Source organism: Pseudomonas fluorescens, from assembly GCF_000967965.1.
In the GTDB taxonomy this organism is placed as follows: domain Bacteria; phylum Pseudomonadota; class Gammaproteobacteria; order Pseudomonadales; family Pseudomonadaceae; genus Aquipseudomonas; species Aquipseudomonas grandcourensis.
In genome coordinates, this window is sequence record NZ_LACC01000023.1 from 56,389 (window position 1) to 112,910 (window position 56,522).

The window sequence follows — 56,522 nt, forward strand, 5'->3', positions numbered from 1 at the left end:
GGCCCCGGTCGGCCATGGTCAGCCCGTCGTGGTGCGTGTAGTGGACGGTCGCCCGTCGCCGACGCTGGGCACCCGTGGTGGCCTGTATCCGGAAACCAGCGCAATCACCGTGCAGAGCGCGCAGATCCTGCCGAAGCTGCAGGCCCAGGCTGAAGCCGCCGTGCGTCTGCTGGGCTTTACCCCGACGAACAACGCCATGAATGCACCGCAACTGACCGTGACCCTGACGGAGTTGAAGTACCAGTCGCCCAAGGAAGGCATGTACGTGACCGAAGCCACCATCGGTGCGACCTTCCGCTCGGATGTGCAGAACGCCAACCGTCGCTACAGCGGCCGTTATGGTTCGTCCCTGGACCAGCGCTTCGGTATGGCGCCGAACCAGGAAACCAACACCAAGCTGGTCAGCGATGTGCTCAGTGATGCGTTGACCCGCCTGTTCAAGGACCCGACCGTGGGTCAGATTCTCGGCGAGTAACCTTCGCTGGATGTGAAAAAGCCCGGTGCCAGTGATGGTCCCGGGCTTTTTCATGGCTGCGTTTTTTATGGATGTACACCGGCCCACAGGGGATCAGGGGTGTCAGGCAGCTTGCGAGTAAAAGTCCAGCACGCTCACGCCCGTCAGTAAATCCGCCTCCGGCAAATCCGCATGCTGGTGGCCACCGAGTGCGCAATACACCAGCCAATGGCGATCCTGAACGTTGAAGGCGAGGCTGCCGACGAGGGCTTGTTGTTCTTCGCTGGGGGTGATGAGGTAAAGACGATCCTGGTTTTCGGCGTGGAGCATGACGAGGTCCCTGTCGGTTTCGAGGCGCGAATGATCGCCGATACAGATGACGAAGCCGTGACTCAGGACAGCCATTGATCAACTGCTTCGTTATTTGTCGGAAACAGAGGGCAGGCGCGCAGGCTTTCGGTAGAATCCGCGCCGCGGTCGCCGGTCTGGCACCTGCCACCTGTTTTACTTGAGGTTTGTGATGTCGCTGCACTTGATGACGCTGTTTTTCGCCCATCCCGCCAGATTGATCAATTTGCTGGCCTTGCTCTTTGCCTTCCCGGGCGGCTGGTTGCTGCACGCCACCCGTCGTCGCGAACTGCGCGCGATGGCCAGTTTGCAGGCGCAGCGCCAGAGCAGCCCCAACGTAGAGCCCACGCTGGACTGGGCGACCTTGCGCATGAACCGGTTTTTCTACATCTTCGGTTTTGCCTGCATGGGGATGGCGTTGCTGGTGTCGTGGATCAGCACTCAGGTTTGAATCTGAAGTAAACCCTGTGGCGAGGGGGCATGCCCCCGTTGGGCTGCGAAGCGGCCCCAAGAAGCTTGCGACTGCTACGCAGCCGAACGGGGGCAAGCCCCCTCGCCACAAAAAGCGCCGTTTTCACATCTGGCCGAAACCGCTTACAGCGGCAACCCTGCCTTCACCCGGTACTGATTGCGCACCGGCGTCGCATATTGCAGCACCAGGAATGGACGATGCTCTTCAGGGCAGGCATCCAGGCGGCGTTGCCATTCTTCCCGGGCCTTGGCCAGCTCCGCGGCCGGGAACACTTCGGCCGCTTTCGGCACCTGCAACTGCGAATCGGCGTCTTTCCACTGCGCGTAAGCCAGGTAGTGCACCGGGAACAGGCGGTATCCGCTGAGGATTTGCCTGTCCATCTCGACCGCCAATTGCTTGGTGTCTTCGAACAGTTCGGTGATCGGCGCGGCAAAGTTCACGTGCACCCGGCCCTTGTAGCCGGTGATGCCCTTGGCGATGCTCACGTCATCCTCGCCCGGCACCTTGGTGTAGCTGCCGGTGGTGGCGCGGATGTAAAGCTCGCGGGCCTTGGCCTGATCGCATGGGTCGTACTCGTAGCTGATCGACACCGGGGTCAGGTTCAGCGACTGAATGACTTCGCCGAACGGCTCGTCCTTGCGGCTCATGTGGAACATCTTGAGGATCGCCGATTCGGTACGATCGTCACCGTCCTTGGCGCGGCCTTCGGCCTGGGCGATCCAGATCGAGGCGCAATCGTTGCGGATCGAATGGTTGATGTACGCCGACAACAGTTGATAAGTCGCCATTTTCTCCCGGCGTCCGCTGATCGAGCGGTGCACGATGAAGCTCTTGTTCAGGCGCATCAGGTCGCTGACGAAAGGCTTTTGCAGCAGGTTGTCGCCAATGGCGATACGCGGGGTCGGCAGGCCTGCGTGGTACACGGCATAGTTGACGAAGGCCGGGTCCATCACAATGTCGCGGTGGTTGGCGATGAACAGGTAGGCGCTGCCGGACTTGAATTGCTCCACCCCGGTATAGGTAACACCGTCGGTGGCGCGCTCGATGGTATGGTCGACGTAATGCTCGACTTTGTCCTGTAACGTGGCCACGGAGGTAATGCCGGCAAACTCACGGCGCAGCCGATGGGCTATAAGAGGTTTGAGTGCCCAGCCTAAAGCGCCGGCGAAACGCGGGAAGCGAAAGTGGGTGAGGATATCTAGAAACGCCTTGTCGCCGAGCAGTCGTGCCAGCACTGCCGGGACTTCACTGTCGTCGTAAGGTCGGATGGCATCGAATTCGCCCATCATGCTCTCTTGTTAGAAACGGCTAGGGTAAGTAAAGGTTTTGATCGAAAACCGGCGGGGCACGGTCTGAAAAAGTAGCCAGACAAAAATAGCCCTGCAAATAGACCGGCGATTATACGCACAAGTCACCTGGGAGACCGCGATGCTGGAAACTACGCAATATGAATGTCCGTATTGTGGTGAGGAAGTCGAGACGACGCTGGATTTGTCCGGTGGCGATCAGACCTATATTGAAGACTGCCAGGTGTGCTGCCGGCCGATAACCTTCGTGTTGCAGGTTCATGATGAGGAATGGCATCTCGAAGTGTTCAGCGAAAACGAGTGAGGAGCGTGTATGCAGCGCATCTACGATCCGGAAAACCTGATGGAAGGCGAGTTGCTGCAAGGCATGCTCGCCAGCGAGGGTATCGAGGCGCATCTGGTGGGCCGTGATTTGCTCGGAGGCAGCGGCGAGTTGCCGATCTATGGCCTGCTCGGGCTGTCGGTCGAGAACGATCAGGCTGCTTACGCCCGCGAGCTGATCACCGCGTACAATGCCGCGCTGCCGCTGTCCGGCGATGAACCGGACAGCTTTCCCGGCACGCTGGTCTGTTAGGCTGGCGTTCGTTTGATCAAGAGCCGTGTTGCCCCATGTGTGGACGTTATGCCCTGTTTCGCTGGAACCCCGCCTTCGCGGCGCTGCCTGGTTTTCCCGCCGACCAGCAGGCGCAGTGGAACATTTCCCCCAATGATTCGGTGTTGATGCTGCGGGCCGAGCCTGACGGCCAGCGCACGCTGGCTCGTGCCCGCTGGGGCCTGACGCCCCCCTGGCTGACCGATCTGTCTCGCACCCCGGCCCACGCCCGCGCCGAAACCGTTGCCGAACAGCCAATGTTTCGCCAGGCCTTGCGCGAGCGCCGCTGCCTGTTGCCGGCCAATGGTTTCTACGAATGGCGCGGTACGACGCGCAAGCGCCCGTACTGGCTGACGCCGGGGGAGGGCTCGTCATTATTTTTTGCGGCGATCTGGGAGGCGTATCCGGTGCAGGAGCAGGTGTGGCTGAGTACCGCCGTGATTACCCAGCCGGCGGCGAGCCAGCGGCGGCCGTTGATTCTTGATGAGGCGGGGCAGGCCGCGTGGCTGGATCCCGAGACGCCGTTGCATGCTTTGCAAGCCTTGCTGGCCAGCGAGCCTGCCGCATTGCGCGAACGGGTCCTGGCCAACATGGTGAATGATCCGAAGCTCAATGGGCCGGAGTGCCTCACTCCGGGTTGAGTTATTGGGTGGCTGAACCGGCCCCATCGCGAGCAAGCTCGCGAAGAGGGCCTGAAGGTCAAACCCTGAACTGATTGATCAAGCGTCGCTGCTGCTCGGCCAGCTTGGTCAAGTCCGCACTGGCCGCACTCGACTCATCCGCACCACCGGCCACTTCGTTGGCCACTTGGCCGATGTTGATCACGTTGCGGTTGATGTCGTCCGCCACTGCACTTTGCTCTTCAGCCGCGCTGGCAATCTGGGTGTTCATGTCGTTGATCACCGACACCGCTTGAGTAATGGTTTCCAGCGCTTCGGCAGCCTTGGCCGCGTGCTGCACGCTTTCGTCCGTGCGGTTCTGGCTGTCTTCCATGACCCGCACCACGTCCCGCGTGCCTTGTTGCAGCTGCTGAATCATGGCCTGGATTTCTTCGGTGGCCTTTTGCGTCTTCTGCGCCAGGTTACGCACCTCGTCGGCCACCACGGCAAAACCTCGGCCCTGTTCACCAGCGCGGGCGGCTTCGATGGCCGCGTTCAGGGCCAGCAGGTTGGTCTGCTCGGCGATCCCGCGAATGGCAGTGAGGATGGCGTTGATGTTTTCGCTGTCCTTGGCCAGGGTTTGCACCACGCCGACAGCCCGGCCGATTTCCACGGCGAGGGCGCCAATCGAGTTCGAGGTGTCGCGCACGATCTGCATGCCCTGGCTCGCGGCTTGGTCGGCATGGCTGGCGGCTTGTGCGGCCTGGGTCGCATTGCGCGCCACGTCCTGGGCGGTGGCGGTCATTTCCTGCACGGCGGTGGCCACCTGATCGATCTCGGCCATCTGCTTGTGCACACCGGTGTTGGTGCGGATGGCGATGTCGGCGGTGTGTTCCGACGAATCGCTGACGCTCTGCACCGACGTCACCACCTGGGTGATCATCGCCTGCAACTTGGCCAGGAAAGTATTGAAACCCTTGGCGATCGAGCCCAGTTCATCGGCACGGTCGCTGCTCAGGCGTCGGGTCAGGTCACCTTCGCCCTGGGCGATATCGTCGAGCATGGCCACCATCTGCTTGAGCGGGCGGGCGATGCCGTGGCCCACCAGCCAGATCACCAGCAAGCCGATACCGGCAATCACCAGGCCGACCATCGCCATGCCGAAGGTGTCGGATTTGCGCTGTGCGTCCAGGTCGGCCTGGAGTTTTTGCAGGTCGGCCATGACCGCATTCAGCGGCAATTGCAGCATCAGGGTCCAGCGGGCATCGGTCTGGCCGATGCCGAACGGCAGGTACAACTCGATCCGGCCCTGGGCCTTGTCGACGGTGTAGGTAACTTCGCCGCGCTTGAGATTGGCCATGTTGGCGATCTGTTTGCTGTCGAGGATGTCGCTGACCTTCTCGCCGAATTTGCCCGGATCCTTGGTGTAGGCAACGATCCGGCCATTGCCGCCGATCAGGGCCATTTCCCCGGCGCCGCTGTAGAGTTTCTGGTTGGCGCCCAGGAGCATTTCCTGGATGAAGTTCACCGACAGGTCGGCGCCGACGATGCCCTGGAAAGCGCCGTTGAGCATGATCGGTTCAATGAAGGAGGCGAGCATGACGATTTTATCGCCGACCTTATAAGGCGCCGGATCGATCACGCAGGATTTTTTGGTTTCTTTCGAGCACAGGTAGTACTCGCTGGCGCGCACGCCGGTGGACAGGGTCTTCTGGTCGTCGACGTCCACCAGTTTGTCCAGGCCCAGGGTGCCGTCGTCGTTGCGGAACCACCAGGGCAGGAAACGCCCGTTGGCGGCGTCGATGCCGACTACCTGGGTGCCGACGTAGGCCGCGTCGTTGTGATCCAGTGCGTCTTTTTCCCAGCCGATGTAAGTGCCGAGGATCTTCGGGTTCTTGACCACGTTTTCCTTGATCAGGCCGATAAGTTGCTCGCGGCTGAGGCTCAGTGCCGGCTGGCCGTCGGCCCTCGGTGTGCCGATCAGGGCGTTCACTCGCACCAGTCCGCCGGCAATCAGCAGCGGTGCTTCGAGTTCGCGCTGGATCTGGCTGACCTGGGTTTGCGCCAGGGACGTCAGGCGCTGTTCGATGACTTGCTCGAATTGGGCCTGGGTCCGCTCCTGGACCATGTCTTGGGTCCGGGCGCCGGAGAACAGCGCGTACACCACCAGCGCTGCCACGACACTAAGGACAATGGCGCCGGCAAGGGCCGCCACGGAAAACTGGATCGACTTGAATTTCATGGGGGCTCCGCACGGGAAAGGACGTCTGCGGAGCTGTATCGGCAGGGTGTCGGGCGGGCATGAGCGTGGGCAGTTGAAATGACTGTTTTTGCATGCCGGATGTCGTAATTGAATCAATGCGCGTGTGATGAATTGCGGGTTGTCGCTGTATGTGAATTTTTTTCTACGGCGATGAGAGATTTGTCCGAATTGTGCGTCTTACATCCATTGTATCTGGCGTCGATACATTTCCACGCCTAGGATACGCGGCATGTTTTCTGGGAGTTTTTTGATGAACAAGATTTTGGTTGTCAGCGCACTGAGCACAGCGCTGCTGCTCACCGGTTGTCAGTCGGTCAATACCACCAGCGGCGGTGCCGTGGGCATTGAACGCAAGCAGTACATGTTCAGCATGTTGTCCTCGCAAGAGGTCGACCAGATGTACGCTCAGTCCTATCAGAAGACCGTGGGCGAAGCGTCCAGCAAAGGTGTGCTGGACAAAACCAGCGCTGAAGCCAGACGGGTTCAGGCGATTGCCGACCGGCTGATTGCCCAGGCGCCGACGTTTCGTCCGGACGCGGCCCAGTGGAAGTGGGAAGTCAACCTGATCAAGAGCGATGAGCTCAACGCCAACTGCGGCCCTGGCGGCAAGATCATCTTTTACACCGGGTTGATCGACACCCTGAAGCTGACCGACGATGAAATCGCCGCGATCATGGGCCATGAAATCGCCCACGCCCTGCGCGAGCACGGTCGTGAAGCGATGTCCAAGGCTTACGGCATCGAAATGGCCAAGCAGGGCGCCGGTGCCTTGTTAGGATTGGGGCAGGACACCATGGCCCTGGCCGATACCGTGGCCAACTACGGCATGACCTTGCCCAACAGCCGCGCCAATGAAAACGAGGCGGACCTGATTGGCCTGGAACTGGCCGCCCGCGCCGGTTACAACCCGAATGCCGCGATCACCCTGTGGAACAAGATGAGCAAGGTCTCGGATGGTGCGCCACCGGAGTTCATGAGTACTCACCCGGCGTCGTCGAGCCGTATTGCGGCGTTGCAGGCGGCGATTCCGAAAGTCATGCCGCTTTACGAGCAAGCCAAGAAGTCCTGATTGAGTTCAACAAAAGATGAGACTCCTCGGCTTTTGTGGCGAGGGAGCTTGCTCCCGCTCGGCTGCGGAGCAGTCGTAGATCCTGATTACGCGTCGAATCTGACAAAACGCGATCATCTGGTTTGGGGCTGCTATGCAGCCCAGCGGGAGCAAGCTCCCTCGCCACAATGACTGCCTTACCCCGTCAAACCCACCCGCTGCTCTGCATCGCCTTGTACACCGCGACAATCGCCAGGATGAAGAACGCCGACGCCGCCAGTCGACGGATCAGGGTCAATGGCAATTTGTCCGCGGCAAAGTTACCGGCCAATACCACGGGCACGTTGGCAATCAGCATGCCGAGGGTGGTACCGATGATCACCAGCCAAAGCTCTGGATACTGGGCTGCGAGCATTACTGTCGCGATCTGCGTCTTGTCGCCGATTTCCGCCAGGAAGAACGCGATAAGCGTGGTCAGGAACGGCCCGAACTTGCGGGCGGTGCTGGCCTCGTCGTCATCCATCTTGTCCGGGACCAGGGTCCACAGCGCCGTGGCGGCGAAGCTCGCGGCGAGGATCCAGTGCAGCATCGTATCCGAGAAGAAACTCCCGACCCAGGCACCGACTGCACCGGCGGCCGCGTGGTTGGCCAGGGTCGCGGCGACGATACCGGCGATGATCGGCCAGGGCTTGCGGAAACGGGCAGCGAGAATGAGCGCGAGCAGTTGCGTCTTGTCGCCGATTTCGGCCAAGGCAACGATTGCGGTAGGTACGAGTAGTGAATCCAGCATCAGGGGTTTTCCTAAGGGGCGGGTCGACACGGCTATGACACGTACAGCCTTCCCGCCCCGGGTAAGGTGTTCGTGTCATAGGTCTTGTCAAACCCTGCGATCCATCTGATATGGATGCTTGGGTCGCATGCGCCATGGTCTGAGGACCAAGTATGTTGACGCATGCCGGACGAGCGTGGCGCTCGTGGGAGACTACTCCCCTAGGACGGAGCGGATTCTGCCTTTGCAAAACCCATTCGGCAAGCCTTCTTTTTCAAAAAAAGTTTCAGCCGCGCTTTGCCCGGTAGATTCTGAAACCCTGTCCTTCGGCCTTGATTGCACACACGCCCAGGTGCTCTTCGATCAGCGGTTGATACTTCAGGAAACTGTTCGCTACCAAGCGCAGTTCGCCACCGTTTTTCAGATGTTTGGCTGCTTTTCGCAGCAAGTTCTCCGTTGCGAAATAGTCGGTGTGTACGCCGACATGGAACGGCGGATTGCTCAGGATCGCACTCAAACCCATCGGCGCGGCATCGATTCCGTCACCGGTAATCACCTCGGCTTCCAGACCATTGGCAGCCAGGGTCAGGCGACTGCTGGCAGCGGCAAAGGCATCCACATCCAGCAACGTGACCTGGTTGTGTGGGTAACGACGTTTCACTGCCGCCCCCAGAACCCCTGCGCCGCAACCGAAATCGAGCAAGTGACCGCTGGGCAGTTTGTCCAGATGCTCCAGCAGCAGCGCGCTGCCACGATCCAGGCGACCATGGCTGAACACCCCTGGCAGGCTGATGACCTTCAACGGGCCTTCGGCCAGCGGCAGTTCGTAGGTCTGCGCCAGGCTTTCCAGCGGTTTGGCTTCAGGCGCGTTGGCCACAGTGACCAGCCAGAGCTGGCAGTGGCGCGCGCTGTCGAGTTTACGCGGCTTGCCGAACGGGTTGAGCTGTTTGGCGGCACCTTCGATGCCGCTTTTTTTCTCGCCGACCAGGTACAGCTCACGGCCGGCCAGCCGTGAGGCGAGGGCGTTGAGGATGTAGTCGGTCAGGTCCTTGGCCTTGGGCAGAAAGACCACCGCTGTATCGAACTCACGCTCTGGCGCATTCACGCCAAAATGGCTGCGCTCGGCGAAGCGGGCGTCCAGCGCGGCCTGATCGCCGGCGTGCCAGCACCAGCCATGAGCTTCGGGCAAACGGCCCAGCAAGTCGTCGGCGGGCAAACCGGCCAACAACACCGAACCCTGGAATAACTCGGCCTGACGAAGCAGTACTTCACTGCGCGGATCCATAACTGCTCCCGTGGAAAAAAAGTGCCGCAGTTTATCAACTGACGACCCGCAGCGCCTTACCGCTGAAGTATCCCAGTGCGTTTTCGCTCACTTGGCCAACGATTCTCTGGCGCGCTTCGCGGCTGCCCCATGCGTTGTGCGGGGTGACGATCAGGCGTGGGATGTCGTGGGCCAGCAGCGGATTGCCGTTGACGGGAGGCTCGACGCTCAGCACGTCAGTGGCGGCGCCCCCCAGATGCCCGTTGCGCAAGGCGTCGGCCAGCGCCTGTTCATCAATCAACCCACCGCGAGCGGTGTTGACCACGAACGCGCCGGGTTTCATCGAGGCCAGTTCACGGGCGCCGATGAAGTGGCGAGTGTGCTCGTTGAGCGGGCAGTGCAGAGTCAGCGCATCGACCTGTGGCAACAGTTCATTCAGTGGCAGGCGGTCCGGGCGGGCAGGGCGTCCGGGAATTTGCCCCAGCACAACGCGCATACCGAAGGCTTCAGCCAACCGTGCGACCGCGCCGCCCAATTCGCCATGTCCCAGCAGGCCAAGGGTTTTGCCTTCGAGTTCGACGATCGGGTAATCCAGCAAACAGAACTGTTTGGCCTGCTGCCAGCGGCCTTCGCCGACGGCTTTTTGATAATCGGCCAGGCGCGTGGCCAGGTTGAGCAGCAGCATGATCGTGTGCTGCGCCACCGACGGTGTGCCGTAACCCTGGCAGTTGCACACGGTAATCCCGTGGGTGCGGGCGGCGGCGAGATCGACGTTGTTGGTGCCGGTGGCGGTGATCAGGATCAGCTTGAGATCAGGGCTGGCGGCCATGGCGGCGGCATCGATGACAATTTTGTTGCTGATTGCGACGGTGGCACCCTTGAGGTGTTCGATGACTTGATCGGGCAAGGTCTGGGCGAACAGCTGCAAATCGCTGAAACAACTGCGCAGCGGGTCGAGGTCAAGGTCGCCGAGGTCCAGGGACGGGTGGTCGAGGAATACGGCGCGGCGAGTGTTCGTCATCAACTGTACCTTTTGTGCAATGAACTGAAGGCGTAATCTGCCGAGCCTACCAGATGAAATAAATAGTTACGCTTGGCCTGAAGGAGCCCCCATGTACTGGACAGAGTTCTTGACCGTTGCCCTGATTCACCTGCTGGCCGTGGCCAGCCCCGGCCCGGACTTTGCCGTGGTGGTGCGCGAGAGTGTTACCCACGGTCGCCGCGCTGGCACCTGGACCGCGCTGGGTGTGGGTACGGCGATTTTCCTGCACGTGGGTTACTCGCTGTTGGGTATCGGCCTGATCGTGTCCCAGTCGATCGTGCTGTTCAATGCCTTGAAATGGGCCGCTGCCGCTTACCTGCTGTACATCGGTTACAAGGCGCTGCGCGCGCAACCGGCCAAGCCTGTGGCGGACGATCTGCACAAGGAAGCCGGCGAGCGCACCGCCCGTGGTGCTTTCACTTCGGGTTTCGTCACCAACGGCCTCAACCCGAAAGCCACGCTGTTCTTCCTCTCGCTATTCACTGTGGTGATCAACCCGCACACGCCGCTGGCCGTGCAGGCCGGTTACGGGGTTTACCTGGCGGCAGCGACAGCGGGCTGGTTCTGCCTGGTGGCGATGTTGTTCAGCCAGCAGCGCGTACGCGCCGGTTTCGCCCGCATGGGCCACTGGTTCGACCGGACCATGGGCGCGGTGCTGATTGCGATTGGCGTGAAGCTGGCTTTTACCGAGATGCATTGATTCCGTAGTTACAACAGATCGAGAATCCTTGCGGGTGGTGGCGCAACGCTATCATTTGCAGGGTTCTGCAAATCATTCCTTTGGCTGATTTGGCTGGCGTTCAAGGGCACTACAGTGCGTACTTTCAGTCACGACCGTGCAGTCAGATTAAAGGGATTATTATGTTGCAGACTCGCGTTATCCCCCCGGCCGAAGGCGCTTATCAGTACCCGCTGTTGATCAAGCGGCTGCTGATGTCCGGTGCCCGTTATGAGAAAACCCGCGAGATCATCTACCGCGACAAGTTGCGCTATAGCTACCCGACCCTGATCGAACGGGTGGCCCGCCTGGCCAACGTATTGACAGCGGCCGGGGTCAAGCCCGGGGATGCCGTGGGTGTGATGGACTGGGACAGCCATCGTTACCTGGAATGCATGTTCGCCATCCCGATGATCGGCGCGGTGATCCATACCATCAACGTGCGCCTGTCGCCGGAACAGATCCTCTACACCATGAATCACGCCGAGGACCGCTTTGTGCTGGTCAACAGCGAGTTCGTCGGTCTCTACAAGGCCATCGAAGGGCATCTGACCACGGTCGACAAAACCCTGCTGCTGACTGACCTGCCGGAAAAAACCGCGGACCTGCCGAACCTCGTCGGTGAATACGAACAACTGCTGGCCGCAGCGAGCCCGCAGTACGACTTCCAGGATTTCGACGAAAACTCGGTCGCGACCACGTTCTATACCACCGGTACCACCGGCAACCCCAAGGGCGTGTACTTCACCCATCGGCAACTGGTGCTGCACACCATGGGCGTATCGACCATCATGGGCGCGATCGATAGCGTGCGCCTGCTGGGCACCAACGACGTGTACATGCCGATCACCCCGATGTTCCACGTGCACGCCTGGGGCTTGCCGTATGTGGCGACCATGCTCGGGCTCAAACAGGTGTATCCCGGCCGCTATGACCCGGAGTACCTGGTGGAGTTGTGGCGCAAGGAGAAGGTCACGTTCTCCCATTGCGTACCGACCATTTTGCAGATGGTCCTCAATGCCAAGGCCGCGCAGAACGTCGACTTCGGCGGCTGGAAAATCGTCATCGGCGGCAGCGCCCTGAACCGCACGTTGTACGAGGCGGCCAAGGCCAAAGGCATTCAGTTGACCGCCGCCTACGGCATGTCGGAAACCGGGCCACTGGTTTCGTGCGCACACTTGAACGATGAGCTGATGGCCGGTACCGAAGACGAACGCACCACTTACCGGATCAAGGCCGGCGTGCCGGGGCCACTGGTGGAGGCGGCGATCGTCGACACCGAGGGCAACTTCCTGCCCGCCGACGGCGAGACCCAGGGCGAGCTGGTGTTACGCGCACCGTGGCTGACCGAGGGTTATTTCAACGAGCCGCAGAAGGGGGCCGAGCTCTGGGCCGGAGGCTGGCTGCACACCGGTGACGTGGCGACCCTGGACAGCATGGGCGTGATCGACATTCGTGACCGGATCAAAGACGTGATCAAGACCGGTGGCGAGTGGATCTCCTCCCTGGACCTGGAAGACCTGATCAGCCGTCATGCGGCGGTACGTGAAGTAGCAGTGGTGGGGATCCCCGATCCGCAGTGGGGCGAGCGGCCGTTTGCCCTGCTGGTGCTGCGTGAGGGTCACGCAATCGGGGCGCGGGAACTCAAGGAACACCTCAAGCCGTTTGTGGAGCTGGGACACTTGAGCAAGTGGGCGATTCCGAGCCAGATTGCCCTTGTTACTGAAATTCCCAAGACCAGCGTCGGCAAGCTCGACAAGAAGCGCATTCGTGTCGACATCAGCGAATGGCAAGCCACCAACAGCACCTTCCTCTCGACGCTTTAAGCGTCTCCCGGCGTGCCCGAAAGGGCACGCCAGCCCCACCAAGCAAGCGCTTGGCTTGTCAAATCGAATTTTTCAGCCATCCTTGCCGTGCCGACGGGTGTCGGACTGGCGAAAGGACTGTTCCAGAGTGGCTGGCAACTGCAAATCACACTTTAGAGGGATCAAGCGCTACTACCTGCTGGCTATAGTCCGCTCAAGGATTTTTAAGAACGGGGCAACCGCACGAACCGGGGCGATGCAACTTTGGAATGACTTTGGGATGCCATGGCTCCCGGTTATCCACAGCGTTTTTAGAAGTGCTCTTGCCATAAAAATAAAATGCACATGGAGTAGCGTCGATGACATCAGTAAACCAGTTCTGGCGCCGGGCGAAACTGCCCCTGGCTGTCAGTCTTGCCTCTACGCTCGCCGGGCCAGCATTCGGCGTCAGTTTCAACGTCGGTGAAATCGAAGGTCAGTTCGACTCATCCCTGTCGGTTGGTGCCAGCTGGTCTACCGAGCAGCCGAACAAGAACCTCATTGGTGTCAACAACGGCGGCAAGGGTCTGTCCCAGACTTCTGATGACGGTCACCTGAACTTCAAGAGCGGAGAAACCTTCTCGAAGATCTTCAAGGGCATCCATGACCTTGAACTGAAATACGGCGATACCGGTGTTTTCGTCCGTGGCAAATACTGGTACGACTTTGAACTGAAGGACGAAAGCCGTCCGTTCAAGGACATCAGCGACGAGGGCCGCAAGGAAGGCGCCAAGTCCGCCGGCGGCCAGATCCTCGACGCCTTCGTCTACCACAACTACTCCATTGCCGATCAACCAGGCTCCGTGCGTCTGGGCAAGCAGGTCGTGAGCTGGGGTGAAAGTACCTTCATCGGTGGTGGCATCAACTCGATCAACCCGATCGACGTGTCCGCGTTCCGCCGTCCGGGTGCCGAGATCAAGGAAGGCCTGATCCCGGTCAACATGTTCTATGTGTCCCAGAGCCTGACCGAAAACCTGTCGGCCGAAGCGTTCTACCAAATTGAATGGGACCAGACCGTCGTCGACAACTGCGGCACGTTCTTCTCCCAGCCGGACATCGTTGCCGACGGCTGCGACGACAACCTGCGCGTACTGGCCAAGCGTTCGCAAATTCCGGCCATCGCCCTGGGGCCTTTGGCCGCCAACGGCGTCGACGTCAACAACGAGGGTGTTCTGGTGCGTCGCGGCGGCGATCGCGATGCCCGTGACAGCGGCCAGTGGGGCGCGTCCTTCAAGTACATGTTCGACCCGCTGGACACCGAATTCGGCGCCTATTTCATGAACTACCACAGCCGTGCGCCGATCTTCAGCGCCACCGGTGCGCCGCAGTCGGTCTACAACACTGCTGCGGCACTCCAAGGTGGCCCGTTTGCCGCGCTGGCGCCATTGCTGGTGGCGGGTAACTCGCAGTACTTCATCGAATACCCGGAAGACATCCGCCTCTACGGCCTGAGCTTTTCCACCACCCTGCCTACCGGTACGGCGTGGAGCGGTGAGATCAGCTACCGTCCGAACGCACCGGTGCAGCTCAACTCCACCGACATCCTCTTCTCCGGTGTCCGTCCTATAGGCAATAACAACCCGAACAACCCGTTGACCAATGCATCGCTGCTTACCGGTGTGCCGGGTCAGGACCTGCACGGGTATCGTCGCAAGGAAGTCACCCAGTTCCAGACCACCCTGACGCACTTCTTCGACCAGGTCATGGGCGCCAGCCGTCTGACCCTGGTAGGCGAAATAGGCGTGACCCACGTTGGCGGCCTGGAAAGCACTTCCGACGTTCGTTATGGCCGCGATCCGGTCTTCGGCCCGGGTGAGTTGCCAGCCTCTGGCGCGCTCGATACCTGCGTGACACTCAACAACAGCACCATCAGCGGTGCCGGCCCGGGTACGCCGACCAACAACCGCAGCCGCAACTGCACCGACGAAGGCTTCACCACCCCCACTTCGTGGGGCTACCGCGGTCGTGCCATCTGGGAATACAACGACGTGTTTGCTGGTGTGAACCTCAAGCCGAACGTTGCCTGGTCCCATGACGTGAGCGGTTACTCCCCTGGCCCTGGCGGCAACTTCGAGGAAGGCCGCAAAGCGGTGAGCCTGGGTGTCGACGCCGAGTACCAGAACACCTATACCGCGAGCCTGGCTTACACCAACTTCTTCGACGGCAAGTACACCACCGTGGATGATCGCGACTTCGTTGCGCTCAGCCTCGGCGTGAACTTCTAAGCACAGTATTTTCAGGACGAACACATAAATGAAAATAACAAAGAGTCTGTTCCAAGCCGGTGTTCTGGGCCTTTCGCTGCTGGCGACCAGCGTCATCGCAGCGGTTCCCCAGGCCGAGGCCGACAAACTGGGCAAGAGCCTGACCCCGATGGGCGCCGAAATGGCGGGTAACGCCGACGGTTCGATCCCCGCCTGGAAGCCGATGGCGAAGAACGCCGGTACGGTCGACAGCAAAGGTTTCCTGTCCAATCCGTTCGCCAGCGAAAAACCGCTGTTCACCATCACGGCGCAGAACGTCGACCAGTACAAGGAAAAGCTCGCCCCGGGCCAGTACGCGATGTTCAAGCGCTACCCGGAAACCTACAAGATGCCGGTCTATCCGTCCCATCGCGGTGCCACCGTGCCGGATGACGTGTTCGCCGCCATCAAGCGCAACGCCACCAACACCAACCTGGTGTCCGGCGGCAACGGCCTGGAAAACTTCGAAACAGCCGTGCCGTTCCCGATTCCGAAAAGCGGCGTGGAAGTCATCTGGAACCACATCACCCGCTATCGCGGGGGCAGCGTGACCCGCCTGGTGACCCAGGCCACGCCGCAGCCGAACGGCTCGTTCAGCCTGGTGTACTTCCAGGACCAGTTCGTGTTCCGCGACAAGATGAAGGACTACGACCCGAAAAACCCGGGCAACATCCTGTTCTACTTCAAGCAGAAAGTGACCGCTCCGGCTCGTCTGGCCGGTGGTGTGCTGCTGGTTCACGAAACCCTCGACCAGGTCAAGGAACCGCGCTCGGCGTGGGTCTACAACGCCGGTCAGCGTCGTGTGCGTCGTGCGCCACAAGTGTCCTATGACGGCCCGGGTACCGCGGCCGATGGTCTGCGTACCTCCGATAACCTGGACATGTTCAACGGTGCACCGGATCGTTACGACTGGAAGCTCGAAGGCAAGAAAGAGATGTACATCGCCTCCGACGCCTACAAGCTCGACGACCCGAGCCTCAAGTACACCGACATCATCAAGGCCGGTCACATCAACCAGGATCTGGCGCGTTACGAGCTGCGCCGGGTGTGGCATGTGGTAGCCACCTTGAAGGAGGGGCAGCGTCACATCTACGCCAAGCGTGACTTCTACATCGACGAAGATACCTGGCAAGCAGCGGTCATCGACCATTACGACGGTCGTGGCCAACTGTGGCGTGTAGGTGAGGCCCATGCCGAGAACTACTACGACAAGCAAGTGCCGTGGTATGCCCTCGAAGCCCTGTATGACCTGCAATCGGGTCGTTACCTGGCGCTGGGCATGAAGAACGAAGAGAAGTCGGCCTATGACTTCGGCTTCCAGGCCACCACCAGCGACTTCACTCCGGCCGCCCTGCGTCAGGACGGTGTTCGCTAAGGTGAACTGAGTAGAAGCCGCACCCTCTGAAAACGCCCCGACTGGTTCGGGGCTTTTTTTTGCTTGTAGACTTTTTGTAGCCATTTGTAGCAATTACCTTCATTCCCTATCCGTTTACGGCTAGTCTGCGGACATCTGCAACGCCGCCACCCGCAATTCAAACAAGAGCCGGCTATGACTGATTTGTCTACACCCCCAGGTTCTGCAAACGTTGCTGTCGCGACACTCGACGGGCGCTTCTTCCGCCCGCCGTTGCCCGACGGCCATGTGCTGCGTCCACGTTTGTGCGAGCGCCTGAGTGCCGGGCTCGGTGGCAGGTTGCTGCTGGTCAGCGCACCGGCAGGGTTCGGCAAGAGTTCGTTGGCGGTAGAGTTTTGTCAGGGGTTGCCGGCGCACTGGCAAAGCCTCTGGCTGGGCTTGAGCCCGCGAGACAGTGACCCGGGGCGTTTTCTCGAGCGCCTGCTGGAAGGCCTCCAGGACTACTTCCCGCACTTGGGCAGACAATCCCTCGGGCTGTTGAAAATGCGCCAGCGCCATCAGCCTTTCGCATTCGAAGAATGGCTGGACGGCCTGCTCGACGAGTTGGCCGAACACCTGTCCACCGCGACGCCATTGCTGCTGGTGCTGGATGATTACCATCTGGCCCAGGGGCCAGTGCTGGATCGTTGCCTGCAATTTTTCCTCAACCATCTTCCCGATGGCTTGCTGGTGATGGTCACCAGTCGCCAGCGTCCCGATTGGCATCTGGCGCGGCTACGGCTGTCGCGGCAATTGCTTGAGTTACATGAACAGGATCTGCGCCTGACCCACGACGAAGCGTTGAGCCTACTCGACCGACACAGCAGTTCCCTGCGCGGAGAGGCACTGGAAAACCTGATCCAGCGCAGCGAAGGTTGGGTCGCAGGGTTACGTTTCTGGCTGCTGGCCGCCTCGGAGGCGGGCACCGATGGCGCACTGCCGCAATCGTTGCACGGCGGGGAAGGGCTGATCCGCGATTACCTGCTCGAAGAAGTCATCGATTGCCTGCCCGCCGAGGTCCAGTCGTTCCTCTATGACACGGCGCCCCAGGAACGTTTTTGCAGCGAACTGTGCGACGCCGTTCGCGACGCCCATGACAGCGGGGAAATCCTGCGCTTCCTGCTCGCCCACCAAGTGTTCCTGGTGCCACTGGATGAACATGGCCACTGGTATCGTTACCACCACCTGTTTTCCGATCTGTTGCGCACGCGCCCGACTTCCCAGTCGATGGTGCCGGCCGCCAGCCTGCACCTGCGTGCCTGCCGCTGGTTCAATGCCCAGGGCCTGCTCGATGAGGCCGTGGAGCAGGCCTTGCGTGCCGGTCACCTGGATGTCGCGGCCAACCTGGTGCAGAACCTCTCCGAAGAGCAACTGCTGGCCGAGCAGAACGTCGGCATGTTGCTGCGCTGGAAAATGGACTTGCCTGACAGCTTGCTGATCAGCACACCGCGACTGATCGTGCTGTATAGCTGGGCGCTGGGGATGGCATGCCAACTGGATGCCGCGGAAGAACTGGCCAGCCATTTGAGCCGTTTCCTGCCCGCTCCGTCGGCCACCGCCCAGAAGTCGATGCTGGCCCAATGGCTGGCGTTGAGCGGCATCATTGCCCGTGGGCGCGGCAACCGCGAACTGACGCTGCGGTACTGCGGCGAAGCGTTGGAAAGTCTTCCGTCCAAGCGTTACGGACAACGCCTGATGTGCCTCTCGACCCTGTCTAACCTGGCCATTGCCGACGGTGATTTGTGGCGGGCGCGGGGATTGAACCGCGAATCGCTGGAGCTGGCGCAACGGGTCGGCAACCCCTTGTTCGAAGCACTGGCACATTACGACCGCGCCCGGGTGCTGCAAGCGCGCGGGGAAATCTGTCGGGCGCTGGAAGAGGTCCGTCAGGGAATGCAGCGCCTGCAGAGCTTGCCTGCGCAACGGCTGTATGCGGTTCGAGCCCGGCTGACCTTGTACGAAGGCTTTTTGCTGGCCCTGCGCATGCAGCCACAAGCGGCGCGGGTGCGATTGCAGGCCGGTTTGAGCGAGGCGCGTGCCTGCCGTGACATCAGCGTGCTGATCGGCCACTGCGTGATTGCCAGGCTGGAAGGCAGTAGCGGCGAATTCGCCAAAGCCTTTGCCGAACTTGCCGAAGCCGAACGGCTAATGCACATCTGGGATGTGCCACCGATCTACTACCTGGCCATGATCACCCTGGTCAAATGTGAACTCTGGCTAGCCCAGGGGCGCACCGATCTGGCCGAAGCCTGGCTGGCGCGCCTGGGGCAGACCTATAACGGCGAAAACGGGGCGGCACCACCGGAATTCCACCCGCAATTGCCGCTGCATATCGAATTGCAACAAGCACTGCTCGACGTCATCCAGGGCCAACCGATGCTGGCCGAAGGGCGTTTGAATGCGCTGCTCGAACATGGTCAGCAAAGCGGTCGGCAGATGCTCAGTGCCATGGCGCTGACCCAGAAAGTGGCGTTGTTGCTGGGCAGCGGACGGGAGCCGGAAGCACGCAAGGCGCTGGCCCAGGCGCTGGACGCCGCCGGCGGAGGGGTACTGCAACCCTTTGAGGGCTTGCTTGCCGAGCACCCGGACTGGCTGCGTGGGCAGCTTCAAAACTGTCCGCCAACCCCCGTCTCCCTGAGCCTCAGTGAAAAACTGCCGGCACTGGCTGCCCGTCCCGGGCTGGAGTCCTGCGCGGTCGCGGAACAGCTCAGCACCCGGGAAATGGCAGTCCTGCGATTGATCGCCCAGGGCTGTTCGAACCAGGAAATCAGCGATCAGCTGTTTATTTCCCTGCACACGGTCAAGACCCACGCCAGCCACATCAATAGCAAGCTTGGAGTCGAGAGGCGTACGCAGGCGGTGGCGCGAGCCAAGGAATTGGGGGTGCTGGGTTAAGGATTTTTCACGTTACACATCGCGGCCATTGGCTGGATACTCAATTGTGCGAAAATCGTTCGTCCCCGTTTATCGAGCAGGCTCCGATGTCCCAGCACCCCGCCCTCATCCGCGAAACCTTCCCCGTCGGTCCTTTGCAGTGCAACTGCACGATCATCGGCGATCCGGTAACGAAAAAGGCCATCGTCGTCGATCCGGGTGGCAATCATGAGTTGATCCTGGCGCGTCTCGACGCCCTTGGGCTGAAAGTGGTCAGCATCATTCACACCCACGCGCACCTCGATCATTTCCTGGCTTCCGGCCAACTCAAGGAGAAAACCGGCGCGACCCTGCATTTGCACAAGGAAGACCAGTTCCTGTGGGACAACCTGGAAATGCAGTGCCAGATGTTCGGTGTTCCCTATACCCCGGTGCCGTCCCCGGATCGCTGGCTGGCCGATGATGAAGAGCTGGCCTGCGGCTGTGGCGTGGCGCTGCACACGCCAGGTCATACGCCGGGCTCCATGAGCTTCTGGTTTTCCGAGGCCAAGCTGCTGATTGCCGGTGATACGCTGTTTCGTCGTGGCGTCGGACGCACGGATTTGTGGGGCGGCGACCAGGCGACCATCGTGCGCTCGATCAAGCAGCGGCTGTACACCCTCGACGAAGACGCGACCGTGGTGACCGGGCATGGTCCGGATACCCGCCTGGGCGACGAAATGCGCGAGAACCCCTTTGTTCGGGGCTGATTTGTAACATTCGGAATTTTTACCCGTTAACGTGATCCAACGCCCGCAAAGGCTGATGCCTTGGTCCGTTGCACCACAGAATGCAAAAAAGTAGGAGCTTTACATGTTCACCACGCGTCGTTTGATTATTCTCGCTACGGCTGTGGCCGTTTTGTCCGGTTGTGCTTCGCCTAACCCATACGGCGGTCAGGGCCAGGCTCAGGGCCAGACGGATAGCGGCTCCGAAGGCATGAGCAAGACCGCTAAATACGGTGGCTTGGGCGCTCTGGCCGGTGCGCTGGCTGGTGCTGCGATCAACCACGATAACCGTGGCAAGGGCGCATTGATCGGTGCAGCAGTGGTTGGTGCTTCCGCCGCCGGCTACGGCTACTACGCCGATCAGCAAGAGAAAAAGCTGCGCGCCAGCATGGCCAACACCGGTGTTGAAGTGCAGCGCCAGGGCGACCAGATCAAGCTGATCATGCCGGGTAACATCACGTTCGCTACCGATTCGGCGAACATTGCCCCAGGTTTCTACCAGCCGCTGAACAACCTGGCGGGCTCGCTGAAAGAGTTCAACCAGAACCAGATCGAGATTGTCGGCTATACCGACAGCACTGGCAGCCGCCAGCACAACATGGACCTGTCCCAGCGTCGTGCCCAGAGCGTGGCAACCTACCTGACCTCGCAAGGTGTCAGCGGTGCCAACCTGAGCGCTCGCGGTGCCGGCCCGGATGGCCCGGTTGCCAGTAACGCTGACGTCAATGGCCGTGCGCAGAACCGCCGTGTAGAGGTCAACCTCAAGGCGATTCCTGGCCAGCAGTATGGTGGTCAGCAGCAAGGTCAGGTTCAGCAGTACCCTTGATCGTCTGATTGAACCCCAGGTGTAAAAAGCCCGCTCGATCCTAACCAGATCAGGCGGGCTTTTTTGTACCGTCAGTTCTGGCCCCATCGCGAGCAGGCTCGCTCCCACAGGGGATCTTCTTTGGTCGTAGAGGTTGTGTCCGCTGAAGATCAATTGTGGGAGCGAGCCTGCTCGCGAATAGGCCAGTACAGTCAACGAAGAACGCAGAAACAAAAAAGCCCCCGGACAAGTGAATGTCCGGGGGCTTTTTGCTACGCGCGAAAGCTGATTACTTCTTCAGGCCGTAGTGCTCATCGAGCATGCCAGGCGAGTTCGGGGATTTGGGAGCGTAGTCGCGTGGCGGCTCCTGATCGCGCGGTGGCGTCAGGCGCTCACGAGGTGCCTGCGCCGCGTCGGCGTGCAGGGAGGCCAGCAGGCGTTGGCGAGTCTGTTCGTCCAGGGCCAGGCGGTTGGCGCCCTCGGCGAGATGGTCCTGCACTTCCTGATAGCTCTGAGTCAGTTTCTTGACCAGTGTCGCGGTGCTGTTGAAGTGGGTCACCACCTCGTTCTGATAACTGTCGAAACGTTCCTGAATATCGTCCAGCTGACGCTGCGTGCGGCTGGGCGCGGCGTTCGGAGCAACGCGAGCGATCAGGAACCCAATGGCGACACCCACAACCAGGGCAAGAGTCGGTAACAACCAAACTAAGAGCGAGTGTTCCACGAGTCCTTCCTCTATAAACGGCTTTGCTTTACGTTAACGGCTCGAACCTGCGCTGTATACCGCGATTCACTCGCAATAGACAGCCACAGACAATTTGCTAGACGAGTCGACCCGATTCGAGGTCACGGAGTTCCTTCCTTGCTTATGCGTGAAACCCCTGTAGTGATTGATGGCCCGGTGGGTCAACTGGAAGCACTGTACCTGGACAATGAGCAGCTGCGTGGCCTGGCGCTCATCTGCCATCCGAACCCGGTGCAGGGCGGCACCATGCTCAACAAAGTGGTCTCGACCCTGCAGCGCACCGCGCGTGATGCCGGTTTGATTACTTTGCGCTTCAACTACCGTGGAGTCGGCGCCAGCGAAGGCACCCACGACATGGGTACCGGTGAAGTCGATGATGCCCAGGCTGTGGCCGAGTGGTTCCGGGCCAAACACCCGGAATTGCCGCTGACCCTGTTCGGTTTCTCCTTCGGTGGATTTGTTGCAGCAAGTCTCGGTGGACGTCTGGAAGCGAAGGGCGAACAGCTCAAGCACCTGTTCATGGTCGCGCCGGCGGTCATGCGCCTGGGCGATCAGGATCAGCTGCCGCAACAGGGCGAACTGACCCTGATCCAGCCGGAAACCGACGAAGTGATCGATCCGCAGCTGGTTTACGAATGGTCCGACAAGCTTGAACGTCCCCATGAGCTGCTGAAAGTGGCAGAATGCGGGCACTTTTTTCATGGCAAGCTGACCGATCTCAAGGATCTGATCCTGCCGCGTCTCTCGAATTGATTGCAGTCTGACAAGCGATTACCCATGACGACTCGTACCCGTATCCTCACCGGCATCACCACCACCGGCACGCCGCACCTGGGCAACTACGCTGGCGCCATCCGCCCGGCGATCGTCGCCAGCCGCGACAGCAATGCCGATTCGTTCTACTTCCTGGCCGACTACCATGCCCTGATCAAGTGCGATGACCCGCTGCGCATCCAGCGCTCGCGTCTGGAAATCGCCGCGACCTGGCTGGCCGGTGGCCTGGATGTCGACCGCGTGACCTTCTACCGCCAGTCCGACATCCCGGAAATCCCTGAGCTGACCTGGCTGCTGACCTGCGTTGCCGCCAAGGGCCTGCTCAATCGCGCCCATGCCTACAAGGCTTCGGTGGATAAGAACGTCGAGACCGGTGAAGACCCGGACGCCGGCATCACCATGGGCCTGTACAGCTACCCGGTACTGATGGCCGCGGACATCCTGATGTTCAATGCGCACAAGGTGCCGGTCGGTCGTGACCAGATCCAGCACGTGGAAATGGCGCGGGACATCGGTCAACGCTTCAACCATCTGTTTGGCCAGGGCAAAGAGTTCTTCACCATGCCCGAGGCGTTGATCGAAGAGAGCGTCGCCACGTTGCCGGGCCTGGATGGCCGCAAGATGTCGAAGAGCTACGACAACACCATCCCACTGTTCAGCAGCGCCAAAGAGATGAAGGACGCGATTTCGCGGATCGTCACCGACTCCCGCGCGCCGGGCGAAGCCAAGGATCCGGATAACTCGCACCTGTTCACCCTGTTCCAGGCGTTCGCCACCCCGGCGCAAGCCGACGAGTTCCGCAGCGAACTCTTGCAGGGCCTGGGTTGGGGCGAGGCGAAGAATCGTCTGTTCCAGCTGCTGGACAGCGAACTGGGCGAATCCCGCGAGCGTTATAACCAGCTGATCGAGCGTCCGGCGGATCTGGAAGACATCCTGCAGCACGGCGCGAAAAAGGCCCGTTCGGTAGCGACGCCGTTCCTCAACGAACTGCGTGAGGCGGTGGGCCTGCGCTCCTTCGTTGCCCAGACCCAAGTGGCGGCGACCACCAAGAAGAAAGCCGTGAAGGCTGCGCGTTTTGTCAGCTTCCGTGAAGACGACGGCAGTTTCCGCTTCCGTCTGCTGGCGGCCGATGGCGAACAACTGCTGCTGTCGCGCAACTTCGCCGACGGTAAAACCGCGGGGCAGGTGACCAAGCAACTGCAAGCGGGCCAGGATCTGGACGTGCGCAGTGAAGGCCTGGGCTTCAGCGTCTGGCTGGAAGGCGATTGCGTTGCCGACAGCCCGGCCTTTGCCGACAGCGCCGTGCGTGACGCTGCCATCGAAGCCTTGCGCATCGCCCTGACGCCGGTTCAGGAATAAACAACGGTTCGGCCCGACCAAGGGCCGATTGCCATTCCTCGGGGCCGTCGCTACAGTGTCGGCCCGTTTTTGTTGCCTTGCTAACGAATTATGACGCCCCTAGAACGATATCAAGCTGATCTGAAACGCCCGGAATTCTTCCATGACGCCGCACAGGAAACTGCCGTGCGTCATTTGCAGCGCCTTTACGACGACCTGGTCGCGGCCGAGCAAAACAAGCCGGGCCTGCTGGGCAAGTTGTTTGGCAAGAAGGATCAGACCCCGGTCAAGGGCCTGTATTTCTGGGGCGGCGTAGGTCGCGGCAAGACTTACCTGGTGGACACCTTCTTCGAAGCGCTGCCCTTCAAGGAAAAGTCCCGTACGCACTTCCACCGCTTCATGAAGCGCGTGCACGAAGAGATGAAGACCCTGAGCGGCGAGAAAAACCCGCTGACCATCATCGCCAAGCGTTTCGCCACCGAAGCCCGGGTCATCTGCTTCGATGAATTCTTCGTTTCCGACATCACCGACGCCATGATCCTTGGCACCCTGATGGAAGAACTGTTCAAGAACGGCGTGACCCTGGTCGCGACGTCGAACATCGTGCCGGACGGCCTGTACAAGGACGGCCTGCAACGCGCGCGCTTCCTGCCGGCCATTGCGCTGATCAAGCAGAATACCGAGATCGTCAACGTCGACAGCGGCGTGGACTATCGTCTGCGTCACCTCGAACAAGCCGAGCTGTTCCACTATCCGCTCGACGAGGCCGCCAACGAAAGCCTGCGCAAGAGCTTCCGGGCGCTGACGCCGGAATGCACGGCGGCGGTCGAAAATGACGTGCTGATGATCGAAAACCGTGAAATTCGTGCCGTGCGCACCTGCGATGACGTGGCCTGGTTCAACTTCCGCGAACTGTGTGACGGTCCACGCAGCCAGAACGATTACATCGAGCTGGGCAAGATCTTCCACGCCGTGCTGCTCAGCGATGTCGAGCAGATGAGCGTCACCACCGACGACATCGCTCGACGCTTCATCAACATGGTCGACGAGTTCTACGACCGTAACGTGAAGCTGATCATTTCTGCTGAAGTCGAGCTTAAAGACCTGTACACAGGTGGCCGCCTGAACTTCGAGTTCCAGCGAACCCTCAGCCGACTGCTGGAAATGCAATCCCACGAATTCCTGGCCCGGGCGCACAAGCCGTAGGACGATTCGGAAAATAAAAAAGGCCTGCACCTGCAGGCCTTTTTTGTCAGCGCAAATCCTCCGCCCACAGGTTTGTACATTGTTTTGAAGTCAAATGTCCTCGTTGAGATACTGCGCAAGCTCGTGCTGCCGTTGGCAACCAAGCAGCAGCCAAAGCAGAATTCTGGCTTTTCGCGGACATAGAAAACCCGCCATCGATGCGCCCTTGCGGATCAAGTCCATTTCACCACCGCCAAAACCGTAAGAGGCTCGTGCAGTGGAGCCGGAACCGGTTCGGGTCGCAATGATCACGGGGATTCGTTTGGCAATATGCTCAATCATTGTCGCCCAGCGCTGCGAGATGTGGCCGGCGCCGAAACCGCCGATCACCAGCCCGTCGTAATCGAGTGCGAGAATATTTTCCAGTAACAGGGTGTCGGCCGAAAGTGAGGCCTCAAGCAGCGCAACTTTCTGTGTGGTCTGTTGCGGCAACGGTAACACCGTGCGCGGTCCCGGCGGGCGCAGGTAGCGAACACGGTCTTCCAACAGTAGGCCCGCGGGCCCCACGACCGGAGAGGAAAACGCCTGCAATGCCAGCGAATCGGTTTTGCGTACGCTGCACGCTTGATGAATCTGTCCGTTCATCACGACCTGGACACCGCGCTGTCGGCTGTTCTGCACCAAGGCAACGCGACATGCATCCAGCAGATTGGCCGGTCCATCGGCACCTGGCTGCGCTGCGGAACGCATGGCACCGGTCAGCACCAAGGGGGTGTCGTAGGGCCACAGGTAATCCAAAAACACCGCGGCTTCTTCGAGAGTGTCGGTGCCCTGGGTTATCACGACCCCGACAGCGCCCTGTTTGACCTGAAACTCAGCCCAGGACAATACGTTCAGCAAATACTCGAAATCCAGGGACGCACTGGGCAGCAGGCCGAGGGTTTCGACGGTGACTCCGGCCAGTGTCGTCAGTTCCGGTATGGAAGTCAGCAGGGCTTCGCCGCTAACGGTCGGGATGACGCCTTCACCGGCATTGCTCGCTTGCATGCTTACCGTACCGCCAAGTGCCGCGATGGACAGTTTGGGCAGGTCCATGGGAAACCTCGCTTGTTTGTAATGAAAAGTGGCTGTATCCGCTTTTGAGGCCGCGATACAGCCGAATGGCTGGGGCATTAATCAGCGATCAGAAAGCCGATCAGCGGCACGATCAGCAGTGTGCTGATGGCCATCGACAGTACGTTGGCGATGTAGGCGTGCATGTCGACCGGTAATTTCCTGGCAATCACACAGGCCAGCGGTGGTGCGAGCAATGCCCCCAGCAGTGCACTTGAGACGATAATCTGCCAGCTGCCGCCATAGGCCAGGATCGCCGCGGGCACCACTGAAACCAGCGGGATGTAAGTGGGATACCAGCCGCGCAACATCCATTGTTGACGCCAGATCAGCACGCCGATGGCCGAGGCCAATGCCTGCGCGCCGATGATGTGCAGCAACAGGCCCGATCCGTACGCGGGGCTTGAAGGGTTCAAGCTGTACGCCAGCAATGCACCCAGTATCAGTCCAAGGCTGGCCAGCTCATTGCCGAAGAACGGTGCTTCGGAAAAGTCCGCCAGAATCCGGCGCAGGCTCCAGATGACGCCATAGTCGGGCGCGTTGGCGGGGGCGATCGAGGCGGGTGGCGCTTCCGACGAGCTGGATTTCACCAGGTTCGGCCAATAGCGGCAGAACAGAAACGCCAGGATGCTGGCAACCGCCATGCCCAGCACATTGCCAATCACTGAAGGCAAGGCCAGCGGTTGGCACACGTAGTTGACGATCAGCAGGCACATCGGTGTGACGAGTACGGCGCCCATGAGTGCGCCGTTGATCGTGACCCTCCAGCCTCCGCCAAACATCAGCACCATCGCCGCTGGCAGCGAGACGAATGCTACGAATGTGGGTTGCCAGGTTGTGCCTGTCACCGTCCAGCCCCACAGCAGATTGCTCAGCAGCAGCCCGAGCAACGAACTGGTGACCAGCCAGGGCCAAAGTCCCGTTCCATAGGAGATGGCAAACCCTTGCCAGGATTTCCCCGTTCGATTCGCCCAGTAAGCCAGATAAGCGCCCGCCAGCAGGCCGATCGAGGCGAACTCGTGCTTGTAGAAAGCCACCTCGCTGATGTCACCTAACACCCAACGCAACCAGGCACTCGGTTCGGGTAGCAGCGATACCATGTCGCCGTACCCGGGCCAATGCGCTCCCCAGAAAGTCCGGTTGCTGAAAGAAAGCCAGACGATCAGCAGTGTCGCGCCGATCATTAGCAGGACGACGGCTGTATCAATCGGTGATTTGCGCGATGGTTGGTTTTTGTCGGTTGTAACTTCCATGCGATAGGCCTCCTGATCAACGTGGGAGGCAAGGGTGTTGGGTGTAGCCGAGCATCTGATCGTAAAGATCGGCTCGGCGATCGCGATGCAGATCGTTCAGGTTGTTCCAGATGGGCGCACTGCGGGAGCTGGTCAGGTCGACATCGGCAAACAGGATTTCCTGCCTGTCTGCCGAAGCCACGGCGCCAATCGGCCAGCCGTTGGTTCCGGCAATCAACGAGCAACCCAGGTAGCGCGCGCCGCGCTCCTCGCCGATCCGGCTGGCGGCAGCGATAAACACGTTGTTGACGTGGGCGGCGGTCATCGTCAGATACGACGCCATGCACTTACCGGCATCGTCGAACAGCGGCGGCGGTGTCCAGACCCAGTTGTTCAGGCTGCAAATGATGTCTGCGCCTTGCTGGGCGAGGATCCGTGGCACCTCCGGGAACCAGATGTCCCAGCAGATCAACAGCCCGATGCGGCCGATCGGTGTGTCGAAAACCGGGAAACCCAGGTCGCCGGGGGTGAACCAGAGCTTCTCCAGATTCCACAAATGGGCTTTGCGGTACTTGCCGATAAAACCGTCTGGTCCCACCAGAACGCCGGTGTTGAAGAGTCGCATGCCGTCGCGTTCGGCCAGACCGGCCACGAGGTAAACGTTGTGTTCTCGGGCGAAGTCGATCCAGCACTGCACGCTTGGCCCGTCGGGAACCGCTTCGGCATGGGCGAAGGCATCCTGTCGATTGCTGAAGAAATAGCCGGTATTGGAGAGCTCGGGCAGAACGATGAGATTCGCACCGCCGTTTACCGCTTCAAGCGCCAATTCCAGGCTGCGACGCAGATTACCTACACATTTCTCGATGCCGACTTGTGGATCGAATTGCACGACTGCTACACGAGCAGGGCTTGTTGGCTCAGTCATTCCGTCGTTCCTCTTTTTATTGTTTTTCAAGCTGTTAAATGGCGTGTGTATAAGAGGGGAATCAGGAATGGGGTGTAAGTCAGCTACTTCCGTTTAGGTCGTAGTCCTTGTCCTAAAGTGGATCAGAGTGATGTTTGATGGCAGTGGGTAGCCGGTGCGAGAGGTAGAGCCATGTATTGCGTGCATGGCTCTGGAACGGGGATGTGATCAGATTTTGAGTTGGTAGTGCGGGTAGTCGCTCAAGGAAAATCCGCCATTGAAGATCGCGGCGGTTTTGTTGCAGATATGAATCACTGCATCGACAGCACCGCGAAAACATGGCTCCGTCCAACCGGCATCGACTGAAAATGACTCGCCGGACAAATATAAGCCTGATAAATGAGCAAGGTCCCGGTTGTACTTCATCAGGCCGACGGCATCGTAGTAGGTGCCCGGTCGGTAAAGCTTGGCACAGCCCAGAGCATTTTTATCAGTGATCCAACGCTGAACCACCGCCTGATCAATGCCGATGTAGGGAGAGATTTTTTCCTGGACGTTGGCAGAGTTCATGAGTATGCGATCCAGCTCTTCGGCGCATTTTGATACCAACTCCTTATCGCTGAATGAGGCGAGCTTGGTTGCGTCATCTTCCCAGGTATAACTCAGCAGGATGCAGTCGTAGCTGTAATTGTCGTTGTAGCGGTAGGTATAGACATCATGGATAAAACTGTCGGTTACGATGGCTTGCGGGATGTTTTTGTTTTTCGAGAGAAATGATTTTTTCAGCGGTGCAAACACTTTGCAGCTTGTTTCCCAGTGTGCGGTTTTGTAGGCGTTAATCGTCTCGAAAGGCAGCATCTCCCGGGTGAAATTTTCGAGCTTGATTCGAGTTTCAATCAGCCAGGAGGGTAGTGTCATGATGACCGAGTCAAAGTCATCAAATTGCTCCTGGATTTGCTCGGGTTGACTGTGTTTCCAGTTGTAATAGACGCGTATTTTTTGATTGGTCAGCTTTTCCAGTTTTGTGACGGATGAGTCGGTGAGAAGCCCATTGCTTCTTTCGAGGCAATGTTCGTAGATGGATTTTCCGGTTTCGTCGGTTTTCACAAACAGCAGGCATTCGTCCAAAGCGGCGAGGCCGATGTAGCGGGGCCTGTCGAAACTCTGCCCCATTGAGTCAAAAACGGTTTCGCTATTCAGGTAGGGCGAATCCAGTGGATCGCCGTTTGAGTCCACTCGACCATGGATCAGTTGCAATTGGCTGCTGAAACCGAAAATCGCGGTACGCAGAGGGTAGAGGCAGCAGACGTCGTAAAAAGCTCCCCAGCTACCGTCACCTATACCTATCGCGTAAAAAATTGCGGACTCTTGCGCAGACATTCCCATTCCGCCGAAATCCCCGGGTGAGCGGCCATCCCAAGCTTCCAGTGCTGGCATACTGACCAGGTCGCGGAACGAGACACTCTCGTATTTTTCAACGATAGAAGCCCATATGGCTTCCCATTCCTGGCTCGCATAAAGCTCAGCAACGTGGCGGGTCATACGATCGGCAAAGGCTTTCCACTTGGAATAAACCTTTTGCAATTCATCGCCGGGAGGCGGGGTGACGCCGTCTGCGTTTTTCCATATCAACATTTGCGGCGCCGATCCGCCGCCCATGCTGCCCTCCCGGAGATAGATGCCTGTCGAGTTAACCCATTGGCTACCGGGGTTGGCGAAGTCTGAAAAAGCCAATTCAAATTGATTGGCGTAGTAAGCCATCAGCGACCGACCTTCTGTCGGTGGCTCATCCGCCCGGTTGAAGAAGGGCATGCGCATGGCGCCCATTTCAAATGGTGTATGGCTTGCTGCCGAGTTTTGGCTACCGGGAACGGTCAGATGCCTGCCGCCGATGCGTCTGGATTGTTCGATGAGAGTGATATGGGTAAAGCCGCAGCGATAGAGTTCTCTGGCGGCGGTCAGGCCTGTGACGCCGGCGCCGATGATGCAGATTTTATGTTGCGGGTCAGTAGCCCTGGCGATGCCGTTTTCCTGTTCTACCAGTGCACGATAGTCAAAGCACAAGTCCGGTGGATTGGGAAAGCGAGCTGCCCATTTGTTTTCAGCCGAGCGCTTTGTTCGGGCGGCCTCCTTGGCGATGTATGAAGGGTAGTTGTAGCTTGATCCGATAGTCATGGTTGATCTTCCCTGATGGTGTTTGCAGGGAAGATTTTGAAGTTTTTTGAGGGGCTGCGTCTGTGGGCGGGGTTGGGTTCTCCGGCGCTCTGTATTCTGCTTTTTGTGTCGGAAAATTCACCGCGAAAGAACTGCGTGGCCGGCGCAAGATTCTATGTGGAAGCGAGCAGGCTCGCTTCCACATGGGATTTGTTCGAGGCCTGAGGCCTACGCCGCCTGCTGAAACTGCTGCCGATACTGGTTCGGTGACAACTCCGTGTGCTGGCGGAACAGTCGTGCGAAGAAGCTCGCATCGTCATAGCCAACTTCATAGCTGATGGTCTTGATGCTCTTGCGGCTGCCGGACAGCAAGCCCTTGGCAGTTTCGATGCGCAGGCGTTGCAGGTAATGCAATGGCTTGTCGCCGGTGGCGGTCTGGAAGCGGCGCATGAAGTTGCGGATGCTCATGCCGTGCTCGCGGGCGACGTCCTCGAAACGAAACTTGTCGGCGAAGTGTTCTTCGAGCCAGTGCTGGATCTGCAGGATGATCACGTCCTGGTGCAGCTTCTGCCCGCCGAATCCAATCCGTCCCGGTGAATAGCTGCGCTGCACTTCATAGAGGATGTCCCGGGCCACGGCCTGGGACACGTTGGCGCCGCAGAAGCGCTCGATCAGGTAAATGTACAGGTCGCATGCCGAGGTGGTGCCGCCGGCGCAGTACAGGTTATCGGCGTCGGTCAGGTGCTTGTCCTGATTGAGCTGGACCTGGGGGAAGCGTTCGGCGAAGGCATTGAAGAAGCGCCAGTAGGTGGTCGCTTCCTTGCCATTGAGCAGCCCGGCTTCGGCCAGCCAGAAAACACCGGTGGCCTCGCCGCACAGTACGGCGCCGCGGGCATGTTGCTGGCGCAGCCAGGGCAGGACTTGCGGATAACGTTTGCAGAGGCTGTCGAAATCGTCCCAGAACGCGGGAAGAATGATGATGTCGGCGTTTTCCAGCCCGCCATCCACCGGGATCATCACATCGCTGAAGGTGTTGACCGGTTTGCCGTCGGGGCTGACCAGGCGGGTTTCGAACGCCGGTGTCAGGCCCTGGCCCAGCTGTTTGCCGTAGCGCAGGCTGGCGAGGTGGAAGAAATCCTTGGCTTGCATGAGGGTGGAAGCGAAAACCCGGTCGATGGCCAGGATGCTGACGCGCCGCAGGGGCGTGGAGGCTTGGTTAGACATAATTCAACTTTATTTTTATAGGGGGAAGTGGTCACCAGACGGCTGGATCGTCTTATTTTTTGTCGGATGTGTCCAGTGTCCTGTATCGGAAGCGAGGCATAGTCTCTGAAGGTCAACTCCTTCTAAAAACAAAGAAAAGGTGCCGCATGATCCCCAGAACCCTGTTCAGTTCCGAGCACGAGCTTTTCCGTGACAGCGTGCGGACGTTCCTCGAAAAAGAGGCGGTGCCGTTCCATGGGCAATGGGAAAAACAGGGCTATATCGACCGCAAGCTGTGGAACAAGGCGGGGGAGGCGGGGATGCTGTGTTCGCACCTGCCGGAAGAGTACGGCGGCCTGGGGGCGGACTTTCTCTACAGTGCGGTGGTGATCGAAGAAGTGGGGCGACTGGGCCTGACCGGCATCGGTTTTTCCCTGCACTCGGACATCGTGGCGCCGTACATCCTGCATTACGGCAGTGAAGCGCTGAAGCATAAATACCTGCCGAAACTGGTGTCCGGCGAGATGGTTACCGCAATCGCCATGACTGAGCCGGGCGCCGGTTCCGATCTGCAAGGGGTGAAAACCACGGCCGTGCTCGATGGCGATGAGTACGTGATCAACGGCTCCAAGACATTCATCACCAACGGCTACCTGGCCGATCTGGTGATCGTCGTCGCCAAGACCGATCCGAAGGCCGGCGCGAAGGGCACCAGTCTGTTTCTGGTGGAAGCCAATACGCCGGGCTTCGACAAGGGCAAGCGCCTGGAGAAAGTCGGGATGAAAGCCCAGGACACCTCGGAGCTGTTCTTCCAGGACGTGCGTGTGCCCAAGGAAAACCTGCTGGGGCAGGCTGGGATGGGCTTTGCCTACCTGATGCAGGAGTTGCCCCAGGAGCGCCTCACGGTGGCCATTGGCGGGCTGGCTTCAGCGGAAGCGGCGCTGCAATGGACGCTGGACTACACCCGCGAGCGCAAGGCGTTCGGCAAGTCGATCGCGGATTTCCAGAACACCCGGTTCAAACTGGCGGAGATGGCCACGGAAATCCAGATCGGCCGCGTCTTCGTCGACCGCTGCCTGGAACTGCACCTGCAAGGCAAGCTCGATGTGCCGACGGCGGCGATGGCCAAGTACTGGGGCACCGACCTGCAATGCAAGGTGCTCGACGAGTGCGTGCAGTTGCACGGTGGCTACGGGTTTATGTGGGAGTACCCGATCGCGCGGGCGTGGGCGGATGCGCGGGTGCAGCGGATCTATGCCGGCACCAATGAAATCATGAAGGAGATCATTGCGCGGTCGCTTTGAATTTGCGGTGACTGGGCGGACGCTTTCGCGAGCAAGCCCGCTCTTACATTTAATCGAGCTCTCCCAGGGGAATGCGGTCGAATGTGGGAGCGGGCTTGCTCGCGAATGCTGTTTATCTATCGATCAAGGCGCCGGATTCGGGTGATCCTTGTGAATCGCCTCGATCCCTTCCAGCACTTCCTCCGACAGCTTCAAGTCGAAACTGGCGATGTTGCTCTCCAGTTGCTCCATCGTCGTCGCACCAATGATGTTGCTGGTCACGAATGGCTGCTGCGTCACGAACGCCAAGGCCATTTGTGCTGGGTCCAGGCCGTGCTCGCGAGCAAGGGCCACATAACGGCTGCAGGCCGCTTCCGACTGCGGGTTGAAATAGCGGCTGAAGCGGCTGTAGAGGCTCAGGCGACCTTTTGGCGGGCGGGCGCCACCTTCGTACTTGCCCGACAGGAAACCGAACGCCAGCGGCGAATAGGCGAGCAGGCCGCACTGTTCGCGGATGGCGATTTCTGCAAGGCCGACTTCGAAGCTGCGGTTGAGCAGGTTGTACGGGTTCTGGATCGACACGGCGCGTGGCCAGCCTCGGGCTTCGGCCAGGGCCAGGAAGCGCATGGTGCCCCATGGCGTCTCGTTGGACAGGCCGATGTGGCGGATCTTGCCGGCGCGAACCTGCTCGTCCAGCGCTTCGAGGGTGTCTTCGAGCGGGGTCAGGTTGGCTTCGATCTTGTGCTTGTAGCCCAGTTGTCCGAAAAAGTTGGTGCTGCGCTCCGGCCAGTGCAATTGGTACAGGTCGATGTAATCGGTCTGCAGGCGCTGGAGGCTGGCGTCCACCGCTTCGCTGATGTGCTGGCGGTTGTGGCGCAGGTTTTTATCGCGGATGTAGTCGATGGTGTTGCCGGGGCCGGCGATCTTGCTGGCCAGGATCCAGTCGGCGCGGTCACCGCGGCTTTTGAAGTAATTGCCTATATAGCGTTCGGTGGTGGCGTAGGTTTCGGCCTTGGGTGGCACCGGGTACATCTCGGCGGTGTCGATGAAGTTGATCCCTGCGCTCTTGGCCCGTTCAATCTGGGCGAAGGCGTCTGCCTCGCTGTTTTGCTCGCCCCAGGTCATGGTTCCGAGGCAGAGGGCACTCACGTTCAGATTGGTCCGGCCTAGCTGGCGATAGTCCATCGGGTGCTCCTTGGGCAAAACAATCATAAAAGCAGGTTGAATTATTTTTCGCAATCTGCATAATTGCGCACCTCTTTCTGCAGTGGAAGTGATGCGCCGCCGCCGAAGAATCTTGCCGTTGAACGGACGCGCCGACCCGAGCCCCCGAAAGCGTCTGTATCCGGCTGCCTTTGACTTGTCAAAGTACGCACTATTCAGTAAGATCCGCCGTCTAATTTACAGGGCGGCCCCTGAGGCTATAAAGAATGAAGACTTTTACTGCTAAACCGGAAACAGTAAAGCGCGACTGGTTTGTCGTCGACGCTGCTGGTCAGACCCTGGGTCGTCTGGCCACCGAAATCGCGAGCCGTCTGCGTGGCAAGCACAAGCCTGAGTACACTCCTCACGTTGACACCGGCGACTACATCGTCGTAATCAATGCTGAGCAGATCCGTGTTACCGGTGCTAAAACCACTGACAAAATGTACTACTCCCACTCCGGTTTCCCGGGCGGCATCAAGTCGATCAACTTTGAAAAGCTGATCGCCAAGGCCCCTGAGCGCGTGATCGAGACCGCGGTCAAAGGCATGCTGCCTAAGAACCCGCTGGGTCGCGACATGTACCGTAAGCTGAAAGTCTATGCGGGCGCTGCACACCCACATACTGCTCAGCAGCCCCAAGAACTGAAGTTTTAACGGAATAGTACATTATGTCGGCGACTCAAAATTACGGCACTGGCCGTCGCAAGACCGCAACCGCACGCGTTTTCCTGCGTCCGGGTACTGGTAACATCTCCATCAACAACCGTTCGCTGGATAATTTCTTCGGCCGCGAAACTGCCCGCATGGTAGTTCGTCAGCCGCTGGAATTGACTGAGACTGTCGAGAAGTTCGACATCTACGTCACCGTGATCGGCGGTGGTGTGAGTGGTCAGGCTGGCGCAATCCGCCACGGCATCACTCGTGCTCTGATGGACTACGACGAGACTCTGCGCAGCGCCCTGCGTAAAGCCGGCTTCGTAACCCGCGATGCTCGTGAAGTTGAACGTAAGAAAGTCGGTCTGCGTAAAGCGCGTAAGCGTCCGCAGTACTCGAAGCGTTAATTCGCTTTCACGTTCAAAAAAAGAACGCCCAGTTTCCTCACGGAGCTGGGCGTTTTTTTATGTCTGCGATTTATCAAAGAATTGCGCTGTGACAACTTGCCACATCCGCAGACGCCCTATACTACAAGGCTTGGGGGTGATGGGCTCCGGTAATTACCTTGTCAGAATTGGGGCTTTTCATTACCATTCGGCAAAATTTTTATAAGTACATAGTTTTACTTAGTAGATGCCTGATTTAACAGGCCACAAAGCTGATGGGAGAGGACTGAATGAGCAATGACGGCGTGAATGCAGGCCGGCGTCGCTTCTTGGTAGCAGCCACATCCGTGGTGGGTGCTGCAGGAGCGGTGGGGGCTGCGGTCCCGTTCGTGGGGTCATGGTTTCCCAGTGCCAAGGCGAAAGCCGCAGGTGCACCGGTGAAAGTGAATGTCAGCAAAATCGAGCCAGGCCAGCAGATGATTGCTGAGTGGCGCGGCCAGCCGGTGTTCATCGTCCGCCGTACACAGGAAATCCTGGGGAATCTGAAGAAGATCGAGGGCCAGCTCGCTGACCCGACCTCCAAGAACTCGACACAACCGACTTACGTTGATCCGGAAACCCGTTCGATCAAACCCGAGGTCCTGCTGCTGATCGGTATCTGCACGCACCTGGGTTGCTCGCCGACCTTCCGTCCCGAAGTGGCACCTGCGGATCTGGGTAAAGACTGGGTAGGCGGCTATTTCTGCCCTTGTCACGGTTCCCACTACGATCTGGCCGGTCGCGTCTACAAGTCGCAGCCTGCGCCTTTGAACCTGCCAGTTCCCCCGCATTCCTATGAGACCGATGAAATCATTATCATTGGCGTCGATACGGAGAAAGCGTGATGAGCAAGTTCATGGATTGGGTTGATGCACGCTTTCCCGCCACCAAGATGTGGGAAGACCATCTCAGCAAGTATTACGCTCCGAAGAACTTCAACTTCTTCTACTTCTTTGGCTCCCTGGCGCTGCTCGTTCTGGTCAACCAGATCGTCACCGGTGTCTGGCTGACCATGAGCTACAACCCGTCGGCGGAAGAGGCTTTCGCTTCCGTCGAATACATCATGCGTGACGTCGAGTACGGCTCGATCCTGCGTCTGCTGCACTCCACCGGCGCTTCGGCGTTCTTCATCGTGGTCTATCTGCACATGTTCCGTGGCCTGCTCTACGGTTCGTACCAGAAGCCGCGTGAGCTGGTGTGGGTCTTCGGCATGCTGATCTACCTTGCGCTGATGGCCGAAGCCTTCATGGGCTACCTGCTGCCATGGGGCCAGATGTCCTACTGGGGTGCCCAGGTGATCATCTCGCTGTTCGGTGCGATCCCTGTCATCGGCAACGACCTGACCCAGTGGATCCGTGGTGACTACCTGATTTCCGGTATTACCCTGAACCGCTTCTTTGCCCTGCACGTGGTTGCCCTGCCGATCGTTATCCTGGGTCTGGTGGTGCTGCACATCCTGGCCTTGCACGAAGTCGGTTCGAACAACCCGGACGGCGTGGACATCAAGAAGCACAAGGACGAAAACGGCATACCGCTGGACGGCATTGCCTTCCACCCGTACTACACCGTGAAAGATATCGTCGGCGTGGTGGTGTTCCTGTTCATCTTCTGCTCGATCGTGTTCTTCTTCCCGGAAATGGGCGGCTACTTCCTCGAAAAGCCGAACTTTGAAGTGGCGAACGCCTTCAAGACCCCAGAGCACATCGCTCCGGTCTGGTACTTCACCCCGTTCTACGCCATCTTGCGTGCGATTCCGGACAAGCTCCTGGGCGTAATCGCCATGGGCGCGGCCATCGCTGTGCTGTTCGTCCTGCCGTGGCTGGACCGTAGTCCGGTCAAGTCGATGCGCTACAAGGGCTGGCTGAGCAAGATCTGGCTCTGGGTGTTCTGCATCGCATTCGTGATCCTGGGCGTGCTGGGCGTATTGGCCCCAACCCCTGAGCGTACGTTGCTGTCGCAGGTATGTACCTTCCTGTACTTCGCCTACTTCATTCTGATGCCGTTCTACACCAGGCTCGAGAAGACCAAACCGGTTCCGGAAAGGGTGACTGGCTGATGAAAAAACTATTTGCTGTATTGATGCTTGCTGCGCTGCCAGTGTTTGCTTTCGCAGCTGAACACGGTGGCCCCGAGCTGGAAAAAGTCGATATTGACGTTTCCGATAAAGCAGCCATGCAGGACGGCGCACGTACGTTCGCCAACTACTGCATGGGTTGCCACAGTGCCAAGTTCCAACGCTATGAGCGTGTTGCCGACGACCTGGGCATTCCCCATGAGTTGATGCTCGAGAAGCTGATGTTCACGGGTGCCAAGATCGGCGACCACATGAGCATCGGCATGCAGCCGGCGGACGCCAAGGCTTGGTTTGGAGCGGCGCCACCGGACCTGACCCTGGTTGCCCGTGTTCGCGGCACCGACTGGCTCTACGGTTACCTGAGGTCGTTCTACGAAGATCCTGCGCGCCCATGGGGCGTGAACAACAAGGTTTTCCCGAACGTGGGTATGCCTAACGTCCTGGCCGGCCTGCAAGGTCGCCAGGTGGTTGGTTGCAAACAGGTTCAGATCGTCGAAGACGGCAAGAAGCAATATGATCCTCTGACTGGTACGGCGCTGACTCATGAAGCGTGCGATCAGTTGACCATCGTGCCGAAAAGCGGTGCCCTGACTGCAGAGCAGTTCGATGAGAAGGTCAAGAATCTGGTAACCTTCCTGGCTTACTCGGCTAACCCGGTTAAGCTGCAACATCAGCGCATCGGTACATACGTATTGTTGTACCTGGCGTTCTTCTTCGTCTTCGCTTACCTGCTCAAGCGCGAATACTGGAAAGACGTGCACTGATAAAGCTTCAAGCTATTGCTGTTAATCGCGCGCGCCCAAGGGCGCCTCTGAAGATGTAGCGAAACTGGTGATCCAGTCGTTACGAGAGGCGCCCTCTGGGCGCGCTCGTTTTTGAGCTTTCGATAATTTCTACAAGCGAGGAGGATCGCCATGGGCGTGACCAATCGGTTGGCCTGTTACTCCGACCCCGCCGACCACTATTCCCACCGAGTGCGCATAGTACTGGCAGAGAAGGGTGTCAGCGCCGAGATCATTTACGTGGAGGCTGGTCGCCAGCCACCTAAACTGATTGAAGTGAACCCTTATGGCAGTCTGCCCACACTGGTCGATCGCGACCTGGCGTTGTGGGAGTCGACTGTGGTGATGGAATATCTGGATGAGCGTTACCCGCATCCGCCGCTACTGCCGGTTTATCCCGTGGCGCGTGCCAACAGCCGCCTGCTGATACACCGCATTCAGCGCGACTGGTGTGGTCTGGTGGATCTGATTCTGGACTCGCGGACCAAGGAAGCGGCCCGTGTCGTGGCTCGAAAAGAGTTGCGCGAAAGCCTGACGGGTGTGTCGCCACTGTTTGCCGACAAACCGTTTTTCCTCAGTGAGGAACAAAGTCTGGTGGATTGCTGCCTATTGCCAATACTCTGGCGATTGCCGATTCTGGGTATAGAACTGCCGCGGCCGGCCAAGCCGCTGCTTGATTATATGGAGCGCCAGTTTGCGCGTGAGGCTTTCCAGGCAAGTCTGTCTGGTGTCGAACGCGACATGCGCTAAGGCTTAAGGAGCCGTTATGAACTCCAGTCGACCTTATCTGGTCCGTGCGCTCTATGAGTGGATTGTGGACAACGATTGCACCCCGCACATGCTGGTCAATTCCGAGTACCCGTCGGTGCAGGTGCCTCAGGGGTTTGCCAGTGACGGACAGATTGTCCTGAACGTATCGCCACAAGCCGTGCGTCATTTGCACATGGATAACGAGGCGGTCAGTTTCGAAGGGCGTTTTGGTGGCGTACCGCACACCTTGTACGTGCCAATTGCTTCGATCCTGGGTATCTACGCCCGGGAGAATGGCCAGGGCATGGTGTTCGATCTGGAATCGCCGATGGGCGAGGACGACGAGATCGAACCGGATGACGATCTTCCGCCACCTGACAGTGAGCCACCGCGTCCAAGCGGTCGCCCCAGTCTGAAAGTGGTGAAGTAATAAAAAAGGCGATCCAGATGGATCGCCTTTTTTATTGCGCGGGATTGCAGGTCAGTCGATGTACTCGAACAACTTCACAATCTTCTGTACGCCGGAAACGCCCTGAACCAGGTTGGTCGCCTGCGCCGCTTCCTGCTTGGTCAGCAGGCCCAGCATGTAGACGATGCCGTTTTCAGTGACAACCTTGATGCGCGAGCCAGGGATGTTCGCATCGGTGAGCATCTGGGCCTTGATCTTGGTGGTCAGCCAGGTGTCGTTCTGGCGTGCCAGCAACGAGGAGGGTGGCAGGACTTGCAGTTCGTTGTGTACCTGTTTCACGCGCTGGACAGCGGCGGCGGCCTGTTCGGCCTTGGCCTTGAGGTCAGCGCGTGGCGTTTGCCCGGCGAGCAGCACGACACCGTTGAAGCTGGTGACGACGATGTGTGAATCCTTATCCAGGGCCGGGTCGGCCTTGGCGACGTTCACACCAACCTTGGTGTCGATCAGGGAATCGTCGATCTTGCTGCCCAGTGTGCGAGTGCCACGGTCATCTTCAATCGGTGCTTCACGGCTGGCGGTCACTACCGAGGTGCAGCCGCTGATGCCGAGGCACAGGGTCAAGGCCAGTAGGCCAAGGCGATTAGGGGTCATTCTTCACTCCCGAACAATTGGCTGTCGATCAAGTCGCAAAGGCAGTGGATCGCCAGCAGGTGGACTTCTTGAATACGAGCGGTGACGTTGGCCGGTACGCGAATCTCGACGTCCTCGGGCAACAGCAGCGACGCCATGCCGCCGCCATCACGTCCCGTCATAGCTACGACAATCATTTCGCGATCATGTGCGGCCTGGATCGCTTGAATTATGTTGGCCGAGTTGCCGCTGGTGGAGATAGCCAGCAGCACATCTCCCGGTTGGCCGAGTGCACGGATCTGCTTGGAGAAGATTTCGTTGTAGCTGTAGTCGTTGGCGATCGAGGTGATCGTCGAGCTGTCGGTCGTCAGGGCGATGGCCGGCAGGCTCGGGCGCTCGCGCTCAAAGCGATTGAGCAGCTCGGACGAGAAGTGCTGGGCGTCGCCAGCCGAACCGCCGTTGCCGCAGGAAAGCATTTTGCCTTCGTTGAGCAGGGCGTTGACCATAACCTGGCTGGCTTGCTCGATGTGCGGTGCAAGTACTTCCATCGCCTGTTGCTTGGTGTCGATACTGGCCTGAAAAAGCTGGCGAATTCGGGATTGCATGTCCATCTGTGTGACCTTAAGTAGCGCGGCTGTTCGGCACGTGAATGTGCAGCCCGCAAAGCAAAGAGCAAAAGTGTTGGGTGATAGTGTCCGGTTCGCAATGCCGGCGATCAGCCGTCGAAGGCATTCTGTAGCCAGTTCAATTGATCGAGGTTGCTGTCGATGGCAATCACGTCGAAGCGGCAAGGGGAATTGGCCCAGCGCGGCTCGCGCTGAAGAAAGTATTGCGCGGCGAAAACCAGTTTTTGCCGTTTGCGCTCATCGATGCTATCGAGCGCGCCACCCCATTGAGTGTTTTTTCTGTAGCGGACTTCAACGAATACTACTGTATCGCCATCTAGCATGACCAGATCAAGCTCGCCGCGTTTACACAACCAGTTCTGCGCCAGCAGGCGCAGACCCTGTTGTTGAAGATGCTCGAGCGCATGGCGCTCGGCATCCTTGCCGCTTTGCTGGCGTGACCTGTCGGGCATCAGCGAGCGGTGTCCGGCAGGCGCTGAACCTGACCATTGGCGAACTCGGCCCATGGCAGCTGGCGCACGACCCGCTGGCTCTGAGACATGCCAAGGCTGCCCGACTCACCGTCGATGCGGCTGTCCGGCAGTGACTTGAGCTGGCCCAGGCGTGGCGCCAGGCGATAAGCGTCAACGCCCATGGCATAGAGGCGCCCCAGGCTGCCGGCGGCTTGTGGCCACTGAGCAGTGACCTGGCGGCGCAGTGGATCATTGGCGTCCAGCAACCATGGCGTCTCGCAGAAGCGAATGCCATTCATGTCGTTGTACTGGTTGACGTCACCGCTGGCGCTGAACACGTGGGAGGTGGCGTAGACTGGAACATCGCCAGCGTACTGGAAGTTCAGGGTCGGTTTGATCTGCTGGGCCTGTTGCGGTGTTGCGGCGAGGAAAATGAACTCGATGTCCTGGCGGCGCGATGGCTGGGCAGCCACTTGCGAGCCAACGGTGCTTTGCAGGCTCTTGGCGCGGCCTTCGCTCTGACGCAGCTGGAACATGTCGGCAATCTGCTGGGCCAACTGGACCGGCTGATCGACGCGTTCGGTGACGACGATGGTGCCGCCATTGGCTTGCCAATCCTGGCTGAACGCCTTGAGTACGCGGTCGCCCCATTCACCTTTCGGCACCATGATGGCTGCGCGATGCAGGCCGTCGGCGCGAGCGCGGCGCGACACTTCGCGGGCTTCGTCTTCGGCGGCAAGGCCGAACTGGAACAGCTGCGCCGGGCCTTGATCGCCCTCGCTGTAATTGAGTGCCAGGGTGGTGATCGGCAATTGCGGGCGAGTGCTCAGCTGTTTGACCAGCGGCTTCTCCAGCGGGCCGACGACCAGTTGCACGCCATCGGCCTGGGCCTTGCGGTAGAACTCATCCATGGACGTCAGGCGCGAGCTGTCATAAAACTCGATGGCAGGTGGTTTCTGCCCGGCCTGTTGGGCCTGGTAGTGAGCGGCCATGAAGCCGTCGCGCAGTGCCTTGCCGACCGAGGCCAGTTGGCCGTCCTGAGGCAGCAGCAGGGCGATCTTGCTCAGGGGCTGGCTGGCCAGCTCCTTGAGTTGGGTTAGTGACTGCGGCAATTGTTTGGCTGCCGGGTGCTTCGGATTCTGCGCGCGCCAGTTATCGATGGCGGCCTGTTGCTGCTCCAGGGTGCCGGCGGATTTCACGGCCAGTGCCAGGGCCATCCAGCCGCCGAGGTCGTCGGTGGTGTTTGGCTGCAACTGATCGGTCGGCAGCGAAGCGATCAGGGTCCAGATGGCTTCATGGTTTTTGCTCGCGGCTTCGCCTTTGAGCATCGGGGCGATGAAAATGCGCTCGCGGGCTGCGGCGAGGGTCTGGCCATCGGCTTCAAGTGCGCGGGCATGAACGGTGCCGGTGCGGACCTGTTGTTCGACGGGCAGTTCACTCAAGCGTTGCATGCTTGGGTGGCTCAAGGCGGCCAGTGCGGCCTTGGGCTGATTGCGGGTCATGGCCAGTTCGGCCGCCAGGGTGTTGGCGAAAACCTGTGGGCCAGGCTTGAGCTGTTCGATCGGAACCTGTTGCAGGATTTGCGCGGACTGGCCGGCATTGCCCTGGTGATAGGCCAGGTCGGCAGCGCTCAAGCGCAGCAGGGCGGCATCTTCCGGTGATTTGCTTTGGGAGGCCTTCTCAAGCAGTTGCTCGATACTGGCGTCCGGTGTCCGTGGAAGTTCGCCAAGGCTGGACGAGGGCGAGCTGGCGCAAGCCGCCAGCAAGGCAGCGAGGCAGAGGGCAGATAACAGCCGCAGGCAAGCGATCATGTAAGCGTTCCTGATACTCGATCAAATTAGCGTGGAATTGTACCCAAGCACTGGCCGGGGCGCGATGTTACTGGCGTGAATCGATCAATTTAGCTGGTGTAAATGTTGCGCCAGCGCACAAACGGTCACCGATACCTCGTTTGCTTGCGGGTATCGTGAGTCTCGCTACGCGCTACAATGGCGACTTTTACCGATCATGAGGTGTGCGCTTTGACTGCTCCAGGTGCTTTGAATTCCGCTGCTGGCTCGCTTTATGTGGTGGCGACGCCCATCGGCAACCTGGATGACATCAGTGCGCGGGCGCTGAAGATCCTGCGTGAAGTGGCCTTGATCGCCGCGGAAGACACCCGTCATTCCCAGCGCTTGATGCAACACTTCGGCATCTCGACGCCATTGGCGGCCTGCCATGAGCACAACGAGCGTGATGAAGGTAGTCGCTTTATCACTCGCCTGCTTGCCGGTGACAACGTGGCGTTGATCTCGGATGCCGGGACGCCGCTGATTTCCGATCCGGGTTATCACCTGGTGCGGCAGGCCCGGGCGGCGGGCATCAATGTGGTGCCGGTTCCGGGTGCCTGCGCATTGATTGCAGCGTTGTCGGCGGCGGGGCTGCCTTCCGACCGTTTCATTTTCGAAGGCTTTCTGCCGGCCAAGGCGGTGGGGCGGCGTGCGCGTCTCGAGCAGGTAAAAGAAGAACCTCGCACATTGATCTTCTATGAGGCCCCGCATCGCATCCTTGAATGCCTGCAAGACATGGAGCTGGTGTTCGGTCCCGAGCGCCCGGCGCTGCTTGCCCGTGAGCTGACCAAGACGTTTGAAACCCTCAAGGGGTTGCCGCTGGCGGAGCTACGCGAGTTCGTCGAGTCGGACAGCAATCAGCAGCGCGGCGAGTGCGTGGTGCTGGTGGCGGGCTGGTCCGCGCCCGAGGAGGAAGGTGCTGTCAGCAGCGAAGCGATGCGCATCCTCAACCTGTTGCTCGAAGAAATGCCGCTCAAGCGTGCGGCGGCGTTGGCGGCGCAAATCACCGGCGAGCGAAAGAATGTGCTGTACCAGATCGCGCTGGATCAGCAGAAGGGCGAGTAAAACCCGACGCATAGGCGTGCTCAATGGCGCTTGGCGCTTGTTCTTCGGGCGCTGTGCCGGTAACCTTCGCGGCGGAGAGTCGATCGGACAGTCGCTGCCCTCTATGAAAATTAGGGGGGGGAGGAAAGTCCGGGCTCCATAGGGCGAAGTGCCAGGTAATGCCTGGGAGGCGTGAGCCTACGGAAAGTGCCACAGAAAATAACCGCCTAAGCGCTTCGGCGCCGGTAAGGGTGAAAAGGTGCGGTAAGAGCGCACCGCACGTCTGGCAACAGTTCGTGGCTAGGTAAACCCCACTTGGAGCAAGACCAAATAGGGTCCCAAGGCGTGGCCCGCGCTGGGACCGGGTAGGTTGCTAAAGATGTCCAGTGATGGCCATCGTAGACGAATGACTGTTCAAGACAGAACCCGGCTTACAGATCGACTCTCCACCTTTTTCTCCTCTCTGCTTAATTTATTGGGCAGAGTGTGTCGGTGGTAGCAATTTCCCTCCTGCACCATCGTCAGCAGAAGCGGTTTTGTGATATCGATTAGCCCGCGCTTGTAGTGATCGCATAAACTCCACGCAGCACCGGTTTCCCTCCTTACACAATCATCCGCAGAACCTCTTTTGTAATACCAAAAAAATCTTACTCTTAATAAATTACTTTAACTTCCGAACGCAGCCTCCCGTGCTGATTCAAGTTATCGGTCAGTTTCATCTGCCGGATTCTCGTTACCTCTCCGTTAATGCTCCTAAATCTCAGTTCTGTAAGGGTTTTCCTTTGCTCCGTGCCTTGACGGTGTGGTGGGCGCATTCCTATAGTGTGCGCAAGTGGCGGAAAGTGGCATGAAGTGGGTTTTTTGAACTCAAAACGCTAGAATTTGGAGAAACGCTGACGTGTTTCGCGGAGCCAACGCTATCAGTCTCGATGCAAAGGGCCGTCTCGCAATGCCGAGCCGGTACCGTGACGAGCTCGATTCGCGCAGCTCCGGTCAGTTAATCGTGACAATTGATGCCGTTGATCCTTGTTTGTGTGTTTACCCCCTCGATGAGTGGGAAATTATTGAAACCAAACTGCGCGCACTGCCTTCGCTTCGCGAAGAGAACCGTCGCCTGCAACGTTTACTGATTGGTAATGCCGTCGACCTCGAGCTCGATGGCAGTGGTCGTTTTCTGGTTCCGCCGCGTCTTCGTGAATATGCCAAGTTGGATAAGCGCGCGATGTTGGTAGGCCAACTGAACAAGTTCCAATTGTGGGACGAGGATGCCTGGAACGCGGTTTCTGCCGCTGACCTGGCTGCCATTCAACAACCGGGCGCGATGCCTGATGAACTGCGTGATTTGATCCTGTGACTATTGATAGCGGCTTTAACCACATCACCGTACTGCTTGACGAAGCCGTCGAGGCTCTCGCCGTACGTCCTGATGGCTGCTATCTGGACGGCACGTTTGGGCGCGGCGGACACAGCCGGTTGATCCTCAGCCAGCTCGGTCCCGATGGTCGGTTGCTCGGATTCGATAAAGATCCACAAGCGATTGCCACTGGGCAGACGCTAGCGGCCGAAGACGGCCGCTTTGTCGTTGTGCAGCGCAGCTTTGCCGAGCTCGGTTCGGAAGTCGCCGAACGCGGTCTGGCCGGCAAGGTCAGCGGCGTTCTGCTGGATCTGGGCGTGTCTTCGCCACAGCTCGACGACCCTGAGCGCGGCTTCAGCTTCCTCAACGACGGTCCCCTGGATATGCGCATGGATCCGTCCCGTGGCATCAGCGCCGCCGAATTCGTCAACACCGCTCCGGTGGAAGAAATCGCCCGGGTGTTCAAGGAATACGGCGAAGAGCGTTTCTCCGGCCGCATGGCCCGTGCCGTGGCCGAGCGCCGCGACATCAAGCCATTCGAGCGCACCGGTGACCTGGCTGAAGTCCTGAAGGTCGCCAACCCGGCGTGGGAAAAGGGCAAGAACCCTGCAACCCGCGCTTTCCAGGGATTGCGTATTCACGTCAACAACGAACTGGGTGATCTGGAAACCGGTCTCGAAGCCGCGCTGGAGTGCCTGGAAGTGGGCGGTCGCCTGGTGGTGATCAGCTTCCATTCGTTGGAAGACCGTATCGTCAAACTGTTCATGCGCAAGCTGGTCAAAGGCGAAGCCGACAACCTGCCGCGCAACCTGCCGGTTCGGCATGTCGCCTTCGAACCGAAAATCAAAGTCCATGGCAAAGCGCAGACGGCCTCCGACGCCGAACTCAAAGCCAACCCACGTTCCCGTAGCGCTGTCATGCGCGTGGCGGAGAAGCTGCGGTGAGCAAGCTTTTCGCCAAGCCATTGCCCGGCGGAAGCTTCTTCATGCTGCTGCTGTTTATCGGCGTGCTCGTGTCGGCCATCGGCGTGTCCTACAGCGCGCACTGGAACCGTCAGCTATTGAATTCGCTGTACAACGAACTGAGCGTGCGCGACAAGGCGCAGGCGGAGTGGGGCCGGTTGATTCTGGAGCAGAGCACCTGGACCGCCCACAGTCGTATCGAAGTGCTGGCTACCGAACAATTGAAAATGCATATCCCTGGTGCCGCTGACGTGAAGATGGTGGCGCCATGATGAAACTCGAAGGTGCACTCTTTCCTTGGCGGTTCCGCGTGGTGCTGGGTTTGCTCGGTATCATGGTGGCCGCGATTGCCTGGCGCATCATCGATTTGCAAGTGGTCGACCGTGCCTTCCTTAAAGGTCAGGGCGATGCCCGCAGTGTTCGTCATATTCCCATTCCGGCTCACCGTGGTCTGATCACCGACCGTAACGGCGAGCCTTTGGCCGTGAGTACTCCGGTCACCACCCTTTGGGCCAATGCCAAGGAAATGCAAACAGCCAAAGAGAAGTGGCCGGCACTGGCGGTTGCCTTGGGGCAGGACCCGAAAGCCCTGGCCGAACGTCTCGAAGCCCAGGCCAACAAAGAATTCATTTATCTGGTGCGCGGACTGACCCCGGAGCAGGGCCAGGCTGTGCTCGATCTGAAGGTGCCGGGTGTTTATGGCATCGAAGAGTTCCGGCGTTTCTACCCGGCCGGCGAAGTCACTGCTCATATGGTCGGGTTTACCGACATCGATGATCACGGTCGTGAAGGCGTCGAACTGGCCTACGACGAATGGCTGGCGGGGGTCCCTGGCAAGCGTCAAGTGATCAAGGACCGGCGCGGCCGGCTGATCAAGGATGTGCAGGTCACCAAAAACGCCAAGGCCGGTAAGCCCTTGGCGTTGTCCATTGACCTGCGCCTGCAATACCTGGCCAACCGCGAATTGCGCAATGCGATCATCGAGAACGGCGCCAAGGCCGGCAGCCTGGTGATCATGGACGTGAAGACCGGCGAGATTCTCGCAATGGTCAACCAGCCGACCTACAACCCGAACAACCGCCGCAACCTGCAGCCGGCGATGATGCGTAACCGCGCGATGATCGACGTGTTCGAGCCAGGCTCGACGATGAAAGCGATCTCGATGAGCGCCGCGATCGAAACCGGCCGCTGGAAACCGAGCGACACCGTCGAGGTGTATCCGGGCTCCTTGCAGATTGGCAAGTACACCATCAAGGACGTTTCCAAGACCGAAGGTCCGGTGCTCGACCTGACCGGCATCCTGATCAACTCCAGTAACGTCGGCATGAGCAAGGTCGCGTTCGATATCGGTGGCGAAACCATTTTCCGTCTGGCGCAGAAAGTCGGCCTCGGCCAGGACACCGGCCTGGGCTTTCCGGGCGAGCGCGTCGGCAACCTGCCGAACTACCGCGAATGGCGCAAGGCAGAAACCGCCACGCTGTCCTACGGCTACGGTATCTCCGTGACCGCGATCCAGCTGGTCCACGCCTTCTCGGCCTTGGCCAACAATGGTCGCCTCGCACCGCTGACCCTGATCAAGACTGACAAAGCGCCGCAAACCACCCAGGTGCTGCCGGAGGCGGTCGCGAAAACCATGCAGGGCATGCTGCAGCAAGTGATCGAGGCCCCGCGCGGTGTATTCCGTGCGCAGGTGCCGGCGTATCACGTGGGCGGCAAGTCGGGTACTGCGCGTAAAACCTCGGTCGGCACCAAGGGTTACGCCGAGAACTCCTACCGTTCGCTGTTCGCCGGCTTCGGCCCGATGAGCGACCCGCGTTACGCCATCGTGGTGGTAATCGACGAGCCGACCAAGGCCGGTTACTTCGGCGGCCTGGTTTCCGCACCGGTGTTCAGCCGCGTGATGTCGGGCACCCTGCGCCTGATGAACATTACCCCGGACAACCTGCCACCTACTCAACAAGCGAACGCAACACCGGTCGTTCCGCTGAAAGCCAATGGAGGGCGCGGCTGATGTCTCTGAGCCTGAACAAGATTTTCCCTCACGCCGGCCACGATCTGCTGATTCGCGAACTCGCCCTGGACAGCCGCAATGTGCGCGCGGGCGATCTGTTCCTCGCCGTGCCGGGTGGGAAATTCGATGGGCGCGCGCATATTGCCGACGCCTTGCAACGCGGTGCTGCCGCAGTGGCCTATGAAGTAGAAGGCGCCACAGTCCTGCCGATCACTGAAGTGCCGCTGATTCCGGTCAAAGGCCTGGCGGCTCAGCTGTCGGACATCGCCGGGCGCTTTTATGGCGAGCCGAGCCATCACCTGAACCTGGTGGGCGTGACCGGCACCAATGGCAAGACCAGCGTGACTCAATTGGTTGCCCAGGCACTGGACCTGCTCGGCCAGCACTGCGGCCTGGTCGGCACGCTCGGTTCCGGTTTCTACGGCGCGCTGGAAAGCGGCCTGCACACCACGCCGAATCCGATTGCCGTGCAAGCGACCCTGGCGGACCTGAAAAAGGCCGGGGCCAAAGCCGTGGCGATGGAGGTTTCTTCCCATGGCCTGGACCAGGGCCGCGTGACGGCATTGGCCTTCGATGTGGCGGTGATGACCAACCTGTCCCGCGATCACCTGGATTACCACGGCACCATGCAGGCTTACGGCGAAGCCAAGTCCAGGCTGTTTGCCTGGAATGATTTGAAATGCCGCGTGGTCAACCTCGACGACAAGTTTGGTCGGCAACTGGCCGCCGACAAGTGCGAATCGCGGCTGATCACCTATAGCCTGGAAGATTCCAGCGCTTACCTGTATTGCCGCCAGGCGCAATTCGACGACGAAGGCGTGCGCGCCACGCTGGTCACGCCACAAGGCGAGCACCACTTGCGCAGCACCTTGCTCGGTCGCTTCAACCTGAGCAATGTCCTGGCGGCGGTCGGCGCGTTGCTCGGTCTGGATTACGCCCTGGACGAAATCCTCAAGGTGCTGCCTCAGCTTGAAGGCCCTGCCGGTCGCATGCAGCGTCTGGGCGGTGGTTCGCAGCCGCTGGTGGTGGTCGATTACGCCCACACCCCGGATGCCCTGGAAAAAGTATTGCTGGCCCTGCGTCCGCACGCCAAGGGCCGGTTGTTGTGCCTGTTCGGCTGTGGCGGCGACCGCGATCGCGGCAAGCGCCCGTTGATGGCTGAAGTGGTCGAGCGCCTGGCCGATGGCGTGCTGGTGACCGATGACAATCCGCGCACTGAAGACCCATCGGTGATTTTCGATGACATCCGCGCCGGTTTCACGGCAGTGGATAAAGTGGAATTCGTTGCCGGTCGTGGTCAGGCGATTGCCCGGCTGATCGCCAGTGCCTCAGCGGATGACGTGATTGTCCTGGCCGGTAAAGGTCACGAGGACTATCAGGAAATCAACGGCGAGCGTCATGCCTTTTCCGATCTGGTCGAGGCCGATCGCGCCTTGACTGCGTGGGAGGTGACCCATGCTTAAGGCCTTGAAACTGAGTGAACTGACTGCTGCGCTGAATGCTCGCCTTGTGTCCGTCGATGCCAGCTTCGACGGTGTCAGCATCGACAGCCGTGCAATCAAGCCGGGGCAGTTGTTCATTGCCCTGACCGGTCCGCGTTTTGACGGTCATGACTATCTGAACGAAGTCGCCGCCAAGGGCGCCGTGGCTGCGCTGGTCGAGCGTGAAGTCGCTGGCAGCACGCTGCCGCAGTTACTGGTCAGCGACACCCGCCAGGCCCTGGGCCAGTTGGGCGCGCTGAATCGCGTCGCCTACGTCCATCCGGTCGCGGCCGTCACCGGTTCCAGCGGCAAGACCACGGTCAAGGAGATGCTTGCGAGCATCCTGCGCACGCGCGGCGCAGTGCTGGCCACTCGTGGCAATTTAAACAACGACCTCGGCGTGCCGCTGACCTTGCTCGAACTGGCGCCGGAACACACCGCTGCCGTGATCGAACTGGGTGCTTCGCGTCTGGGCGAAATTGCCTACACCGTCGGCCTGAGCAGGCCGCACGTGGCCATTCTCAATAACGCCGGGACCGCCCACGTCGGTGAGTTCGGCGGTCCGGACAAAATCGTCGAAGCCAAGGGTGAGATCATTGAAGGGCTGGATGCCGATGGCGTCGCCGTTCTCAATCTCGACGACAAGGCATTCGGTATCTGGAAGGCGCGCGCCGGTGACCGCAAAGTGCTGACGTTTGCGTTGAGCAACACCAGTGCCGATTTCTACGCCAGTGACCTGGCCACCGATGCTCGCGGCTGCCCGGCGTTCAACCTGCACAGCCCTGAAGGCTCGGAGCGCGTTCAACTGAACCTGCTCGGCACCCACAACGTCGCCAATGCCATGGCCGCCGCTGCCGCCGCCCATGCCCTGGGTGTGTCGCTGTTCGGTATCGCCGCCGGCCTTGGCGCGGTGCAACCGGTCAAGGGTCGCACCGTTGCGCAATTGGCCAGCAATGGCATGCGCGTGATCGATGACACTTACAACGCCAACCCCACCTCAATGTGCGCTGCCGTTGATATACTGGCCGGCTTTTCCGGTCGCACCGTCCTGGTGCTCGGGGATATCGGCGAGTTGGGCGAATGGGCGGAGCAGGGGCACCGCGACGTGGGCGAGTACGCCCGTGGCAAGGTTTCTGCGCTGTACGCCGTCGGGCCAATGATGGCTCACGCCGTGAACGCATTCGGTCCGCAGGCTTTTCACTTCAGCACACAGGCTGAACTGATCAAGGCCCTGGGTGCCGAGCAAGACACAAATACCACCATTTTGATCAAGGGGTCGCGCAGCGCTGCGATGGAAAACGTCGTCGCCGCCTTGTGCGGGTCCAGTCTGGAGAAACATTAATGCTGCTGCTGCTAGCGGAGTATCTGCAACAGTTCTACAAAGGCTTCGCGGTCTTCCAGTACCTGACCCTGCGCGGGATTCTCGGTGTACTGACCGCGCTGGTCCTGTCGCTGTGCTATGGCCCATGGATGATCCGCACGTTGCAGAACCGTCAGATCGGTCAATCCGTTCGCAACGACGGCCCGCAGTCGCACCTGTCCAAGTCGGGTACACCGACCATGGGTGGCGCGCTGATTCTGTCGTCCATCGGTGTCAGCACTCTGCTGTGGGCTGACCTGAGCAACCGTTACGTCTGGGTCGTGTTGCTGGTGACCCTGCTGTTCGGCGCCATCGGCTGGGTCGACGACTACCGCAAGGTCATCGAGAAGAACTCCCGTGGCTTGCCGAGCCGCTGGAAGTATTTCTGGCAGTCGGTGTTCGGCCTGGGCGCGGCGATCTTCCTTTATATGACTGCCGCTACGCCGGTGGAAACCACCCTGATCCTGCCGATGCTCAAGGACTACAGCATTCCGCTGGGCGCAGGCTTCATCGTGCTGACCTATTTCGTGATCGTCGGTTCGAGTAACGCGGTCAACCTGACCGACGGCCTCGATGGCCTGGCGATCATGCCGACCGTGATGGTCGGTGGTGGCCTGGGCATTTTCTGCTACCTGTCGGGTAACGTGAAATTCGCCGAATACCTGCTGATTCCTTACGTACCGGGCGCCGGTGAGTTGATCGTGTTCTGTGGTGCACTGATCGGAGCAGGCCTGGGCTTCCTCTGGTTCAACACCTATCCGGCACAAGTCTTCATGGGTGACGTCGGCGCACTGGCGCTGGGCGCTGCCCTGGGCACCATCGCGGTGATCGTCCGTCAGGAAATCGTCCTGTTCATCATGGGCGGCGTGTTCGTGATGGAAACCCTGTCAGTCGTCATTCAGGTTGCCTCTTTTAAACTGACCGGTCGCCGTGTATTCCGCATGGCGCCCATTCACCACCACTTTGAACTCAAGGGCTGGCCCGAGCCGCGCGTGATCGTCCGTTTCTGGATCATCACCGTGATTCTCGTGCTGGTTGGCCTTGCCACCCTGAAGCTGAGGTAGAAATACGTGTCTCTGATCGCTTCTGACCACTTCCGCATCGTTGTCGGCCTCGGCAAGAGCGGCATGTCCCTGGTTCGCTTCCTGGCGAACCGGGGCGTGGCGTTTGCCGTGGCCGATACGCGGGAAAATCCACCGGAACTGGCCACGCTCAAGCGTGACTATCCGCACGTGGAAGTGCGTTGTGGCGAGCTGGACGTCGAATTCCTGTGCCGTGCCGACGAGCTCTACGTGAGCCCGGGCCTGGCGCTGGCGACCCCGGCCCTGCAGGCCGCCGCCGCCCGTGGCGTGAAATTGTCCGGTGACATCGAGTTGTTCGCGCGTAACGCGAAGGCACCGATCGTGGCCATCAGCGGTTCCAACGCGAAAAGTACCGTGACCACGCTGGTCGGCGAGATGGCGGCTGCGGCAGGCAAGCGTGTTGCCGTCGGTGGCAACCTCGGTACGCCGGCGCTGGACTTGCTCAGCGACGACATCGAGTTGTACGTGATGGAGTTGTCGAGTTTCCAGCTGGAAACCACCGATCAGCTCAACGCCGAAGTGGCGACTGTGCTCAACGTCAGCGAAGACCACATGGACCGTTACAGCGGTCTGCCGGCCTATCACCTGGCCAAGCACAGGATCTTCCGTGGCGCCAGGCAGTTTGTGGTCAATCGTCAGGACGCCCTGAGTCGTCCGTTGATAGGCGAAGGGCAGCCATGCTGGACCTTCGGCCTGAGCAAGCCCGATTTCAAAGCTTTCGGTATTCGTGAAGAAGACGGCGAGAAATACCTGGCCTTCGAATTCCAGAATCTGATGCCAGTGCGCGAATTGAAGATTCGCGGCGCCCACAACCAGTCCAACGCCCTGGCAGCCCTGGCCCTGGGCCATGCAGTCGGCCTGCCATTCGATGCCATGCTGTCGAGCCTGCGCACCTTCGCCGGTCTCGAACACCGCTGCCAGTGGGTCCGTGACCTTGACGGCGTGGGCTATTACAACGATTCCAAGGCCACCAACGTTGGCGCTGCACTGGCTGCCATCGAAGGCCTGGGCGCGGACATCGACGGCAAGGTCGTGCTGATCGCCGGTGGCGATGGCAAGGGCGCCGAGTTCAAGGACCTGCGCGATCCGGTGGCGGCCAACTGCCGCGCCGTGGTCCTGATGGGCCGCGATTCCGACAAGATCGGCGAGGCCATCGGCGATGCCGTACCGCTGATCCGCGCCGGCTCCCTGATCGAAGCCGTCGAGCAATGCCGCGCCGCAGCCCAGCCGGGCGACGTGGTGCTGCTGTCGCCAGCCTGTGCCAGTTTCGACATGTTCAAGAACTACGAAGACCGTGGTCACCAGTTCGTCCAAGCCGTGGAGGATCTGGCATGAGCCTAAAAGGCATCATCAAGCCGTATCCATCGCCGCTCATCACCGGGCGCGGTATCGACCTCGACTTCCCGATGCTTGCCGGTTGCCTGACGCTGCTCGGCCTGGGGCTGATCATGATCGCCTCGGCATCGACCGAAGTGGCGGCCGTGCAGTCGGGCAGCGCCCTGTATTACATGATTCGCCACCTTATTTACGTGGTGCTGGGCCTGGGTGCCTGCATCGTCACCATGATGATCCCGATCGCTACCTGGCAACGTCTGGGCTGGCTGATGCTGCTGGGTGCGTTCGGCTTGCTGGTGATGGTGATCGTTCCGGGGATCGGCCGTGAAGTTAACGGCTCGATGCGCTGGATCGGCTTCAGTTTCTTCAACGTCCAGCCTTCCGAGATCGCCAAGGTGTTCGTGGTGATCTACCTCGCCGGTTATCTGGTGCGTCGCCAGAAAGAAGTGCGCGAAAGCTGGATGGGCTTCTTCAAGCCGTTCATCGTGCTGCTGCCGATGGCGGGCCTGCTGCTGATGGAGCCGGACTTCGGTGCCACCGTCGTGATGATGGGCGCTGCGGCGGCGATGCTGTTCCTGGGGGGCGTCGGGCTGTTCCGTTTTTCCCTGATGGTGGTGCTGGCTGTCGGCGCGGTGGTGCTGTTGATTCAAATGCAGCCGTATCGAATGGCGCGCCTGACCAACTTTGCCGACCCGTGGGCCGACCAGTTCGGTGCCGGCTATCAGCTGTCCCAAGCCTTGATCGCCTTCGGTCGCGGCGAATGGCTGGGCGTCGGCCTGGGCAACAGCGTGCAGAAACAGTTCTACCTGCCGGAAGCCCACACCGACTTCGTGTTCTCGGTCCTGGCCGAAGAACTGGGTGCCGTGGGTTCGTTGTGTACCGTGGCACTGTTCGTCTTCGTGTGTATTCGCGGCATGTACATCGGATTGTGGGCGGAAAAGGCCAAGCAGTTTTTCGCCGCTTATGTTGCCTACGGTTTGTCGTTCCTGTGGATCGGCCAGTTCCTGATCAACATCGGCGTGAACGTCGGCCTGCTGCCGACCAAGGGTCTGACCCTGCCGTTCCTCAGTTATGGTGGCAGTTCGTTGGTGATCTGCTGTGCCTGTCTCGGCTTGTTGCTGCGCATCGAGTGGGAAAGTCGAACCCACCTGGGCAGTGAAGAGATGGAGTTCCATGAGAGCGACTTCGCTGAGGAGCCGAACCATGGGCGCTAACGTCATGATCATGGCAGGCGGTACCGGTGGCCACGTGTTCCCGGCGCTGGCCTGTGCCCGCGAATTCCAGGCGCGCGGCTATACCGTGCACTGGCTCGGCACCCCGCGTGGCATCGAGAACGATCTGGTACCGGCAGCCGGTATCGAGCTGCACCGGATCAACGCCAGCGGTCTGCGCGGCAAGGGCAAATTGTCCCTGCTCAAGGCGCCGTTCATGTTGTTCAAGTCGGTCTGGCAGGCGCGGGCGATCATTCGCCGTCTGCAACCGGTCTGCGTCGTGGGTTTTGGTGGCTTTGTGACCGGTCCTGGCGGCGTCGCGGCAAAACTGGCCGGCGTGCCGGTGATCGTTCACGAACAGAACGCCGTGGCCGGTACCGCCAATCGGTTGCTGGTGCCGTTGGCCGCCCGAGTCTGTGAAGCGTTCCCCGACACCTTTACCCTGTCGGACAGCCGCCGGACCACTGGTAATCCGGTGCGCACCGAGCTGTTCCTCGAGACATCGCGACCTGCCCTGGCCGGTCGCAAGGCGCGTTTGCTGATTCTGGGCGGAAGCCTGGGCGCAGAACCGTTGAACAAGTTGCTGCCTGAAGCCCTGTCGCAAGTCGCTGCCGACTTGCGTCCGGAAGTGTTCCATCAGGCCGGCAAAAACCACGATGAAGTGACTGCAGAGCGCTATCGCGCGGCTGGCGTCGAGGCGCAGGTGCAGCCCTTCATCAAAGACATGGCTCAAGCCTACAGCTGGGCCGACCTGGTGGTATGTCGCGCAGGCGCGCTGACCATCAGTGAACTGGCCGCCGCCGGTCTGCCCTCGATGCTGGTGCCTTTGCCTCACGCCATCGACGATCACCAGACCCGCAACGCCGAATATTTGGCCCGTGAAGGCGCAGCCTTCCTGATGCCGCAAAGAACGACTGGTGCAGCGGATCTTGCCGCTCGCCTGACAGAGGTCCTGATGCAACCACAACGACTCAACGAAATGGCTACCGCGGCACGCCGCCTGGCCAAACCCGATGCCACCCGTAACGTGGTCGATAGCTGCCTGGAGGTGGCCCATGGTTGAGAGTCAGAAAGCCATGCCGCAACCGGAAATGCGCCGCATCCGTCGTATCCACTTCGTCGGTATCGGCGGTGTGGGCATGTGCGGGATTGCCGAAGTGCTGCTGAACCTGGGTTATGCCGTGTCCGGCTCTGACCTGAAGGCTTCGCCGGTGACCGAGCGTCTGGAGTCTTTCGGGGCGCAGATCTTCATCGGCCACCGCGCCGAGAACGCCGCGGCCGCTGACGTGCTGGTGGTGTCGAGCGCTGTGAACACCTCCAACCCGGAAGTCGCTACCGCGCTGGAACGCCGTATCCCGGTGGTGCCGCGTGCAGAAATGCTGGCTGAGCTGATGCGTTATCGCCACGGCATCGCCGTTGCCGGTACCCATGGCAAAACCACCACCACCAGTCTGATCGCTTCGGTATTCGCCGCTGGTGGCCTGGACCCGACATTCGTGATCGGTGGACGCCTGAATGCCGCGGGCACCAATGCCCAGCTCGGCACCAGTCGCTACCTGATCGCCGAAGCCGACGAAAGCGACGCCAGCTTCCTGCACTTGCAGCCGCTGGTGGCCGTGGTCACCAACATCGACGCTGACCACATGGCGACCTATGACGGTGACTTCAACAAGCTGAAGAAAACCTTCGTCGAATTCCTGCACAACCTGCCGTTCTACGGCCTGGCGGTGGTGTGCCTGGACGATCCGGTGGTGCGTGAAATCCTCCCGCAGGTCAAACGCCCGACGGTCACCTATGGCTTCGGCGAAGACTGCGACGTGCGCGCCATCAACGTGCGCCAGCAAGGCATGCAGACCTTCTTCACCGTGCTGCGCCCTGACCGCGAGCCGCTGGATGTTTCGGTGAACATGCCGGGCAACCACAACGTATTGAATGCACTGGCGACCATCTGCATCGCCACTGACGAAGGCGTCAGCGATGAAGCCATCGTCCAGGGCCTGTCCGGGTTCCAGGGTGTCGGCCGACGCTTCCAGGTCTACGGCGAACTGCCGGTGGACGGCGGCAATGTGATGCTGGTCGATGACTACGGTCACCACCCGACGGAAGTCGCGGC

53 protein-coding genes, 1 other RNA gene, 1 pseudogene and 1 riboswitch (2 of these 56 only partly in view) are annotated in these 56,522 nt (G+C 59.9%); of the genes and pseudogenes, 37 read left to right on the forward strand and 18 right to left on the reverse strand.

Annotated elements, in window-relative coordinates:
* Positions 1–475, forward strand: partial view of a YajG family lipoprotein gene (locus tag VC35_RS18655; protein WP_046041886.1) — the 3' portion only. Its footprint begins 110 nt before the window's first position; 475 of the gene's 585 nt are visible here — the last part of the coding sequence; its start codon lies off the left edge, out of view; the stop codon is at positions 473–475.
* A 102-nt stretch (positions 476–577) separates the two neighbouring features.
* Here the strand turns inward: VC35_RS18655 and VC35_RS18660 are convergent, their stop codons facing one another.
* A complete protein-coding gene (locus tag VC35_RS18660; protein ID WP_033052291.1) occupies positions 578–784 on the reverse strand; it encodes a hypothetical protein in 207 nt (68 codons plus the stop codon).
* 190 nt (positions 785–974) lie between these two features.
* Between VC35_RS18660 and VC35_RS18665 the strand changes: the two genes are divergently transcribed.
* Complete coding sequence (locus tag VC35_RS18665) at positions 975–1,253, forward strand: hypothetical protein (protein ID WP_046041887.1); 279 nt, start codon at positions 975–977, stop codon at positions 1,251–1,253.
* Positions 1,254–1,396: 143 nt separating this feature from the next.
* Here the strand turns inward: VC35_RS18665 and VC35_RS18670 are convergent, their stop codons facing one another.
* A complete protein-coding gene (locus VC35_RS18670) occupies positions 1,397–2,563 on the reverse strand; it encodes a 1-acyl-sn-glycerol-3-phosphate acyltransferase (protein WP_046041888.1) in 1,167 nt (388 codons plus the stop codon).
* A 139-nt stretch (positions 2,564–2,702) separates the two neighbouring features.
* On the opposite strand from VC35_RS18670, the gene VC35_RS18675 reads away from it, so the two are divergent.
* Genes VC35_RS18675 through VC35_RS18685 form a run of 3 tightly spaced genes read left to right on the forward strand, consistent with a single transcriptional unit; the run spans position 2,703 to position 3,814 of the window.
* Entirely contained in the window at positions 2,703–2,885 is a 183-nt protein-coding gene (locus tag VC35_RS18675; protein WP_046041889.1) for a CPXCG motif-containing cysteine-rich protein, read from the forward strand.
* Positions 2,886–2,894: 9 nt separating this feature from the next.
* A complete protein-coding gene (locus VC35_RS18680; protein WP_008045983.1) occupies positions 2,895–3,155 on the forward strand; it encodes a putative signal transducing protein in 261 nt (86 codons plus the stop codon).
* Between the two features lie 35 nt (positions 3,156–3,190).
* The gene (locus VC35_RS18685; protein WP_046041890.1) at positions 3,191–3,814 is read left to right on the forward strand and encodes an SOS response-associated peptidase; all 624 of its coding nucleotides are present in this window, start codon (positions 3,191–3,193) and stop codon (positions 3,812–3,814) included.
* A 58-nt stretch (positions 3,815–3,872) separates the two neighbouring features.
* Here the strand turns inward: VC35_RS18685 and VC35_RS30345 are convergent, their stop codons facing one another.
* Both VC35_RS30345 and VC35_RS30350 read right to left on the reverse strand, forming a co-directional pair.
* On the reverse strand, positions 3,873–4,715 hold the full coding sequence (locus VC35_RS30345) for a methyl-accepting chemotaxis protein (protein WP_404942363.1): 843 nt from the start codon (positions 4,713–4,715) through the stop codon (positions 3,873–3,875).
* A 12-nt stretch (positions 4,716–4,727) separates the two neighbouring features.
* Positions 4,728–6,014, reverse strand: a pseudogene (locus VC35_RS30350) (methyl-accepting chemotaxis protein); the annotation flags it as partial.
* 271 nt (positions 6,015–6,285) lie between these two features.
* Here VC35_RS30350 and VC35_RS18695 point away from each other — a divergent pair.
* Positions 6,286–7,104: a M48 family metallopeptidase gene (locus VC35_RS18695; protein ID WP_046041892.1), complete on the forward strand. Its 819-nt coding sequence runs from the start codon at positions 6,286–6,288 to the stop codon at positions 7,102–7,104.
* 184 nt (positions 7,105–7,288) lie between these two features.
* Here the strand turns inward: VC35_RS18695 and VC35_RS18700 are convergent, their stop codons facing one another.
* The 3 genes from VC35_RS18700 to VC35_RS18710 all read right to left on the reverse strand — a co-directional run bounded on the left by VC35_RS18700 (position 7,289) and on the right by VC35_RS18710 (position 10,137).
* Positions 7,289–7,873 (reverse strand): TMEM165/GDT1 family protein, encoded by a 585-nt coding sequence (locus VC35_RS18700; protein WP_008016665.1) that lies wholly within the window; start codon positions 7,871–7,873, stop codon positions 7,289–7,291.
* Between the two features lie 89 nt (positions 7,874–7,962).
* Positions 7,963–8,087: riboswitch (yybP-ykoY riboswitch) on the reverse strand.
* 51 nt (positions 8,088–8,138) lie between these two features.
* Positions 8,139–9,137, reverse strand: a complete 999-nt coding sequence (locus VC35_RS18705; RefSeq protein WP_008045980.1) for a class I SAM-dependent methyltransferase — start codon at positions 9,135–9,137, stop codon at positions 8,139–8,141.
* 34 nt (positions 9,138–9,171) lie between these two features.
* Positions 9,172–10,137 carry a 2-hydroxyacid dehydrogenase gene (locus VC35_RS18710; RefSeq protein WP_046041893.1) on the reverse strand — a complete coding sequence of 322 codons (966 nt, stop codon included), beginning with the start codon at positions 10,135–10,137 and terminating at the stop codon, positions 9,172–9,174.
* A gap of 91 nt (positions 10,138–10,228) precedes the next feature.
* Between VC35_RS18710 and VC35_RS18715 the strand changes: the two genes are divergently transcribed.
* The 7 genes from VC35_RS18715 to VC35_RS18745 all read left to right on the forward strand — a co-directional run bounded on the left by VC35_RS18715 (position 10,229) and on the right by VC35_RS18745 (position 20,823).
* The gene (locus VC35_RS18715) at positions 10,229–10,858 is read left to right on the forward strand and encodes a LysE family translocator (protein ID WP_046041894.1); all 630 of its coding nucleotides are present in this window, start codon (positions 10,229–10,231) and stop codon (positions 10,856–10,858) included.
* 161 nt (positions 10,859–11,019) lie between these two features.
* Positions 11,020–12,702 carry a fatty acid--CoA ligase gene (locus VC35_RS18720; RefSeq protein WP_046041895.1) on the forward strand — a complete coding sequence of 561 codons (1,683 nt, stop codon included), beginning with the start codon at positions 11,020–11,022 and terminating at the stop codon, positions 12,700–12,702.
* Positions 12,703–13,040: 338 nt separating this feature from the next.
* Positions 13,041–14,945: a DUF1302 domain-containing protein gene (locus VC35_RS18725; protein WP_046041896.1), complete on the forward strand. Its 1,905-nt coding sequence runs from the start codon at positions 13,041–13,043 to the stop codon at positions 14,943–14,945.
* 28 nt (positions 14,946–14,973) lie between these two features.
* Positions 14,974–16,338 (forward strand): DUF1329 domain-containing protein, encoded by a 1,365-nt coding sequence (locus VC35_RS18730; RefSeq protein WP_046041897.1) that lies wholly within the window; start codon positions 14,974–14,976, stop codon positions 16,336–16,338.
* A 174-nt stretch (positions 16,339–16,512) separates the two neighbouring features.
* A complete protein-coding gene (locus VC35_RS18735; protein WP_046041898.1) occupies positions 16,513–19,251 on the forward strand; it encodes a winged helix-turn-helix domain-containing protein in 2,739 nt (912 codons plus the stop codon).
* Positions 19,252–19,337: 86 nt separating this feature from the next.
* The gene (locus VC35_RS18740; RefSeq protein ID WP_046041899.1) at positions 19,338–19,979 is read left to right on the forward strand and encodes an MBL fold metallo-hydrolase; all 642 of its coding nucleotides are present in this window, start codon (positions 19,338–19,340) and stop codon (positions 19,977–19,979) included.
* Positions 19,980–20,082: 103 nt separating this feature from the next.
* Positions 20,083–20,823 carry a YiaD family glycine zipper/OmpA-like lipoprotein gene (locus VC35_RS18745; protein ID WP_046041900.1) on the forward strand — a complete coding sequence of 247 codons (741 nt, stop codon included), beginning with the start codon at positions 20,083–20,085 and terminating at the stop codon, positions 20,821–20,823.
* Positions 20,824–21,091: 268 nt separating this feature from the next.
* Here the strand turns inward: VC35_RS18745 and VC35_RS18750 are convergent, their stop codons facing one another.
* Positions 21,092–21,526, reverse strand: coding sequence for a Z-ring associated ZapG family protein (locus VC35_RS18750; RefSeq protein WP_046041901.1), 435 nt, complete (start codon positions 21,524–21,526; stop codon positions 21,092–21,094).
* A gap of 144 nt (positions 21,527–21,670) precedes the next feature.
* Between VC35_RS18750 and VC35_RS18755 the strand changes: the two genes are divergently transcribed.
* The 3 genes from VC35_RS18755 (at position 21,671) to zapE (ending at position 24,865) form a co-directional block, all read left to right on the forward strand.
* Positions 21,671–22,300 carry an alpha/beta hydrolase gene (locus tag VC35_RS18755; protein ID WP_046041902.1) on the forward strand — a complete coding sequence of 210 codons (630 nt, stop codon included), beginning with the start codon at positions 21,671–21,673 and terminating at the stop codon, positions 22,298–22,300.
* A gap of 24 nt (positions 22,301–22,324) precedes the next feature.
* The gene (locus tag VC35_RS18760; RefSeq protein ID WP_046041903.1) at positions 22,325–23,680 is read left to right on the forward strand and encodes a tryptophan--tRNA ligase; all 1,356 of its coding nucleotides are present in this window, start codon (positions 22,325–22,327) and stop codon (positions 23,678–23,680) included.
* A 90-nt stretch (positions 23,681–23,770) separates the two neighbouring features.
* Positions 23,771–24,865, forward strand: a complete 1,095-nt coding sequence (zapE, locus tag VC35_RS18765) for a cell division protein ZapE (protein ID WP_046041904.1) — start codon at positions 23,771–23,773, stop codon at positions 24,863–24,865.
* A gap of 90 nt (positions 24,866–24,955) precedes the next feature.
* Here the strand turns inward: zapE and VC35_RS18770 are convergent, their stop codons facing one another.
* The 5 genes from VC35_RS18770 to VC35_RS18795 all read right to left on the reverse strand — a co-directional run bounded on the left by VC35_RS18770 (position 24,956) and on the right by VC35_RS18795 (position 31,396).
* Entirely contained in the window at positions 24,956–25,939 is a 984-nt protein-coding gene (locus VC35_RS18770; RefSeq protein ID WP_046041905.1) for an asparaginase, read from the reverse strand.
* A 77-nt stretch (positions 25,940–26,016) separates the two neighbouring features.
* A complete protein-coding gene (locus tag VC35_RS18775; RefSeq protein WP_046041906.1) occupies positions 26,017–27,210 on the reverse strand; it encodes a threonine/serine exporter family protein in 1,194 nt (397 codons plus the stop codon).
* Positions 27,211–27,226: 16 nt separating this feature from the next.
* Positions 27,227–28,114, reverse strand: a complete 888-nt coding sequence (locus VC35_RS18780) for a nitrilase family protein (RefSeq protein WP_046041907.1) — start codon at positions 28,112–28,114, stop codon at positions 27,227–27,229.
* A gap of 207 nt (positions 28,115–28,321) precedes the next feature.
* Positions 28,322–30,268, reverse strand: coding sequence for a flavin monoamine oxidase family protein (locus VC35_RS18785; RefSeq protein WP_046041908.1), 1,947 nt, complete (start codon positions 30,266–30,268; stop codon positions 28,322–28,324).
* 207 nt (positions 30,269–30,475) lie between these two features.
* The gene (locus VC35_RS18795) at positions 30,476–31,396 is read right to left on the reverse strand and encodes a GlxA family transcriptional regulator (protein ID WP_172435333.1); all 921 of its coding nucleotides are present in this window, start codon (positions 31,394–31,396) and stop codon (positions 30,476–30,478) included.
* Positions 31,397–31,617: 221 nt separating this feature from the next.
* On the opposite strand from VC35_RS18795, the gene VC35_RS18800 reads away from it, so the two are divergent.
* Positions 31,618–32,754: an acyl-CoA dehydrogenase family protein gene (locus VC35_RS18800; protein ID WP_046041911.1), complete on the forward strand. Its 1,137-nt coding sequence runs from the start codon at positions 31,618–31,620 to the stop codon at positions 32,752–32,754.
* A gap of 123 nt (positions 32,755–32,877) precedes the next feature.
* On the opposite strand, the gene VC35_RS18805 is transcribed toward VC35_RS18800, so the two are convergent.
* A complete protein-coding gene (locus tag VC35_RS18805) occupies positions 32,878–33,918 on the reverse strand; it encodes an NADP(H)-dependent aldo-keto reductase (protein WP_046041912.1) in 1,041 nt (346 codons plus the stop codon).
* 245 nt (positions 33,919–34,163) lie between these two features.
* Between VC35_RS18805 and rplM the strand changes: the two genes are divergently transcribed.
* From rplM to VC35_RS18840, 7 genes are all read left to right on the forward strand, one after another.
* The gene (rplM, locus tag VC35_RS18810; RefSeq protein ID WP_007917032.1) at positions 34,164–34,592 is read left to right on the forward strand and encodes a 50S ribosomal protein L13; all 429 of its coding nucleotides are present in this window, start codon (positions 34,164–34,166) and stop codon (positions 34,590–34,592) included.
* A 14-nt stretch (positions 34,593–34,606) separates the two neighbouring features.
* On the forward strand, positions 34,607–34,999 hold the full coding sequence (gene rpsI, locus VC35_RS18815; RefSeq protein ID WP_003228056.1) for a 30S ribosomal protein S9: 393 nt from the start codon (positions 34,607–34,609) through the stop codon (positions 34,997–34,999).
* Positions 35,000–35,268: 269 nt separating this feature from the next.
* Positions 35,269–35,862: a ubiquinol-cytochrome c reductase iron-sulfur subunit gene (petA, locus tag VC35_RS18820; protein ID WP_046041913.1), complete on the forward strand. Its 594-nt coding sequence runs from the start codon at positions 35,269–35,271 to the stop codon at positions 35,860–35,862.
* Positions 35,862–37,073, forward strand: a complete 1,212-nt coding sequence (locus tag VC35_RS18825) for a cytochrome b (protein WP_008016686.1) — start codon at positions 35,862–35,864, stop codon at positions 37,071–37,073. Before petA ends, VC35_RS18825 begins: the two co-directional genes overlap by 1 nt.
* On the forward strand, positions 37,073–37,855 hold the full coding sequence (locus VC35_RS18830) for a cytochrome c1 (protein ID WP_046041914.1): 783 nt from the start codon (positions 37,073–37,075) through the stop codon (positions 37,853–37,855). The genes VC35_RS18825 and VC35_RS18830 overlap by 1 nt, the downstream gene beginning before the upstream one ends.
* A 150-nt stretch (positions 37,856–38,005) precedes the next feature.
* The gene (locus tag VC35_RS18835; protein ID WP_007939828.1) at positions 38,006–38,623 is read left to right on the forward strand and encodes a glutathione S-transferase N-terminal domain-containing protein; all 618 of its coding nucleotides are present in this window, start codon (positions 38,006–38,008) and stop codon (positions 38,621–38,623) included.
* 16 nt (positions 38,624–38,639) lie between these two features.
* Positions 38,640–39,053 carry a ClpXP protease specificity-enhancing factor gene (locus VC35_RS18840; RefSeq protein ID WP_007998247.1) on the forward strand — a complete coding sequence of 138 codons (414 nt, stop codon included), beginning with the start codon at positions 38,640–38,642 and terminating at the stop codon, positions 39,051–39,053.
* Positions 39,054–39,104: 51 nt separating this feature from the next.
* Here the strand turns inward: VC35_RS18840 and VC35_RS18845 are convergent, their stop codons facing one another.
* The 4 genes from VC35_RS18845 to VC35_RS18860 all read right to left on the reverse strand — a co-directional run bounded on the left by VC35_RS18845 (position 39,105) and on the right by VC35_RS18860 (position 42,551).
* Entirely contained in the window at positions 39,105–39,683 is a 579-nt protein-coding gene (locus tag VC35_RS18845) for a BON domain-containing protein (RefSeq protein ID WP_046041915.1), read from the reverse strand.
* Positions 39,680–40,273, reverse strand: a complete 594-nt coding sequence (locus tag VC35_RS18850) for a phosphoheptose isomerase (protein ID WP_028624534.1) — start codon at positions 40,271–40,273, stop codon at positions 39,680–39,682. The genes VC35_RS18845 and VC35_RS18850 overlap by 4 nt, the downstream gene beginning before the upstream one ends.
* Positions 40,274–40,377: 104 nt before the next feature.
* Positions 40,378–40,740: a YraN family protein gene (locus VC35_RS18855; RefSeq protein WP_046041917.1), complete on the reverse strand. Its 363-nt coding sequence runs from the start codon at positions 40,738–40,740 to the stop codon at positions 40,378–40,380.
* Entirely contained in the window at positions 40,740–42,551 is a 1,812-nt protein-coding gene (locus VC35_RS18860; protein ID WP_046041918.1) for a penicillin-binding protein activator, read from the reverse strand. The genes VC35_RS18855 and VC35_RS18860 overlap by 1 nt, the downstream gene beginning before the upstream one ends.
* A gap of 177 nt (positions 42,552–42,728) precedes the next feature.
* Between VC35_RS18860 and rsmI the strand changes: the two genes are divergently transcribed.
* The 13 genes from rsmI to murC all read left to right on the forward strand — a co-directional run.
* Complete coding sequence (gene rsmI / locus VC35_RS18865; protein WP_162130270.1) at positions 42,729–43,634, forward strand: 16S rRNA (cytidine(1402)-2'-O)-methyltransferase; 906 nt, start codon at positions 42,729–42,731, stop codon at positions 43,632–43,634.
* 75 nt (positions 43,635–43,709) lie between these two features.
* An RNA gene (gene rnpB / locus VC35_RS28415) (RNase P RNA component class A) lies at positions 43,710–44,063 on the forward strand.
* Positions 44,064–44,511: 448 nt separating this feature from the next.
* Positions 44,512–44,967 (forward strand): division/cell wall cluster transcriptional repressor MraZ, encoded by a 456-nt coding sequence (mraZ, locus tag VC35_RS18870; RefSeq protein WP_007917012.1) that lies wholly within the window; start codon positions 44,512–44,514, stop codon positions 44,965–44,967.
* Positions 44,964–45,911 (forward strand): 16S rRNA (cytosine(1402)-N(4))-methyltransferase RsmH, encoded by a 948-nt coding sequence (gene rsmH / locus VC35_RS18875; RefSeq protein WP_007972589.1) that lies wholly within the window; start codon positions 44,964–44,966, stop codon positions 45,909–45,911. Before mraZ ends, rsmH begins: the two co-directional genes overlap by 4 nt.
* Positions 45,908–46,201: a cell division protein FtsL gene (ftsL, locus tag VC35_RS18880; protein ID WP_046041919.1), complete on the forward strand. Its 294-nt coding sequence runs from the start codon at positions 45,908–45,910 to the stop codon at positions 46,199–46,201. Before rsmH ends, ftsL begins: the two co-directional genes overlap by 4 nt.
* A complete protein-coding gene (locus VC35_RS18885) occupies positions 46,201–47,940 on the forward strand; it encodes a peptidoglycan D,D-transpeptidase FtsI family protein (protein WP_185754813.1) in 1,740 nt (579 codons plus the stop codon). The genes ftsL and VC35_RS18885 overlap by 1 nt, the downstream gene beginning before the upstream one ends.
* Positions 47,940–49,403, forward strand: a complete 1,464-nt coding sequence (locus VC35_RS18890; RefSeq protein ID WP_046041922.1) for a UDP-N-acetylmuramoyl-L-alanyl-D-glutamate--2,6-diaminopimelate ligase — start codon at positions 47,940–47,942, stop codon at positions 49,401–49,403. Before VC35_RS18885 ends, VC35_RS18890 begins: the two co-directional genes overlap by 1 nt.
* Complete coding sequence (locus tag VC35_RS18895; protein ID WP_046041923.1) at positions 49,396–50,763, forward strand: UDP-N-acetylmuramoyl-tripeptide--D-alanyl-D-alanine ligase; 1,368 nt, start codon at positions 49,396–49,398, stop codon at positions 50,761–50,763. Before VC35_RS18890 ends, VC35_RS18895 begins: the two co-directional genes overlap by 8 nt.
* Positions 50,763–51,845 (forward strand): phospho-N-acetylmuramoyl-pentapeptide-transferase, encoded by a 1,083-nt coding sequence (gene mraY / locus VC35_RS18900; RefSeq protein WP_016773275.1) that lies wholly within the window; start codon positions 50,763–50,765, stop codon positions 51,843–51,845. The genes VC35_RS18895 and mraY overlap by 1 nt, the downstream gene beginning before the upstream one ends.
* 6 nt (positions 51,846–51,851) lie before the next feature.
* Positions 51,852–53,198: a UDP-N-acetylmuramoyl-L-alanine--D-glutamate ligase gene (gene murD, locus VC35_RS18905; protein WP_046041924.1), complete on the forward strand. Its 1,347-nt coding sequence runs from the start codon at positions 51,852–51,854 to the stop codon at positions 53,196–53,198.
* A complete protein-coding gene (ftsW, locus tag VC35_RS18910; protein ID WP_046041925.1) occupies positions 53,195–54,412 on the forward strand; it encodes a putative lipid II flippase FtsW in 1,218 nt (405 codons plus the stop codon). The genes murD and ftsW overlap by 4 nt, the downstream gene beginning before the upstream one ends.
* Positions 54,402–55,472, forward strand: coding sequence for an undecaprenyldiphospho-muramoylpentapeptide beta-N-acetylglucosaminyltransferase (gene murG, locus VC35_RS18915; RefSeq protein ID WP_046041926.1), 1,071 nt, complete (start codon positions 54,402–54,404; stop codon positions 55,470–55,472). The genes ftsW and murG overlap by 11 nt, the downstream gene beginning before the upstream one ends.
* A protein-coding gene (murC, locus tag VC35_RS18920) for a UDP-N-acetylmuramate--L-alanine ligase (protein WP_046041927.1) crosses the window boundary here: on the forward strand, positions 55,465–56,522 show its 5' portion. Its footprint extends 403 nt past the window's final position; 1,058 of the gene's 1,461 nt are visible here — the first part of the coding sequence; it begins with the start codon at positions 55,465–55,467; its stop codon lies off the right edge, out of view. The genes murG and murC overlap by 8 nt, the downstream gene beginning before the upstream one ends.

Coding starts and splice junctions, on each gene's coding strand:
- rpsI (WP_003228056.1), top strand. CDS start 34,607: ATGTCGGCGACTCAAAATTACGGCACTGGCCGTCGCAAGACCGCAACC.
- VC35_RS18825 (WP_008016686.1), top strand. CDS start 35,862: ATGAGCAAGTTCATGGATTGGGTTGATGCACGCTTTCCCGCCACCAAG.
- VC35_RS18805 (WP_046041912.1), bottom strand. CDS start 33,918: ATGGACTATCGCCAGCTAGGCCGGACCAATCTGAACGTGAGTGCCCTC.
- VC35_RS18885 (WP_185754813.1), top strand. CDS start 46,201: ATGAAACTCGAAGGTGCACTCTTTCCTTGGCGGTTCCGCGTGGTGCTG.
- VC35_RS18840 (WP_007998247.1), top strand. CDS start 38,640: ATGAACTCCAGTCGACCTTATCTGGTCCGTGCGCTCTATGAGTGGATT.
- VC35_RS18685 (WP_046041890.1), top strand. CDS start 3,191: ATGTGTGGACGTTATGCCCTGTTTCGCTGGAACCCCGCCTTCGCGGCG.
- VC35_RS18660 (WP_033052291.1), bottom strand. CDS start 784: ATGCTCCACGCCGAAAACCAGGATCGTCTTTACCTCATCACCCCCAGC.
- VC35_RS18830 (WP_046041914.1), top strand. CDS start 37,073: ATGAAAAAACTATTTGCTGTATTGATGCTTGCTGCGCTGCCAGTGTTT.
- VC35_RS18800 (WP_046041911.1), top strand. CDS start 31,618: ATGATCCCCAGAACCCTGTTCAGTTCCGAGCACGAGCTTTTCCGTGAC.
- VC35_RS18745 (WP_046041900.1), top strand. CDS start 20,083: ATGTTCACCACGCGTCGTTTGATTATTCTCGCTACGGCTGTGGCCGTT.
- VC35_RS30345 (WP_404942363.1), bottom strand. CDS start 4,715: ATGATCACCCAGGTGGTGACGTCGGTGCAGAGCGTCAGCGATTCGTCG.
- VC35_RS18770 (WP_046041905.1), bottom strand. CDS start 25,939: ATGGACCTGCCCAAACTGTCCATCGCGGCACTTGGCGGTACGGTAAGC.
- VC35_RS18705 (WP_008045980.1), bottom strand. CDS start 9,137: ATGGATCCGCGCAGTGAAGTACTGCTTCGTCAGGCCGAGTTATTCCAG.
- VC35_RS18735 (WP_046041898.1), top strand. CDS start 16,513: ATGACTGATTTGTCTACACCCCCAGGTTCTGCAAACGTTGCTGTCGCG.
- VC35_RS18890 (WP_046041922.1), top strand. CDS start 47,940: ATGTCTCTGAGCCTGAACAAGATTTTCCCTCACGCCGGCCACGATCTG.
- VC35_RS18730 (WP_046041897.1), top strand. CDS start 14,974: ATGAAAATAACAAAGAGTCTGTTCCAAGCCGGTGTTCTGGGCCTTTCG.
- VC35_RS18860 (WP_046041918.1), bottom strand. CDS start 42,551: ATGATCGCTTGCCTGCGGCTGTTATCTGCCCTCTGCCTCGCTGCCTTG.
- VC35_RS18670 (WP_046041888.1), bottom strand. CDS start 2,563: ATGATGGGCGAATTCGATGCCATCCGACCTTACGACGACAGTGAAGTC.
- VC35_RS18835 (WP_007939828.1), top strand. CDS start 38,006: ATGGGCGTGACCAATCGGTTGGCCTGTTACTCCGACCCCGCCGACCAC.
- mraY (WP_016773275.1), top strand. CDS start 50,763: ATGCTGCTGCTGCTAGCGGAGTATCTGCAACAGTTCTACAAAGGCTTC.
- VC35_RS18680 (WP_008045983.1), top strand. CDS start 2,895: ATGCAGCGCATCTACGATCCGGAAAACCTGATGGAAGGCGAGTTGCTG.
- VC35_RS18895 (WP_046041923.1), top strand. CDS start 49,396: ATGCTTAAGGCCTTGAAACTGAGTGAACTGACTGCTGCGCTGAATGCT.
- VC35_RS18675 (WP_046041889.1), top strand. CDS start 2,703: ATGCTGGAAACTACGCAATATGAATGTCCGTATTGTGGTGAGGAAGTC.
- VC35_RS18755 (WP_046041902.1), top strand. CDS start 21,671: ATGCGTGAAACCCCTGTAGTGATTGATGGCCCGGTGGGTCAACTGGAA.
- VC35_RS18700 (WP_008016665.1), bottom strand. CDS start 7,873: ATGCTGGATTCACTACTCGTACCTACCGCAATCGTTGCCTTGGCCGAA.
- VC35_RS18845 (WP_046041915.1), bottom strand. CDS start 39,683: ATGACCCCTAATCGCCTTGGCCTACTGGCCTTGACCCTGTGCCTCGGC.
- murG (WP_046041926.1), top strand. CDS start 54,402: ATGGGCGCTAACGTCATGATCATGGCAGGCGGTACCGGTGGCCACGTG.
- petA (WP_046041913.1), top strand. CDS start 35,269: ATGAGCAATGACGGCGTGAATGCAGGCCGGCGTCGCTTCTTGGTAGCA.
- rsmI (WP_162130270.1), top strand. CDS start 42,729: ATGGCGACTTTTACCGATCATGAGGTGTGCGCTTTGACTGCTCCAGGT.
- VC35_RS18715 (WP_046041894.1), top strand. CDS start 10,229: ATGTACTGGACAGAGTTCTTGACCGTTGCCCTGATTCACCTGCTGGCC.
- VC35_RS18775 (WP_046041906.1), bottom strand. CDS start 27,210: ATGGAAGTTACAACCGACAAAAACCAACCATCGCGCAAATCACCGATT.
- VC35_RS18760 (WP_046041903.1), top strand. CDS start 22,325: ATGACGACTCGTACCCGTATCCTCACCGGCATCACCACCACCGGCACG.
- VC35_RS18720 (WP_046041895.1), top strand. CDS start 11,020: ATGTTGCAGACTCGCGTTATCCCCCCGGCCGAAGGCGCTTATCAGTAC.
- zapE (WP_046041904.1), top strand. CDS start 23,771: ATGACGCCCCTAGAACGATATCAAGCTGATCTGAAACGCCCGGAATTC.
- VC35_RS18695 (WP_046041892.1), top strand. CDS start 6,286: ATGAACAAGATTTTGGTTGTCAGCGCACTGAGCACAGCGCTGCTGCTC.
- VC35_RS18785 (WP_046041908.1), bottom strand. CDS start 30,268: ATGACTATCGGATCAAGCTACAACTACCCTTCATACATCGCCAAGGAG.
- VC35_RS18780 (WP_046041907.1), bottom strand. CDS start 28,114: ATGACTGAGCCAACAAGCCCTGCTCGTGTAGCAGTCGTGCAATTCGAT.
- ftsW (WP_046041925.1), top strand. CDS start 53,195: ATGAGCCTAAAAGGCATCATCAAGCCGTATCCATCGCCGCTCATCACC.
- VC35_RS18795 (WP_172435333.1), bottom strand. CDS start 31,396: ATGCAAGCCAAGGATTTCTTCCACCTCGCCAGCCTGCGCTACGGCAAA.
- VC35_RS18710 (WP_046041893.1), bottom strand. CDS start 10,137: ATGACGAACACTCGCCGCGCCGTATTCCTCGACCACCCGTCCCTGGAC.
- VC35_RS18740 (WP_046041899.1), top strand. CDS start 19,338: ATGTCCCAGCACCCCGCCCTCATCCGCGAAACCTTCCCCGTCGGTCCT.
- rplM (WP_007917032.1), top strand. CDS start 34,164: ATGAAGACTTTTACTGCTAAACCGGAAACAGTAAAGCGCGACTGGTTT.
- VC35_RS18725 (WP_046041896.1), top strand. CDS start 13,041: ATGACATCAGTAAACCAGTTCTGGCGCCGGGCGAAACTGCCCCTGGCT.
- VC35_RS18855 (WP_046041917.1), bottom strand. CDS start 40,740: ATGCCCGACAGGTCACGCCAGCAAAGCGGCAAGGATGCCGAGCGCCAT.
- VC35_RS18665 (WP_046041887.1), top strand. CDS start 975: ATGTCGCTGCACTTGATGACGCTGTTTTTCGCCCATCCCGCCAGATTG.
- VC35_RS18850 (WP_028624534.1), bottom strand. CDS start 40,273: ATGGACATGCAATCCCGAATTCGCCAGCTTTTTCAGGCCAGTATCGAC.